General features: G+C 40.4%; 53 protein-coding genes and 2 pseudogenes (1 of these 55 running past the window's edge). 25 read left to right on the top strand and 30 right to left on the bottom strand.

The genetic code is table 11. From position 1 onward, the window contains the following. Positions 1-1,002 carry the 3' portion of a Tol-Pal system beta propeller repeat protein TolB gene (gene tolB / locus FTU62_RS13470; protein ID WP_180102950.1) on the top strand. Its footprint begins 282 nt before the window's first position, so only the last 1,002 of its 1,284 coding nucleotides appear in the window; the start codon falls outside the window, past its left edge; its stop codon occupies positions 1,000-1,002. A gap of 68 nt (positions 1,003-1,070) precedes the next feature. Next, positions 1,071-1,640: a peptidoglycan-associated lipoprotein Pal gene (gene pal, locus FTU62_RS13465; protein WP_168378062.1), complete on the top strand. Its 570-nt coding sequence runs from the start codon at positions 1,071-1,073 to the stop codon at positions 1,638-1,640. Between the two features lie 253 nt (positions 1,641-1,893). Here pal and FTU62_RS13460 read toward each other — a convergent pair whose 3' ends face one another. Beyond that, entirely contained in the window at positions 1,894-2,091 is a 198-nt protein-coding gene (locus FTU62_RS13460) for an NF038105 family protein (protein ID WP_078190373.1), read from the bottom strand. Positions 2,092-2,275: 184 nt separating this feature from the next. Between FTU62_RS13460 and FTU62_RS13455 the strand changes: the two genes are divergently transcribed. The 5 genes from FTU62_RS13455 (at position 2,276) to FTU62_RS13435 (ending at position 5,565) form a co-directional block, all read left to right on the top strand. Continuing rightward, positions 2,276-3,250, top strand: a complete 975-nt coding sequence (locus FTU62_RS13455; protein ID WP_078192041.1) for a class 1 fructose-bisphosphatase — start codon at positions 2,276-2,278, stop codon at positions 3,248-3,250. Between the two features lie 52 nt (positions 3,251-3,302). Beyond that, positions 3,303-4,079: an RNA methyltransferase gene (locus FTU62_RS13450; protein WP_078192042.1), complete on the top strand. Its 777-nt coding sequence runs from the start codon at positions 3,303-3,305 to the stop codon at positions 4,077-4,079. Between the two features lie 160 nt (positions 4,080-4,239). Continuing rightward, the gene (locus FTU62_RS13445) at positions 4,240-4,854 is read left to right on the top strand and encodes an RNA polymerase sigma factor (protein ID WP_111883945.1); all 615 of its coding nucleotides are present in this window, start codon (positions 4,240-4,242) and stop codon (positions 4,852-4,854) included. Then, on the top strand, positions 4,851-5,171 hold the full coding sequence (locus tag FTU62_RS13440) for a hypothetical protein (protein ID WP_078190377.1): 321 nt from the start codon (positions 4,851-4,853) through the stop codon (positions 5,169-5,171). The genes FTU62_RS13445 and FTU62_RS13440 overlap by 4 nt, the downstream gene beginning before the upstream one ends. After that, positions 5,161-5,565, top strand: coding sequence for a DUF3106 domain-containing protein (locus tag FTU62_RS13435; protein WP_078192044.1), 405 nt, complete (start codon positions 5,161-5,163; stop codon positions 5,563-5,565). Before FTU62_RS13440 ends, FTU62_RS13435 begins: the two co-directional genes overlap by 11 nt. Positions 5,566-5,653: 88 nt before the next feature. On the opposite strand, the gene FTU62_RS13430 is transcribed toward FTU62_RS13435, so the two are convergent. From FTU62_RS13430 to cxpE, 4 genes are all read right to left on the bottom strand, one after another. Further along, positions 5,654-8,068 carry a CSLREA domain-containing protein gene (locus FTU62_RS13430; RefSeq protein ID WP_180102933.1) on the bottom strand — a complete coding sequence of 805 codons (2,415 nt, stop codon included), beginning with the start codon at positions 8,066-8,068 and terminating at the stop codon, positions 5,654-5,656. Positions 8,069-8,092: 24 nt separating this feature from the next. Further along, positions 8,093-9,904: a rhombotarget A gene (rbtA, locus tag FTU62_RS13425; RefSeq protein WP_180102932.1), complete on the bottom strand. Its 1,812-nt coding sequence runs from the start codon at positions 9,902-9,904 to the stop codon at positions 8,093-8,095. Between the two features lie 118 nt (positions 9,905-10,022). Continuing rightward, a complete protein-coding gene (gene hda, locus FTU62_RS13420; protein ID WP_078190380.1) occupies positions 10,023-10,727 on the bottom strand; it encodes a DnaA regulatory inactivator Hda in 705 nt (234 codons plus the stop codon). A gap of 18 nt (positions 10,728-10,745) precedes the next feature. Beyond that, a complete protein-coding gene (cxpE, locus tag FTU62_RS13415; protein WP_180009970.1) occupies positions 10,746-11,963 on the bottom strand; it encodes a chloramphenicol efflux transporter CxpE in 1,218 nt (405 codons plus the stop codon). A 134-nt stretch (positions 11,964-12,097) separates the two neighbouring features. Between cxpE and purM the strand changes: the two genes are divergently transcribed. The 3 genes from purM to FTU62_RS13400 all read left to right on the top strand — a co-directional run bounded on the left by purM (position 12,098) and on the right by FTU62_RS13400 (position 14,547). Then, a complete protein-coding gene (purM, locus tag FTU62_RS13410) occupies positions 12,098-13,168 on the top strand; it encodes a phosphoribosylformylglycinamidine cyclo-ligase (protein WP_078190382.1) in 1,071 nt (356 codons plus the stop codon). A gap of 9 nt (positions 13,169-13,177) precedes the next feature. Then, positions 13,178-13,807 carry a phosphoribosylglycinamide formyltransferase gene (gene purN / locus FTU62_RS13405; RefSeq protein WP_180102931.1) on the top strand — a complete coding sequence of 210 codons (630 nt, stop codon included), beginning with the start codon at positions 13,178-13,180 and terminating at the stop codon, positions 13,805-13,807. A 302-nt stretch (positions 13,808-14,109) separates the two neighbouring features. Further along, positions 14,110-14,547, top strand: a complete 438-nt coding sequence (locus tag FTU62_RS13400) for an META domain-containing protein (RefSeq protein ID WP_180102930.1) — start codon at positions 14,110-14,112, stop codon at positions 14,545-14,547. A gap of 76 nt (positions 14,548-14,623) precedes the next feature. Here FTU62_RS13400 and FTU62_RS13395 read toward each other — a convergent pair whose 3' ends face one another. Together FTU62_RS13395 and sppA are read right to left on the bottom strand one after the other, a co-directional pair. Beyond that, positions 14,624-15,433, bottom strand: a complete 810-nt coding sequence (locus tag FTU62_RS13395; RefSeq protein WP_180102929.1) for an alpha/beta fold hydrolase — start codon at positions 15,431-15,433, stop codon at positions 14,624-14,626. Then, a complete protein-coding gene (gene sppA / locus FTU62_RS13390; RefSeq protein ID WP_180102928.1) occupies positions 15,430-16,455 on the bottom strand; it encodes a signal peptide peptidase SppA in 1,026 nt (341 codons plus the stop codon). The genes FTU62_RS13395 and sppA overlap by 4 nt, the downstream gene beginning before the upstream one ends. Before the next feature lie 127 nt (positions 16,456-16,582). Here sppA and FTU62_RS13385 point away from each other — a divergent pair, with 127 nt between their 5' ends. Then, positions 16,583-17,554 carry a lysophospholipid acyltransferase family protein gene (locus FTU62_RS13385; protein WP_168378069.1) on the top strand — a complete coding sequence of 324 codons (972 nt, stop codon included), beginning with the start codon at positions 16,583-16,585 and terminating at the stop codon, positions 17,552-17,554. A gap of 32 nt (positions 17,555-17,586) precedes the next feature. Here FTU62_RS13385 and FTU62_RS13380 read toward each other — a convergent pair whose 3' ends face one another. From FTU62_RS13380 to FTU62_RS13370, 3 genes are all read right to left on the bottom strand, one after another. Next, on the bottom strand, positions 17,587-20,046 hold the full coding sequence (locus tag FTU62_RS13380) for a DNA internalization-related competence protein ComEC/Rec2 (protein WP_180102927.1): 2,460 nt from the start codon (positions 20,044-20,046) through the stop codon (positions 17,587-17,589). Positions 20,047-20,152: 106 nt separating this feature from the next. Continuing rightward, positions 20,153-20,836, bottom strand: coding sequence for a lipoprotein-releasing ABC transporter ATP-binding protein LolD (gene lolD / locus FTU62_RS13375; protein WP_168378071.1), 684 nt, complete (start codon positions 20,834-20,836; stop codon positions 20,153-20,155). Continuing rightward, entirely contained in the window at positions 20,829-22,064 is a 1,236-nt protein-coding gene (locus FTU62_RS13370; RefSeq protein WP_078190389.1) for a lipoprotein-releasing ABC transporter permease subunit, read from the bottom strand. The genes lolD and FTU62_RS13370 overlap by 8 nt, the downstream gene beginning before the upstream one ends. A gap of 28 nt (positions 22,065-22,092) precedes the next feature. On the opposite strand from FTU62_RS13370, the gene FTU62_RS13365 reads away from it, so the two are divergent. Then, positions 22,093-22,662 carry a PilZ domain-containing protein gene (locus tag FTU62_RS13365; protein WP_078192054.1) on the top strand — a complete coding sequence of 190 codons (570 nt, stop codon included), beginning with the start codon at positions 22,093-22,095 and terminating at the stop codon, positions 22,660-22,662. 7 nt (positions 22,663-22,669) lie between these two features. On the opposite strand, the gene FTU62_RS13360 is transcribed toward FTU62_RS13365, so the two are convergent. Both FTU62_RS13360 and FTU62_RS13355 read right to left on the bottom strand, forming a co-directional pair. Continuing rightward, positions 22,670-23,575: a DMT family transporter gene (locus tag FTU62_RS13360; RefSeq protein WP_111883935.1), complete on the bottom strand. Its 906-nt coding sequence runs from the start codon at positions 23,573-23,575 to the stop codon at positions 22,670-22,672. A gap of 5 nt (positions 23,576-23,580) precedes the next feature. Next, positions 23,581-24,069, bottom strand: coding sequence for a YaiI/YqxD family protein (locus FTU62_RS13355; protein WP_372491130.1), 489 nt, complete (start codon positions 24,067-24,069; stop codon positions 23,581-23,583). Positions 24,070-24,335: 266 nt separating this feature from the next. On the opposite strand from FTU62_RS13355, the gene FTU62_RS13350 reads away from it, so the two are divergent. Continuing rightward, entirely contained in the window at positions 24,336-25,268 is a 933-nt protein-coding gene (locus FTU62_RS13350; RefSeq protein WP_180102926.1) for a hypothetical protein, read from the top strand. A gap of 606 nt (positions 25,269-25,874) precedes the next feature. Here FTU62_RS13350 and serC read toward each other — a convergent pair. After that, a complete protein-coding gene (serC, locus tag FTU62_RS13345) occupies positions 25,875-26,954 on the bottom strand; it encodes a 3-phosphoserine/phosphohydroxythreonine transaminase (RefSeq protein WP_078190394.1) in 1,080 nt (359 codons plus the stop codon). A gap of 348 nt (positions 26,955-27,302) precedes the next feature. Here serC and FTU62_RS13340 point away from each other — a divergent pair, with 348 nt between their 5' ends. The 4 genes from FTU62_RS13340 to FTU62_RS13325 are packed head-to-tail and all read left to right on the top strand — an operon-like array spanning position 27,303 to position 32,220. Further along, the gene (locus tag FTU62_RS13340; protein ID WP_180102925.1) at positions 27,303-28,790 is read left to right on the top strand and encodes a TolC family protein; all 1,488 of its coding nucleotides are present in this window, start codon (positions 27,303-27,305) and stop codon (positions 28,788-28,790) included. A gap of 21 nt (positions 28,791-28,811) precedes the next feature. Beyond that, positions 28,812-29,975, top strand: a complete 1,164-nt coding sequence (locus FTU62_RS13335) for an HlyD family secretion protein (protein WP_180102924.1) — start codon at positions 28,812-28,814, stop codon at positions 29,973-29,975. Continuing rightward, positions 29,975-31,105 (top strand): ABC transporter permease, encoded by a 1,131-nt coding sequence (locus FTU62_RS13330; RefSeq protein ID WP_180102923.1) that lies wholly within the window; start codon positions 29,975-29,977, stop codon positions 31,103-31,105. The genes FTU62_RS13335 and FTU62_RS13330 overlap by 1 nt, the downstream gene beginning before the upstream one ends. After that, positions 31,102-32,220: an ABC transporter permease gene (locus tag FTU62_RS13325; protein WP_180102922.1), complete on the top strand. Its 1,119-nt coding sequence runs from the start codon at positions 31,102-31,104 to the stop codon at positions 32,218-32,220. The genes FTU62_RS13330 and FTU62_RS13325 overlap by 4 nt, the downstream gene beginning before the upstream one ends. 119 nt (positions 32,221-32,339) lie before the next feature. Here the strand turns inward: FTU62_RS13325 and FTU62_RS13320 are convergent, their stop codons facing one another. Next, the gene (locus FTU62_RS13320) at positions 32,340-32,888 is read right to left on the bottom strand and encodes a hypothetical protein (protein ID WP_180102921.1); all 549 of its coding nucleotides are present in this window, start codon (positions 32,886-32,888) and stop codon (positions 32,340-32,342) included. A 459-nt stretch (positions 32,889-33,347) separates the two neighbouring features. On the opposite strand from FTU62_RS13320, the gene gltP reads away from it, so the two are divergent. Further along, positions 33,348-34,643, top strand: a complete 1,296-nt coding sequence (gltP, locus tag FTU62_RS13315) for a glutamate/aspartate:proton symporter GltP (protein WP_180102920.1) — start codon at positions 33,348-33,350, stop codon at positions 34,641-34,643. Between the two features lie 67 nt (positions 34,644-34,710). Here the strand turns inward: gltP and FTU62_RS13310 are convergent, their stop codons facing one another. The 7 genes from FTU62_RS13310 to FTU62_RS13285 form a co-directional block, all read right to left on the bottom strand. After that, positions 34,711-35,154 (bottom strand): DUF3887 domain-containing protein, encoded by a 444-nt coding sequence (locus FTU62_RS13310; RefSeq protein ID WP_180102919.1) that lies wholly within the window; start codon positions 35,152-35,154, stop codon positions 34,711-34,713. 73 nt (positions 35,155-35,227) lie between these two features. After that, positions 35,228-38,212, bottom strand: a complete 2,985-nt coding sequence (gene gyrA / locus FTU62_RS13305) for a DNA gyrase subunit A (RefSeq protein ID WP_180102918.1) — start codon at positions 38,210-38,212, stop codon at positions 35,228-35,230. Positions 38,213-38,502: 290 nt separating this feature from the next. Next, entirely contained in the window at positions 38,503-38,772 is a 270-nt protein-coding gene (locus tag FTU62_RS17485) for a hypothetical protein (protein ID WP_257223217.1), read from the bottom strand. Next, entirely contained in the window at positions 38,750-39,031 is a 282-nt protein-coding gene (locus FTU62_RS17480; protein WP_257223216.1) for a hypothetical protein, read from the bottom strand. Before FTU62_RS17480 ends, FTU62_RS17485 begins: the two co-directional genes overlap by 23 nt. 565 nt (positions 39,032-39,596) lie before the next feature. Continuing rightward, positions 39,597-40,529: an FAD-binding protein gene (locus tag FTU62_RS13295; RefSeq protein ID WP_180093702.1), complete on the bottom strand. Its 933-nt coding sequence runs from the start codon at positions 40,527-40,529 to the stop codon at positions 39,597-39,599. A gap of 18 nt (positions 40,530-40,547) precedes the next feature. After that, complete coding sequence (locus tag FTU62_RS13290) at positions 40,548-41,300, bottom strand: electron transfer flavoprotein subunit beta/FixA family protein (RefSeq protein WP_078192067.1); 753 nt, start codon at positions 41,298-41,300, stop codon at positions 40,548-40,550. 527 nt (positions 41,301-41,827) lie between these two features. Next, positions 41,828-42,433: a LysE family translocator gene (locus FTU62_RS13285; RefSeq protein WP_180023307.1), complete on the bottom strand. Its 606-nt coding sequence runs from the start codon at positions 42,431-42,433 to the stop codon at positions 41,828-41,830. Between the two features lie 113 nt (positions 42,434-42,546). Between FTU62_RS13285 and FTU62_RS13280 the strand changes: the two genes are divergently transcribed. Beyond that, positions 42,547-43,041, top strand: coding sequence for an Lrp/AsnC family transcriptional regulator (locus tag FTU62_RS13280; RefSeq protein WP_078190405.1), 495 nt, complete (start codon positions 42,547-42,549; stop codon positions 43,039-43,041). 464 nt (positions 43,042-43,505) lie between these two features. Here FTU62_RS13280 and FTU62_RS13275 read toward each other — a convergent pair whose 3' ends face one another. The 8 genes from FTU62_RS13275 to FTU62_RS13240 all read right to left on the bottom strand — a co-directional run bounded on the left by FTU62_RS13275 (position 43,506) and on the right by FTU62_RS13240 (position 50,157). Continuing rightward, positions 43,506-43,877: a hypothetical protein gene (locus FTU62_RS13275; protein ID WP_218948625.1), complete on the bottom strand. Its 372-nt coding sequence runs from the start codon at positions 43,875-43,877 to the stop codon at positions 43,506-43,508. A 279-nt stretch (positions 43,878-44,156) separates the two neighbouring features. Further along, on the bottom strand, positions 44,157-45,080 hold the full coding sequence (locus tag FTU62_RS13270) for a tyrosine recombinase XerC (RefSeq protein WP_180003344.1): 924 nt from the start codon (positions 45,078-45,080) through the stop codon (positions 44,157-44,159). A 71-nt stretch (positions 45,081-45,151) separates the two neighbouring features. Beyond that, on the bottom strand, positions 45,152-45,865 hold the full coding sequence (locus FTU62_RS13265) for an enhanced serine sensitivity protein SseB C-terminal domain-containing protein (RefSeq protein ID WP_180102917.1): 714 nt from the start codon (positions 45,863-45,865) through the stop codon (positions 45,152-45,154). Then, positions 45,840-45,986, bottom strand: coding sequence for a hypothetical protein (locus FTU62_RS13260; protein ID WP_180102916.1), 147 nt, complete (start codon positions 45,984-45,986; stop codon positions 45,840-45,842). The genes FTU62_RS13265 and FTU62_RS13260 overlap by 26 nt, the downstream gene beginning before the upstream one ends. Positions 45,987-46,071: 85 nt before the next feature. After that, entirely contained in the window at positions 46,072-46,917 is an 846-nt protein-coding gene (gene dapF, locus FTU62_RS13255) for a diaminopimelate epimerase (RefSeq protein ID WP_111883917.1), read from the bottom strand. Between the two features lie 13 nt (positions 46,918-46,930). Continuing rightward, on the bottom strand, positions 46,931-48,175 hold the full coding sequence (lysA, locus tag FTU62_RS13250; protein ID WP_180034401.1) for a diaminopimelate decarboxylase: 1,245 nt from the start codon (positions 48,173-48,175) through the stop codon (positions 46,931-46,933). Positions 48,176-48,199: 24 nt separating this feature from the next. Next, complete coding sequence (locus FTU62_RS13245) at positions 48,200-48,409, bottom strand: lipoprotein (RefSeq protein ID WP_372491094.1); 210 nt, start codon at positions 48,407-48,409, stop codon at positions 48,200-48,202. Between the two features lie 344 nt (positions 48,410-48,753). Next, complete coding sequence (locus tag FTU62_RS13240; RefSeq protein ID WP_180102915.1) at positions 48,754-50,157, bottom strand: amino acid permease; 1,404 nt, start codon at positions 50,155-50,157, stop codon at positions 48,754-48,756. Positions 50,158-50,489: 332 nt separating this feature from the next. On the opposite strand from FTU62_RS13240, the gene FTU62_RS13235 reads away from it, so the two are divergent. Continuing rightward, complete coding sequence (locus tag FTU62_RS13235; protein ID WP_180102914.1) at positions 50,490-51,851, top strand: sodium:alanine symporter family protein; 1,362 nt, start codon at positions 50,490-50,492, stop codon at positions 51,849-51,851. Between the two features lie 240 nt (positions 51,852-52,091). Here the strand turns inward: FTU62_RS13235 and FTU62_RS13230 are convergent. Beyond that, a pseudogene (locus FTU62_RS13230) lies at positions 52,092-52,448 on the bottom strand (hypothetical protein); the annotation flags it as partial. A gap of 187 nt (positions 52,449-52,635) precedes the next feature. On the opposite strand from FTU62_RS13230, the gene radA reads away from it, so the two are divergent. From radA to FTU62_RS17475, 5 genes and pseudogenes are all read left to right on the top strand, one after another. Further along, positions 52,636-54,024: a DNA repair protein RadA gene (gene radA, locus FTU62_RS13225; RefSeq protein WP_180102913.1), complete on the top strand. Its 1,389-nt coding sequence runs from the start codon at positions 52,636-52,638 to the stop codon at positions 54,022-54,024. A 123-nt stretch (positions 54,025-54,147) separates the two neighbouring features. Beyond that, positions 54,148-55,149, top strand: a complete 1,002-nt coding sequence (locus FTU62_RS13220) for a Tim44 domain-containing protein (protein WP_078192078.1) — start codon at positions 54,148-54,150, stop codon at positions 55,147-55,149. A gap of 202 nt (positions 55,150-55,351) precedes the next feature. Continuing rightward, positions 55,352-55,699, top strand: coding sequence for a hypothetical protein (locus FTU62_RS13215; protein ID WP_078192079.1), 348 nt, complete (start codon positions 55,352-55,354; stop codon positions 55,697-55,699). A 1-nt stretch (position 55,700) separates the two neighbouring features. Then, positions 55,701-57,449, top strand: a complete 1,749-nt coding sequence (locus FTU62_RS13210; protein WP_180102912.1) for a PepSY domain-containing protein — start codon at positions 55,701-55,703, stop codon at positions 57,447-57,449. After that, positions 57,446-57,547 (top strand): annotated as a pseudogene (locus tag FTU62_RS17475) (DUF3325 domain-containing protein); the annotation flags it as partial. The gene FTU62_RS13210 and the pseudogene FTU62_RS17475, both read left to right, overlap by 4 nt. Between the last annotated feature and the right edge of the window lie 124 nt (positions 57,548-57,671).

Genomic DNA, 57,671 nt, shown 5'->3' with positions numbered 1-57,671 from the left:
CCCTATGTCGTGACAGGTACATCAAAAACAACGGCTGATGGCTCTTATGAAATTCACTACCAACTGTATGATGTTGAAAAAAAACAATACCTGTTAAATGAACTACTCACTGTACCTGCTTCACGTTACCGTCAAGCAGCGCATATGATCAGTGATGCGATCTATCAAGCTTTAACTGGCATTCCAGGTGACTTCAGCGGCCGTATTGCCTATGTATTGCGTAATGCAGCAACACCAGATCAGCGCTATACCCTACAAATTGCAGATACAGATGGTGAACAACCCCGTACGATTTTGACTTCACGAGATCCAATCCTTTCCCCTGCGTGGACGCCTGATGCGAAAAAGCTAGCCTATGTTTCTTTTGAAACCAAGCGCCCTGCAATTTACATCCAAGACTTAGCAAGTGGTAACCGTGAAAAAGTAGCAAGTTTCCGTGGTCTAAATGGTGCACCAAGCTTCTCACCTGATGGTAAATCGATGTTGTTTACCGCTTCAATGCATGGCAATCCTGAAATCTATCAAATGGATTTACAGACTCGCCAATTAAAACGCATGACCAATGACACAGCGATTGATACAGAAGCACGTTATGCCCCTGACGGTAAATCATTTATTTTTACCTCTGACCGTGGTGGCTCTCCACAAATTTATACCTACAACTTAAGTGCTGAAAGTGTAAAACGTTTAACTTTCCGTGGCGCTTTCAATGCACGTGGTACGTTAAGTTCGGACGGTAAAAAATTAGCTTTGGTACATCGTCCTAGCGGTAGTAACTATAAAGTTGCGGTTCAAGACATTGGTTCTGGTGTAACCAATATTTTAACGCCAACTAGTTTAGATGAATCCCCAAGCTTCTCACCAAATGGTCAAATGGTCGTGTATGCAACACGTGAAGCAAACCGTGGTTTGCTCTCGATCATGTCTTTAGATGGTCGTTTCCGCATGAACTTACCAAGTGAACAAGGTGAAGTTCGTGAGCCAGCTTGGGCACCGAAATAAACACTGCATGATTTATTCAACAATAACTTTTTAATGAAACATCATAAATAACCGTCATGGAGATCAATATGAAAGCAATGAAACTGATTGCGCTACCTGTTTTAGCTACAGCATTAGTAATGACTGGTTGTGCCAGCCGTAAACCTGCAGCAGATGTACAAGCAGGACAAAACCCAAATGGCTCAACCACTGTAAACACTTCAGGCTTAAGTGAAGATGCAGCACTCAATGCACAAAACCTTGCAGGTGCATCATCGAAAGGTGTAACTGAAGCGAATAAAGCATTTTTAGCGAAGCGCGTAGTACACTTTGACTACGACAGTACCGAGCTTAGCAATGAAGACTTACAAACCCTTCAAGCTCATGCTCAGTTCCTTGTTGCTAATGCAAACTCACGCGTAGCTTTAACAGGTCACACCGATGAACGTGGTACTCGTGAATACAACATGGCACTTGGTGAACGTCGTGCCAAAGCTGTTGAAAGCTTCCTGATTACAACAGGTGTAAGCCCTAACCAGCTTGAAGCAGTCAGCTATGGTAAAGAAATGCCAATCAATGCGGGTCATGATGAAAATGCATGGAAAGAAAACCGCCGCGTAGAAATTAACTACGAAGCTGTTCCTCCGCTACTTAAATAAGACTTGAAAAAGTCTGAGCTAAAAAAAAGCACTCATTAATGAGTGCTTTTTTGATTTAACCCGTATCATTTAATTTATATCGTTTCATTTGCAACGTTCTGTCCTTAACTCATTTTAGCCCTTTAACTCAGGATAAATTCAGTTAGCGGCTTTAGAACTTTAAGAAAATACCAATTAAAAATACAAATAAACGACTTTTAAAACGAGATCCTTAGCTTTACCAACTAGAAAATTAGCTTAATAATCCAAATCATTATGCTTCTGCTTCTGGATGTTCAGCATTTTCTTTTTCTGTTTGCATCGACTCAATGAGATCATGTTTATTGAACTTTTTATACTCTGCTTTTGCTTCGTAACTGCTCCAAGCAGCTTTTACGGTATCCGCAGAAATATCGTCTAAATTCAATCCCTCAGTTGCAGTCGGAGTCGCATCAAATTTTTGTGTGGTCATTGTTGTGCTCCCTGTCTTTCGATTTATACATTAGATTCAACATAGCATGTTATTCAGGACTTGCAAGGGTAAAATCACGACAAATAGTCTAGTTTAATTTTTCTTTTCCATCGTTCTCATCTAAAATGTTGCACAATCACATTTTTATCATTTTTGATAAATTAATATTTGGAGTTTTCCGGTTATGTCAAATCTCACCCTTTCCCAATTTCTACAACAACAAAGTGGTAATCTTACTCCTGCATTAGCACAAGTTATTGAAACAATTGGTAATACATGCAAAGACATCGACCTTCTTTTACAAAAAGGTGCTTTGGCTGGTGTATTGGGTAGCGCGCAACACGAAAACGTTCAAGGTGAAGAACAAAAGAAACTTGATGTCATTTCAAATGATTACCTCATCGATGCATTAAAAGTTCATCCACATGTTGGTGGTTTGGCTTCTGAAGAATTAGATGAATTCACGCCAGCTCAAGAAAATGGCGATTATCTTGTCTTATTTGACCCATTAGATGGTTCAAGCAACATCGATATCAACATGTGTGTCGGCACAATTTTCTCAATTCTTCCTGCAAAAAATGCGGTAACGCAAGCTGAAGATTTCATGCAAGCGGGTGTTAACCAAGCGGCTGCAGGTTATGTACTGTATGGCCCATCAACAATGATGGCTCTAACTGTCGGTGCTGGCGTAGTATTCTTTACTTTTGATCCAGAAAGCAAAGAATTCTTATTAACTAAAGATGCGATTGCGGTTGCAGCAGACACTAAAGAATATGCAATTAATGCATCGAACCAACGTCACTGGGAAGAACCTGTAAAACGTTATATCGACGAACTTCTTGCAGGTAAAACTGGCCCGCGTGAAAAAGACTTCAATATGCGTTGGGTCGCATGCATGGTGGGTGATATTCATCGTATTCTTTGCCGTAGCGGTATCTTCATGTATCCATACGACTTCAAAGATCCGAAAAAAGCAGGCCGTCTACGTTTAATGTACGAAGCAAACCCAATGAGTATGTTGATGGAACAAGCTGGCGGTGCTTCTACAACAGGCCGTGTCCGCATTCTAGACATCCAACCAACAGAACTTCATCAACGTGTTCCTGTGATTATTGGTTCTAAAAACGAAGTTGACCTAGTTACTTCATACCATAATTAATTTCTAATAACGAAAGTCAGTATTTTTGCTGACTTTCGTGGATATCTCCCTCATGGCTCTGATTTATCTCGAATCAAAAGACAACCCGAAAATTAAGCACCTCCGTGGCTTAATCGAACAAAATGCCTACCGTAAAAAACAAGGTCAAACTGTTTTGGAAGGCACACACTTGGTGTTGTCATGGTTAGACTCAAAACGTCCAATCAAATCGATTTTCACCACTGAACAAGCAATTAATCATGCCGACTTCGACCGCATTGCGGAACAATATCAAGGTGCGGTGTTCATTCTAAGTGAATCTTTATACAAAGATATCAGTACACTTGGAACATCTATTGCTTGCTTAGCGATTGTGGATTTACCAAGTTCAAGTGAAGCGCTTAACTTCAGTGAAGACACCTTAATTTTAGACAACATTCAAGACCCTGGTAATGTAGGTACCCTACTCCGTTCTGCTGCCGCAGCGGGTATTGAGCAAGTCGTTTGTACCAAAGGCTCTGCATCACTCTGGTCACCGCGTGTATTACGCGCAGGTATGGGCGCACATTTTTCATTAAATACCTTTGAAAATATTGCCCTTGAAGATATTTTGACGAAATTCAAAATTCCAGTGTATGCAACAAGCTCACATCAGTCTGAAAACCTATATAGCAAAAATTTGCGCAAACAATGTGTGTGGATTTTAGGCAATGAAGGTCAAGGTGTTTCTGAGTATGCATTACAACATGCAGAAGCTGTAGCGATTCCTCAACCGGGTGGTCAAGAATCACTAAACGTAGCCATTGCTGGCTCGATCTGTTTTTTTGAAATGGTACGTCAGCGTCAGTAAAATCGTTATTTTATTGTATTTAGCGCTTAAGCCTGAAAAAAATAGACTACACTAGAAAAAATAATAATTCTTTTTGTCAACCTAACCGTTATTTCCATCGTTATTTGTATATGAATATGGAAATAATGGTGGGTATCCGATGACAGGATTTTCCATCTCTATGGATTTAGCACCCAAAAAGTCCGAGACGCAAGACAGCAGTGTTTTAAAAAGCACGGCTGAGTCTCGCCTGAAAAACTTCATGAATGAAGTGACGGGGCGTGCTTTAGTAATGATGGAAAGTGCAACGCACGGTCAACATGGCATTGCCATGGACTTGGTGCAAGAAGCCTTTATTTCCTTACATAAAGCTTATGCTGAAAAGTCCACAGAGGAATGGTATCCCCTGTTTTACACCATTTTAAATAACAAGCTGCAAGACTGGCGTCGAAAAGAAGCACGTCGTTCGCAGCCGTTTTCCTTATTTAGAAAAGTCAGCCTAGATGACGACGATGTCGAAATACAGGATGTTGTAGATGAATCTACACCAAACCCTTTCGACTTTCTGGATCAGGCTGTCACTGCAGAGGAAATACAAGATGCTATCGCAGAACTTCCAGTCCGCCAGCAACAAGCATTTATGTTGCGAGCTTGGGAAGGTTTTGATACGCATACAACTGCAGAAATTATGAATTGTTCCGAAGGCAGTGTGAAAACACATTACCACCGTGCCATTCAAGGTTTACGTACCGCTTTGGCACATTTGAATCCACATATGGGAGGATCATCCGAATGAAACAAGATGATTTCTTAAAGCAAGTAACTTCCAAACTTGATGGACTCGCACAGCACCATAAAGACAAAGCAACTGTCATGAATAACGTGCTTGAAGATATTCATCAGCGCGAAACTTCTCGTTATGGTTTCTGGAAAATGTCTGGCTTTGCACTTGCAGCAGCAATTGCAGGTTTTGTCATTTTACCGAATGCGACTGTACTGGATGACAAACCACAAAATCAGGTGATTTCAACCCCTAAGCTCTCCCCTCAAATGGTGGAAGATCTTGAAATGTTGATGGTTCTGGGTGAGGACAAAGTTCCACATGGCAGCTAAAAAATTAGCAATTGCATTCTGTGCTTTTAGTTTTTTGCAAACCAGTTTTGCTGGCTTTGATCGCTTTTGGATTTTTTCAAAAGATGCAGATACTCAAGTTAATGAAACTTGGGATTCGCTATCTGAAGCAGAACAACAGGCTTTAATTAAAAAGTATCAGGCACTCAAAGAGATTCCTGCAGATCAACGTGTCAGCTTGCAACAGCGCATGGATTGGTTCACCCAACTTCCGGACAGTGAAAAGCAGCGTATGCGCGAAACATGGCAAAAAATGAGTACTTTAGAACGTAAAGAACTCGCGACACGTATGCAAAAAGCTAGTCCTGATGAACGACCTGCTATTCGCGATGAGTATATCAACAAATATTTACAGCCTATCGCTGTCGCTCACTAATCAAAAACAACAGTATGTTGTGATAATCAAATCAATTACATTAGTTAAGTTATAAAAAAAGCCTCTTATCGAGGCTTTTTTTATTGTATTACTTGCTCAACCGACGCTGACGATACATACCTAAACCAATCAGTGTCAACAGCCCAAATAATCCCATCGAACCACCGCCGCTAGAAGAAGAATTGGTGTTTTTCGCGGTATTCTTAAGGGTCAAAATTGCATTGTTTGATGCAATGGCGTCACTATCGACAACGCTATATTCAACAGGATAGTCAAACTGACTAAAGCCATTTTTTACAGAGAAGGTAATCTTGCCACCGTAGCAAGTTTCCTTTAAATAACTTGCTGGGCAACTGCCACTATACTCCGCTTCAAAGTTTAAACCTGCTGGGATTTTCGTAAAGCGAATGGGAATAATTTGGCCTTCTTCATTTTTATGCCATACCGATTTACCTGCTGGCATAGATGCAACTGGACCATCACCATCATCATTAGCATTTTCTAATAAATTATTGACGGTAACAGACAAATTATTTGACGGACTAATCGTATATTGCGCAGCTTTGGCCACTGGGGTCATATTTTTAAATGCCACACGGACCACACCAGAGGATTCCGCCTGACTCCCTGTCTTTTGTTTTAGCGTATATTTACAAAAACCGTATTCGGTAGGTGCTGTTGTTGCTCCACTAGTGCGATATATAACGATTTGTTTTATTCCCGCATCCCAATCACAGTGCAGGTCATGTGGTGGATTACCTACGATACTTGCTTCGCCTGTACTAGACACCGTAATTTCACTACCAATGTCGATTGGTGAAGTCGTCACGGTATAGTTGTCAGCATTTAAGGCAATTTGTCGTGTTTCAGCACTTCCGTTCACAGACTCTTCTTGAGGTAATGATGCTGGGAATGGATCAAAATAAACTGCACGATATTTGAGGTTATTTTTTAATGCACTTAATACCGCTTCGTACTTTGTTAAATCATCCTGATTGGCAACTTTATATTCTGCATAATTTGGATCTTCGATATCCTTTTTCAAACTATCAATTGTATTTTGATACTTATCTTGCAGAGCTGTTAAAGACTCATTGGTAATATCTGCCATATCTGCTGCGGTTAAATTCATTAACTCAACCGAACCAATATCACATGTGTTTCTTTGCGTAGGTGATAACTGTAAGGTACCATCGGTGATCCGCAAAATGCCCCGTTGATCCGCATCACTACAGCCGTCTAAGCCCAGATTGATCAAGTCAAAACCACTGCCGATTGCTTTCGGGTAATACAAAGGTAAATACAAATTATAAGCAGATTTTGTTTGTAGGGCGCTTAATAAAGTCCCCATAGCATAGCTACTTACATCATGGTTTTGCAGAAAGCTTTCCGTACTATTCAGCACACTTTCTGGTAAATCACACTGTGCTGCTGCCAGTTCAAATGCATTATTACTTGCCACAAATTTTTGACCATTATCAGGTACTGCATTATTCAGATAACGACAAGATTTTCCACCAGTATTGTAGGCCAATACATTGAAATACCAAGCCTTTGTACCATTGTTATCATAATAATAGGTACTAGCCGCATTATTTTCGACTATTGTATTACTGGTTAAAACGAAGCTAGAAAAAGCACTTAAACGTTCCGTTCCCTGAGAAATGGCACGGATAATACTACCCGTATTTGGATTTGCTTGGTTTTTTGCAATCGTATTTGCTGTCAGTTCAACTTTGGCATTTCCACAGAAGTCCATCACACTATTGCTCGTCGATGAACCATTTTGAATAATACTGCTTTGTTGGAACACAATTTCAGGCTGGGTATCCCCCAAGTTCCCGATACAATCCATAGCGACAACACTACCTTTAGGTGCGATGTTGCCCTGAACTAAACTGCTCACCAATAATGTTTTTTTCGACATATTATGCGCAACGGAGTAGATTGCACCGCCAGCAACTTTGGCTTGAGAGTTTTCAATTGCACCATTATTTAAGGTAAATGCTCCCCCTAAATACAAGGCACCACCACGGTCTTCTGCCATCCCGCCAGTAAGGCGTACATTATTAACGATAAAGTTGGCTTCTGAGCGTGAAGTATTAAAAATACGCGATTTGCCTTGGGCATTAATCGTCGTTCTAATATCCTCATAGGCAGGAAATTTCTGCGTCAGTAAATTTTTTGAATCATAGTTAAAGCGACTTTTCCCCTCAATCACGATCTGATTGAGCGGAACTAACTCACCTTTGGTCAGAAGATATTCACCTGCTTCAAGTTGAATATAATCGGTCTGCCCATTATTTGGATTGCCGACATTACATCCACCAAAAGATTTGTTTTTACGCGCAGTTTCAATTGCTTCACGTAAAGAACATTGATTGAGATTTTCTCCATTTTCATCATCAAAGGTCGTAACTTTGATGATGTTACTTGTCGCTGCCATAGATGACATAGCCGCAAGGACCATGACCGCCAGCAATCCTTTTTTATAATTTTTCATGTGCTGTCCTTAATTCTATCCAGACTATTTTTTAAAGCGACGAAATCCAACTAAGCCAAGCAGCGCAAAAATACTCGCCCAACCTAGAGCACCACCCGAAGTTTTAACGGTTTTACTTTCCATTTCATTGTTTGGTTCTTGGAAAATACGCACTTCTGCAGCTAAATAATTTTTTGCCGAAGTATTAAAACGGGTTGAAGACGTCACCACACGCAATTCAAAAATATCTGCGCCATGCCAATTTCCATTTGGCGTGTATTCAAAATCACCATTCAAATTCAGTGTAAATTTACCTTTTGATTCGGTGCTTTGTACAACTATTGGACAACCATCTTGCCATGGCTCACCTGTTGGATTTGCCATACCCATCACTTTTGTACATTCTTCTTTTGGAATTAAATCACTGTCACCTAAAGCATCTAAGATATTAAACTTCGCCACTTCACCTGTACGTATGTCTTTACCTAAGCGAGGCATACTCACAGGAACCACAATTTCGATAGCCCCACGATCACACCAAACATCATCCAAATTACGATTTTTTCCACGCTGATCAGAAGACTCACAATACACATGATGCTCATTGCCATCTGCTGTGGTCTTCCCCTTATTTAATATCGGGCTTGAGAAAATCGTTTCGTAATCTAATAAAATACGAGGACGTAAATAACCAATAAATGCGTTGTTTGCTTTGGTAAATGGACAGAAAAGTGCATTACGATCTTCTGTTAAGGTTTTACAGCTACCTTCATCTTCACCCGCGATTAAACTTGTCCCAGACCACACATCATTTAAATTTGCAACAGGCCCAACAGGACAACTCGCAGCCACTAAGTTGTTATAAAAAACAGATTTGTCTGTTCCTGAGTTCACAACTTTACAATCTTGAGCGGTGCCACTGAGCGCATTACCAATCACCACACTATTGGCTAAATAAGCATGCTCAGAGGTACTATTTAGTTCAATACCACCACTGTTCTTCAGTACTGTAATATTATTGAGTGCTAAACCATCACGTAAGTTGACAGCAAAACCTTTGTTTTTGAAAAAGGTACTATTGGCAATGATATTTTGAGGGTTACTGAACACTAACTTGCTGATGTCCGCGAGCCCATTTTGATTGTAAACAATCGCTCGACCAGAAGTGCTTTCATTATTTTTGAACAAAGATGTATAGATTTCATAAGCAGGTGCTTCTGAGTAAATTGCACCACCATCTACCGCTTTGTTGTTTTGAAAAATCGTGGTTCGTATATATAGACGGCTTGCTACAGCTGCGCCATCTTCTGAAAATCCAACATTGTAGATTGCACCACCAAGTCGTGCATAGCCATCTTCAAACTTTACATTTTCAAGTGTGAGTTTTTCATTATTAAAAAGGATGCCGCCTTTATCAGCGCACTGATCTTGCTTACATCCTTTAAATGAAATTTCTTTAAAATTGATCGCAATTAGTTCTTTTTCGCCGTCATTAATATTAAAAATTTGATCCTTACCGGTCATTTCAATGACGGCATTATTAAGACCGAGTACGACATCTTCATTGACGTTAGTGTCATAGACCGTTTTCAGATTCAGTTCTGCTTTAATATCAATTTTTTTAGTGAGTTTATAAACTTCATTTTTTTTCAGAGAAATTGAGGCATAGGCGTCTTTCCCCCCGCAACCATTATATCCGGCTTCTGGCATACCATTATTGATATATTCTATGGCTTCACGAAGTGAACATTCCTTGTCATCCTTTACAACATCTTCAGTGGTTGTAACGGTAATTTCTGCGCTAAATGCATGACCTGCCATGAGAAGCATGCCAATGCCTATGCTCTGTTTGAGCATATCCATCTCCTTAAATATTTTTTATCTTTTTATTCTTAAGTTGCACAATCCTTGCAACATTAAAATATTTTTATGTACTTTGTCACAGCTTGAGTAATTACTCAAGAATTTTTATTGCTTACCGATATTCATCAATTAGGGCAAAAATTTGTCTTAAATTGGCATGACTCAATTTGACTTTTTCACCTTTTAACATCTGAATCAGTTGTTCTAAAGAGCGAAGTAAAATAGACGCCTGATGCGGCCCATGTGCCAACAAATAATCCACAATTTGTTGATCCATATGGATGCCACGTCGCGCTAAAACAGAGTTCACGAGCGCTTGACGGTCTGCATATAAACTACCATTTGGCACTTTCACACTAACAGCCTGAGTTAATCTAGACTGTAGGTCTGGCAGTTCAAGTTTGAGTTCAATTGGCGCTAGTCGAGATGAAAAGACCAATTGACCACCTTCTTCGTTATTATAGTTAATCAGGTGAAAAACAGCTTTTTGCCAATGTGGAACTCCACTGATGGCTTCAATATCGTCTAAAGCCACCAAGTCATAGCGATCGAGCGAAGTAATCGCTTCAGTTGGCGCATCGAGCAATTCAAGCAATGAAACTTGAATTGCTGATTTGCCAATTTCTAAATAGGAGTCACATATTGCAGACAGTAAATGGCTTTTTCCTGTGCCAGCTCCACCATAGATATAGAAACGATTCATTAAACCAGCATGTAACTGACGAACACCATCGATTACATGCCCCCAACTCGGCCCAGAAAAATCACTAATTCGGGCATCGAGTTGTGGTTCTATATCTAACTGCAATTGACGCATATCTATATTTTGGCCTTATCAATCTTTATGTTCTGATCGTTCAATGTTACTCGAAATTTCAGGATCTTGCAGCGAATTTGCAGACTGATTTTTGAGCTCAATATCGACAGCAACTTGATTGGTTTCTACGTTTAAAGTGCCACTTGCAGCATCATTTACGACAAGTACATCATTTCGGTATAAATTACTTTTCTCATAATTTTCGCGTGCATGACGTAATAAGACTACAATAATCGCTGCAACGGGTAGTGCAATGAGCATTCCGAGGAGTCCTGCCAATTGCGCGCCTGCAAGGACTGCAAATACCACTGCCACAGGAGACAAACCAATTTTGTCGCCTAATAAGAAAGGCTGTAAAATATAACCTTCTATTGCCTGCCCTACCATGAATACCACCAGTACTAAGGCCAAATGCACCCAATCCAAACCGAATTGGAACAGGCAAGCCACAATTGCCGAAATAATACCTACCGCAAAACCCAAATACGGAATAATACTGGCTAGACCCGCAATCATCCCAATGATGATGCCAACCTCAATACCGACTAATTGGAGTCCAACCGCATAAACAACGCCCAATAAGAACATTACCAAGAATTGGCCTTTTACAAATGCACCTAAAACTTCATGACATTCGCCCACGATTGTGAGCGTGCTTTTTTCATATTTACGTGGAATAAGTCGACGCATGTTTTCTAACATACGCTCCCAATCTAATAAGAAATAGAAAGCTATGATTGGAATTAAGACAATCGTGCCACCAATCTGTATGAAATTCAGACCCGATTGTGCCACTTTTAACAACATGGCTTGGATACTGTCTGCACTATAGTTGGTTTGAATATACTCCATGATCGCTGCTGACATTTGCTCTGTATCAATTTCCATCGGTACAAGATTAAATTTCTCTGATAACCACGGCAGGAATGTATAGTTGACCCAATGAATATTGCTTGGAATATTGTTTTTCGCATACATCAACTGTTCCCATACCAGTGGTACGAGGAACCACATTGCAAGGAATATAGCGACACCAATTCCAATAAAGACCAAACTGATAGATAACCAGCGCGGCAAGCCAATATTATGTAATTTATCGACTAAAGGGCTAAATAAATATGCAATTAGAAATGCGCCGACAAAAGGAACAACTACAGGCTTTAATAAGTATAAAACCCATATGATCAATGCTATCCCAGCAAGAATAAATATTCGGCGCAAGGTGCGATCACCCATATAAAGTCACCTTTTTTCAATGTAATCGTTATAGAAAGGAAAATATTTTAATAAAGATAACATTTTAGTGCGAAATAGCATAAGAGTTTTGCATATTCAGGTTATAATCCCCGCGCGAATGCGGAGACTTCATTATGAGCAACTCAACTTCTACCCCAAACACTGGTTTAAGCTACAAAGATGCAGGTGTCGACATTGAAGCGGGCGACGCGTTAGTCGATCGTATCAAATCAGTCGCGAAACGTACTGCACGTCCTGAAGTAATGGGCGGTCTAGGCGGCTTCGGCGCTCTTTGTAAAATTCCTAAAGGTTATGAAGAACCTGTTCTCGTATCTGGCACAGATGGTGTTGGTACAAAATTACGTTTAGCATTGAATTTGAACCGTCATGACACAATTGGTCAAGACTTGGTTGCAATGTGCGTAAACGATCTTCTTGTATGTGGTGCTGAACCACTGTTCTTCCTTGACTACTATGCAACTGGCCACCTCAACGTTGACGTTGCAGCAAATGTTGTGACTGGTATCGGTGCGGGTTGTGAACTTGCAGGCTGTGCATTGGTTGGCGGTGAAACTGCTGAAATGCCAGGTATGTATGAAGGCGAAGACTATGACCTTGCAGGTTTCTGCGTAGGTGTAGTTGAGCAAAGTAAAATTATTGATGGCTCTAAAGTTAAAGCGGGTGACGTTTTAGTTGGTGTTGCATCTTCTGGCGCACACTCAAACGGTTACTCACTTCTTCGTAAAATTTTAGATGTGAAAAACGTCGACCTTACTCAAATCGTTGATGGTCGTCCACTTGCAGATACAGCAATGGAACCAACACGTATTTATGTAAAACCAATTCTTCAGTTATTGAAAGAAGTGGATGTACACGCTATGGCGCACATCACAGGCGGCGGTTTACCGGGTAACTTACCTCGCGTACTGCCAAATGGTGCTCAAGCGGTAGTCAATGAAGCGTCTTGGGAATGGCCAGAATTATTCAAACTACTTCAAAAAGAAGGTGGTGTTGAACAATTTGAAATGTACCGCACATTTAACTGTGGCGTAGGTATGGTTCTCGTAGTTGATGCAGCCGATGCTGACAAAACTGTTGAATTACTCAATAGCCTTGGCGAAAAAGCATTCACAATGGGTCACATTGCAGATAATGCTGAATCTGTTGAAGGCGCTGACGAAAAAATCCGCGTAGTTTTCGCATAAGCAACGTTCATGATTAAAATTGCTGTACTTGTTTCAGGCAGCGGATCTAACCTGCAAGCCCTGATCGATGCCAATCTATCAGGTCAAATCGTTGGGGTGATTTCCAATAGACCTGACGCTTTTGCACTGCAACGTGCAAGAAAAGCAAATATTGCAACTGCAGTCATTGAACATAAGCAATATCCAAGTCGTGAAGCTTTTGATGATGTGATGCATCAACAACTGCTCGACTGGGATGTTGATTTGGTCATTTTGGCAGGCTTTATGCGCATTTTAAGCGCAAAATTTGTCAAAGCATGGGAAGGAAAAATGATTAACATCCACCCTTCTCTGCTGCCAAATTATAAAGGAATGCATACTCATCAACGTGTTTTAAACACCGGTGATGTCTTCCATGGCTGTACAGTTCACTATGTGACTGCAGAGCTGGATGCTGGTCAAGCGCTTGCTCAAGGCGTACTTAAAGTCAATGTGCATGATCATGCTGAAAGTCTGGCAGATCGGGTTCACGTGCTTGAGCATGTGATTTACCCTCAAGTGGCAGAATGGATTTGTAATGGCACCATTCAACACACTGAAAATGGTGTTTTATATCGTGGCGAGCCTTTGCAACAACCTGTTCAATTCTGTAAGTTCTAAGCAACTGTATAACTTAACAATCAACGCATCTTAGGGTGCGTTTTGTTTTTTCAGTGCCAAATAAACTTTATTTATTACTAAAATCCAAAATCCAAAATCCAAAATCCAAAATCCAAAATCCAAAATCCAAAATCCAAAATCCAAAATCCATTTTTGCAGAATGTTCAACTTTATGATCAATATGTAGTTTTTAGTTAAATTAAAGCTTTTAGCATCATTAAAATAATAAGCTTAAATTGCAATTAGTAAACCTTATAAATCTTGAAATATTACATCCTTCAAACAAAAGTGGAGAAAATCACATGTTAAAATCCATCACACTGGCGACTTGTGCATGTATAACACTGGGTATGATTGGTTGTGCTACGACATCAAATCCGGCTACTGATCGTAATTTAGATAAATTACAAAACAAAAATTGGGTTGCGAGTGAAATTCAAGGCGTTAAGCTTGAAGCTGACCCTAACAATTCGAACGTACCCACCATCACTTTCGACGACACTCGTATAAGTGGTTCAGATGGTTGTAATCGATTCATGGGTGGTTACGCTGTGCAAAACACAAAAATCCAATTTTCAAACCTTGCTACAACACAAAGAGCATGTTTGACTGCGACAAATATTCCTCAACATTTTTCGCAGGCATTGAGCCAAGTTACTCATTATGATGCCTCTAAAGATCATTTGAAATTTTTAGATGCCAACAACAAAGTTGTTTTACAATTTGAAAATGCGAAATAAATCTCAAAAGTAGAATGTTTCATTCATAAAAAAAGCACTCTATAGAGTGCTTTTTTTGTGTTGTCGTTTTTAAGGTTCAATGATGACGCTTAGACGATTTAAGTAAATCTTTGATCAATTCCACAGTTTCTACAGGATGTTCTAAGGGGAACATATGACTCCCCGCAGCAACTTTAAATGGAATCCCAAATTTTTTCTCAACCTTTTGTGGAAAGTGCCGAGCTAAAAATGGTCCCTGCTCTGCAATTAACTGCTGTACAGGTACTTGTGGTTGAGCATGAGGTAACCACCACAGTGAAGGATTAGTTCGAAAAATATGAACCTCATCATCACGTGAAATCGTCAACTCCACCCCACCACGCAGTTTATCGTCCATCAAGGCATGATCAATATAAGCTTGATAACAGTCTGGATCGAAATCTTTGTAAAAACCTTTCGGCCTTAAAAGCTCTGCTGCTTGTTCACGGCTGTCCCAATGATCACGACGACGCTTCGACAATCCTGCTGGGGACATTTTATCGAGGACTTTAAGTTTGAGGAGTTTTGCGATGTGCAAAGCAAAAGACTCTTTCCCCATGATCATAGGCGGATCAATCATTAACACTTGTTCAAACAATTCTGGGCGTTGTAAAGCAGCCTGAAATGTTAAAACCGAACCTAATGAGTGACCTAATCCAATCACCTTACGACCATTGGCCTGACGTACAATACTGTCAATGACTTGCTGTGTTAAGCTCTTCCAATGGTTATCGATTGGGTAACGCTTATCTGGCCCAAGTAACGGCACATAGATCACATCATATTCATCACTCAGTAAATCAAACAATTTTTGATAAACCCGTGATGGCACGCCATTGGCGTGCGCAAAGTGAATTAATGGCTTCATTGTAACTTCGTGGTATTTTCAGATTGGACTTGCTGAGAAATTGACGTTGCAAAACCTTGACCAAATGAACTTCCCATACGACCTAGTACAGAATCAAACGGACTATTTTCAATGGTGTAGTTCACGGCTTTTTCAGTTTTCAATTCACGTTTCAGGCTATTTAAACTACCTGTACGGTCAGCAATACCTAGCTTCACAGCCTGATCACCCGTCCAAAATAAACCTGAGAAAATAGCTGGATCATTTGATTTTAATTTCTTACCGCGACCTTCCTTCACTGCATTAATGAAATGCGCATGAACATTATCAAGTACACCTTGAACATGTGCTTTTTGTGCTGCATCTACAGGTTGAGTCATGGATAAAATGGCTTTGTTCTCACCCGAAGTCATGGTGCGATCTTCTACACCGAATTTTTGCATCAAACCACTAACACCATAATTCGGCATAATCACGCCAATCGAACCCACTAAACTTGAAGGATTGACAATAATTTCATCTGCCGCAGACGCAATATAGTACGCACCTGAAGCGCCTGTATCACCAATAATGGCATACAATTTTTTATCAGTATGGGCTTTTTTCAAGTACTGAATTTCTTGCCAAATTTCATCAGACTGAACAGGTGAACCACCTGGTGAATTAATATTTAAAACAATCGCTTTGCTTTGTTTGTTTTCATAGGCTTTTTTCAAAGCTTTGATGGTATTTGCGCTGTTTACACTTTGCTTGTCCGCTGCAATGGTCCCAATGATATCAACCACAGCAATATGTGAACCCGCTGTCGCTGCTGGATCAGATGACGACATGCTGCAACTTTTTGCCATCGCAATGATAATAAATAACAAATAAGCAAAGGTTAAAAATTTAAAAAATATACCCCATCTACGTGCTCTACGTTGTTCTTCAACGGAAGAAAGCACGGCTTTTTCTAATATTTTCCATTCATTTCCAGTTGGCTGCTGAATATTGTTTGAAGAACTTTGCTGTTTTTCTTCAGGTTTTGGTGGCCATTCGGACATAAAAAAAACCATTTGATCGTTAATTTGTAGTCATTATATACACGCTAATCGCTATAACTGTCTAATCAATTCATTTTCCCCTATAATTATTTTAAATTTTCTTTCATTTCTTTCAGACTTAAATAAGATGACCGACCAAAATTCACAGGACACCACATATCACCTGTTAAAATTTATCAGCCGTCAACCTATTCAAATTTCAAGATTAATTGCAAAAGGTTTGGCTGGGTTAGTCAATGTTTTAAAAATCTCTAAAACCTACTCTACGATTCAACGCAATCTTAAAATTGCATTGCCTGAATTATCAGAGTCAGCTCGCATTCAACTCACTAAACAAGCGATTCGAAACGAACTTTGTTCTTATTTTGAATTTTTTAACATTTGGGGTGCAAGTACAGAAAAAAATATTCAACGGATTCATCACGTACATGGCGCTGAATATTTACATGAAGCGCTCGCCCTACAAAAAGGCGTTGTACTCGTAGTACCACATTTTGGTACTTGGGAAATCATGAATGCATGGGTTGCGCAGTACACTCAAATGACCATCATGTACAAGCCGGTAAAAAGCGAATCTGCCAACAATTTTGTCCGTGCTGCTCGAAGCCGTGAGCAAGCAATATTGGTTCCTACGGATGAATCAGGTGTACGTCAGATTTTCAAAGCCTTAAAACAAGGTGGGACGACTGTGATCTTGCCAGATCATACCCCCAATGCCGGCGGCGAAATGATTCCATACTTTGGTATTCCACTAAAAACCAGCAACTTAAGTGCAAAATTAATTCAAAAAACCAAAGCACGTGCGCTCTTACTGTATGCCATTCGTAACGATAATCATGGTTTTGATATGCATATCGAACCTATGGATGAGAATATCTATCAAGGCAATGCAGATGATGGCTCAATAGTTATCTTTAAAGCAGTGGAAGATTTAATTCATCGTTATCCAGAGCATTATCACTGGAGCTATAAACGCTTTAAAGCCAATCCAAAATTGAGAAATCTATACAATATTAGTGATGAAGAAGCCGCTCAACGCATTCGTGATATTCGTGAGGAATATCAAAGACAGCAAACAATAAAAAATGTGGCAGAATGACATTTTCAAGCAATATACTTGAAGTAGTTTTTCTATTCGGATTCTTTAGATAGCCTGCGATATAGATCAAGCCATTTATACTTTGTCCGCTCTTCAATTAGTTCAATTTGCTGTTTATTTTGCTTGAAATGGATACTTCCACTTTGTGCAGTTTGCAAGAGTGGAATGTCTAATTGTTTGAGACGTGTTTGGGTCATCTTTGCAGGATGTCCATAACGATTAAAGCGCCCTGCAGAAGCAATCGCCAACTTGGGCTTAAAATGGTTTAAAAACGCATAGGATGAACTGTGCCGACTACCATGGTGTCCGAGCACCAAGACATCGACTTTTAGGTCTGGATAATCACTTAATATTTGATATTCAGTCTCCCAACCCGCATCCCCCATCAATAGAAAATGTCGTGGGCCATTGACGCCTTTGACCGTGACATATAGAACACAAGAACGTTCATTGGCATTCCATTTGGCATCTGTAAGATCTTCAGGCTTTGGCGAGAGTATTTCAAAATAGACTTGCTGATCCCAATTCCACTGCTGACCACGTTGACATAAAAGCTGTGGAGCTTGGTTCGTGGTTTGTACCCGTTCATTACTTGAAAGCTGCCCAATATCAAGCTGTTCCTCTAATGAGAAAAAGCCACCACTATGGTCTTGATCTAAATGAGTCAATAACACCCGATCTAATCGATGGACACCTTGCACACTCAAAAATGGCCGGATGATATTTTGCCCGACACTAAATTGACTTTCATCATAGTTTCCACCGAAGTCCACCATCATGTGATGATCTACCGAACGGATATAGATCGCCTGCCCTTGCCCCACATCTAAAATTGAAAGTTGAAAATTTGCTGAATTTTTCCATGGAATAAACAGAGCAAAAAAGGCAATGACCGACCAATATTTTGGCAAGATACCTTCAGGTAAAAATAAGATCACAATAGCCAATATCAACAGTACAATCTGAGTTGACGTCAATGCGACATCTTGCATTTGTGGTGCAAAGAGTCGATCTAAGCCATAGAGAAACACATGCAACACCTCTAAACACAGATCATTGAATAAAAAAACCAAATGCGCCAAAGGTGTAGAAATATAAGAAAGTGCTCCTCCGATGATATCTAAAGGAACCACCACTGCCCCTAGCCACGGGATGGCGAATAAATTACTTAATGGGCTAATCCACGTGACTTGCTTGAAAAAAATCACCATCAATGGAAATAAGGCAACAAAGATTTTCCATTGTGATTCCACCATCAACCACATTGAATGTTTTAACTTTTGCCAAAAACTGACTTCTGTTTGAGCCAGTATATGCTTCCTTAAGGTTTGATAAATCCGCAGTAAAATAAAGCATGCGCCATAAGACAACCAAAATGCTGCAGATAAAATACTAAAGGGATCCACGAGCAATAAAATTGCGGCACTAAAAACCAGCAGTTGAAAAGGCTGAATGGTTTGCCGTAACAAAAGCATGCTACTTGCGACAAGGCAAATCGTCAGTGTTCTCAGTGCCGGTATTTCAAAACCAGTAAATGCACAATATAAAAGTACACATAAGATAAAGGGCACGACCAAAACATACTGTTTGGGCCATTTGAGATAGATTTTGGGACAATATTTTCGAATAGCTAACTGCATCACCCAACAGAGCATACTGGCAAATACCAATACATGCGGCCCAGATATCGCTAATAAATGACTCATGCCAAAACGTTGAAATAATTCACTGGTGCCTTCAGTGAGTAAACTTTTATCGCCTGTAAGCAGTGCTAACAACAAGCCATGATTCCGCAGCGGTTGTTGATATATAAATGCTCTTAAATATAAACGCTGCTTTTCGACTTTTATTTTGAACTGATGTAACACACCTTGATGTCGTTGATATTGCTGGCCATAACCCATCGCAGTCATATGTTGAGGTGGTATCAATTCAACCGACTTCACCTTTAAACTGGCATGTATATTTTGCTGTATACTCCACCGCTCTTGATCAAATGCACCTTCGGTCACATAACTCTGCGTAGGCCTTAACTCACCATACATACGATAGTACTGTCCAGGGACCAACTGGATCGTCTGCTCATTACTTTGCAAAATTGACTTGGGTAAATACGCTATAAAATATTGAATCTGCTGATTCAGATTGAGCACTTCAACTTTTTGCTGAATCGCTTGGTCTTTGAGTTGGCTGATTTGTGGAATATACACAATAAACTCATCTTGTCTGCTCTGATGCTCAACCAATGCCAAACGCTGATCGAGTTGAGTATTGGCAAAACTAAAGCCGAGAATTGCGCCCATGCATAAATTTATACTGAGCTGTAAGATTTTCAAAAAAATACTTTTTAGTTTTGGTGAAATACAAAGCTGTAAACCTAGCCAAATCAGGACAATAAAAAGCAACTGAGCTGTCGAGAGTTGTGGATTCCAAAACATGAACCCCATAAAAGAAATACCTAAAATCCAGCCAATACAAAAACTTTGTAACATGAGTCGTCATTATTTTTATTATGTGCTGGCAATAATAAAGCCCACCGCGGTGAGCTTCAATCAAACAATCTTAATCCACTAATTTTTTACAAAATCAAATTAGCGCTTAGTCATCTACCCATAAACCATCTTGCATATGCAAAATCGCATCAGCAGATTGAGCTAAATATTCATCATGGGTCACAATTAGCATTGCCATGTTAAATTCTTTACGTAATTCAGACAGCAACTCAAAAATCCTCACCGCGGTTTTGCGGTCTAAGTTCCCTGTTGGCTCATCAGCCATCATCAACTTAGGTCTTGCTACCAATGCACGAGCCAAAGCCACACGTTGACGTTCACCGCCTGAAAGCTCACCCGGTTTGTGCGTCATGCGGTGGGAAAGTCCAACGCGTTCCAAAAGATATTCAGCTTGCTGCTTCACTTCTTTGAAGTTACTCGACTTACGTAACATCAATGGCATTGCCACATTTTCAAAGGCGGTAAATTCAGGCAGCAAGTGATGGAATTGGTATACAAAACCTAAATGCTCATTACGGATATAACCACGCTCTGCTTCACCTAAAGTGTCAAAGCGTTGACCATTAATCATCACTTGACCCGATGTTGGACGATCTAAGCCACCCAATACATGCAACAACGTACTTTTACCAGAACCACTTGACCCCACAATCGAAACAAACTCACCTGCTTTGACTTGTAATGAAAGTCCACGAATCACATCGACTGTAGACTTCCCATCGGTAAAAGATTTGGTAATGTTTTGGGCATCTAAAACTAAATTACTCATAGCGTAGAGCCTCTGCAGGTTGAACTTTAGCTGCACGTAATGCCGGATAAATAGTCGCGATAAAGCTAAGACCCAATGATAAAGATACAATCACCACAACATCTTGCCATCTTAAATAAGACGGTAAATAGTTGATGAAGTAAGCATCAAACATATTTAAGCCCAATGTTGTATTCAACCAACCGACTAAATTACTAATACTCGATGCAGCGATAATCCCTAAAATCGCCCCAGACACCGTACCAATCACCCCAATAACTGTACCTTGCACCATGAAGATCCGCGTGATTGTAGCCGGTGAAGCGCCTAGAGTACGCAAAATGGCAATATCGGATTTTTTATCAGTAACCACCATCACCAATGAAGACACGATATTAAATGCTGCAACCAATACGATCAGGAACAGCAATAAACTTACCATTGCCTTTTCCATTTGAATCGCACTGAACAGGTTGCCGTGTGTATAAGTCCAATCTGAAGCATAGAAGTTTGCAGGTAGATCACGCACAATTTCTTGAGACACTTGTGGCGCTGCAAAAATATCATCCAACTTCATACGGATGCCTTGTGCACCGTCTGGCAGTCTTAATAAAGTCGACGCATCGTTCAGGGCTACATAGCCCATCATCGAATCAACCTCTGCACCAATACTGAAAATACCCACAATTTTAAATCGTTTAAAACGCGGAACGACCCCAGCCGGCGAAGGAGTTGCTTCGGGAAGCACCAAGGTCACACTGTCATTTAAACCTAAGCCCAAGGCATCTGTCATTTGCTTGCCAAGGACAATACCAAACTCACCTTTTTTCAGGTTATCGATACTGCCTTCCACCATATGGTCTTGGATAATTGATACCTTTTTTTCATACTGCGGTTCAATCCCACTGACCATAATGCCAGACACTTGACCTTGTGCCGTCAACATTCCCTGTAATTGGGTAAATGGTGCGACCCCTTGAACATGCTCATGCTGCTCAATTTTTTTTGCAAGTTCAGGCCAATTTGTTAAAATTTGTGTTGAAGAAACAGTGGCTTGAGGTATCATTCCTAAGACACGAGTTTTCAGCTCACGATCGAAACCATTCATCACAGATAAAACTGTAATAAGGACTGCCACACCAAGCGTGAGGCCGATCATGGATACCAGAGCAATAAAAGAAATAAAGTGGTTACTGCGCCGAGCGCGAGTGTATCTCAACCCTATATACAGCGAGATTGGTTTAAACATAACCATCTAGTCCGAGGTAATATATATTATGGAAAACTTACAGCATCAAAGCGTTCAAACTGAACGCCGTGTAATGTCGCGTATCGATGCTGCTTTGCGCATCAACTATCAGATTATCTCTGATGATGTTGCACTGAATGATCCTTACGATCCTAATTTTGTATTGCCGCGCTATTTTCTACTACTTGCTGAATTAGATCAATTTGATCATGCACTCAACTACGAATTAGAACAATTAGCTGAGAAAGATCAACAAATTGCTCGAATCTTATCCTTATTTAACCAAAAGTTAAACCTTATTACGGGTTCTTTATACGACGCAATTGTACAAAGCATGTTACCAGTGCCTGAGCATGTGAATTTTTCAGAGACTGGTTTGAGCTTTTTTAGCGAACGCGCGATTAAAGAAGGTACTTATATCCATGTGACCTTAAGCCACCCTGAAAATTTCTTCCATATTGCGGCAACTGCGCAAGTGGTTTATAGCCGTGAAGAAGAAAGCAACTTATACCGTACGGGTGCCTATTTTATCACACTGCTCCCTCAAGACCGCGTCAAACTTGCAGAGTGTATCGCACTGACCCAAAACAAAGAGTGATTTTTAATCAATGTTTTAATTTGTGGGCGAGCTCTCTGTTCGCCCGAAAATCTTTATAAAAATAAACAAACAAGCCTGATAATAGAATCACAGCACCAAGTAAAACCATCAATGATAATTTTTCATCATTCAGTAAAGCACCAAAGAGCATAGCAAGCATGGGTGTGAGTACCGTTGTTAAAGACAAAGTTGTCGCCTTGATGTTTTGTACCAGTTTGAAATAACAAAACATTGCAATCAATGAAGCCATAATCACTGCATAAAATAAGCCAATGAGTGCTTTGGTCGAAGGCATCTGTGTCGGTGCATACTGCCAAATAAACGGTAGCATTGCAGCAGAAAATAGTGCTGAGATAAGAATCGAACCCGTGGCTTGAGACATGGGCTGCAATGGCGCATTGACTTTTTTCACCCAAAAAATCGACATACAGTAGACGAATACGCTCATTAACATTAAGACGATGCCAACAGGCTGTACGTGCTGATCACTGCCGCCTAAGCAAATAATGGCTAAACCACAGACGGCAATCAACATCCCCATCCATTGCAAGCGATGCAGATAGGTATGAAAGAAGAAACGACCGATCAGACCCGTCATAATTGGTGCCAAACCAAACATCAGGGCAATAATGCCTGAGCTGAGATAGGCCGTTGCCATATAGGTAAAAATCTGAGAACCAATAAAACTAAACGCCCCTGCCAAATAACTGTGCAGCGAGGTTTTATCCATCGGAAGTTTATGTTTAAAAATAAACAATAATGCGACAGCCAAGGGTAATGCGATAAAAAAGCGTAATGTCAGCGCCCAAAACGCATTGATATCACTGACACTCCAAACGATGGCAAGTGGCGTTGTCGACCAAATGAACACCAACAACGCATAGGTCGTCGCTAGATTTGTTTTAGATGGCATGGTTTTTACTTCTGCGCCGTTTTACGTTTTTGCTTTTGAATGGTTTGATCTAAGCTGCTGGAAAATTCGCGCTTATCACGTTCAGAAATCGGTGCTGGACCACCGGTTTGCACACCTGCGCCCCGTAAAGTATCCATAAAGTCGCGTAAGTGTAGACGTGCTTTGACATTTGCTGTGGTATAAATCTCTCCGCGTGGATGTATCGCTATACCGCCCCGCTCAATCACTTCAGCAGCAAGTGGAATATCCTGTGTCATCACGATGTCGTGCTCTTTCATGCGCTGAATAATTTCTTTATCCGCTGCATCTGCCCCACTCATGACTTGAATCGAGTTAATTCGCACCGAAGGCGTTATCCCAACATTTTGATTGGCGACAAAAGTGACTTCTAACTGGTAACGATCAGAAGCCCGAATAATCACATCACGTAAAATGCGTGGTAACGCATCTGCATCCACCCATAATTTAAATGGCAGCACTGATTTTCCATTCACTTTTAAACATGACTCATAGTAACAAATCTACATGACATTTTGTGGATCTGCATCCGCTGAATGGATCTACATTTCTCTAATCATGAGAATCGAAAAGCTGCAAAATGAGTCCAACTTGGGCTTATTTTCCAATGCTTTTACATTTAAATCCTACTGAAAACATTTTTTATGCATGATTTCATGATAAATATGACGTCGGTGACTTGAAAATTTCAAATAACCCTCGATTTATTAATTATGAAACCAACCCAATATCAATTGTGCATATGAAAAAACAAAATAGCCCTGAAATTATCACTATTGAAGATCAAACTTTTGGTAGTCATGTTGAACATTGGAATTTGCTTACAGGCAACCCGACAACGGATGTACCAGTTTGGCTGGGTCAGGCATTGGATGCACCCATTATGCCGATGGGCTTATGCGCACAAGAATCTGATATGGATCAAAGTACCTGGCTGATTCAAGGTCCATCAAAAGCGTCGATTCAACTGTGCCAAGTGATTGCGGTAGAAAATAATAAACCTAAAGCCGTCAAAACTGCATTTCCAAGTTTTGATAGCCCATATAAAACCAAAGCCACCATTGAACGTATTATTACCTGTAAATCCAATACACAAGCTGTGCTTTGCCTCGACTTAGGCGCAAATACCAGTGTGTATGCTTTTGATTGTTTATATAGCGTCAATCACGACCAATATGAAAAAGATGCAAGCTACAGTGTACAACTCAATGCTTGGGCCTATGAACTCGAAGCTGTCGCAGAACATGAACAATTGGTCGTCGATGATCCCGCATCGATTAAACATCATCGTGCTTTAAATGATATCTTGGCAGCAAATAATGGTATTGCCCCTGCAGACTTACACGAACAGATTAAAGCGTGGCAACCGAAGTCTGAAGATGACAAAGCACCAGTCACAGTCGATTTTTCTAAAATGGTTGCATACCTATATGGTGAAAATCTTGGACAAGAAGATGAAGCATGGTTCCAAGGGCATATAGTTGGCAAAACCGCCATGCAATTTAAAGAGCAAGACTATACGCTGTATGATGTGACCTTAATCCACGAAGAAAACCAAGAAGCGGTGATTGTTCGTGTTGCAACACGAAATCCGGCGCATAAAGATTTCAATGTTGGGCAATATATTCGTGGCAACCTGTGGATACAAGCCAATATTTACGCGAAATCTGCCTAATTTGAATTCAAAAACCCTATTTCAAATAAAAAAAAACCGCCTCAGTGCGGTTTTTTTATTTCTCGCTAATCACGTGTATTCGCTGAATATTTAAATGATTGAATATTTCTTATCCATAAACCAGTCAATATATTCTATTTTTAAATTCAAATTAAAATAACTTATCCACAATATTAAATTCAAAATAATGCTGCTAAATAAATCCATCTGCAAAGGATAAAATATAAAAATTTAATATAAATAAATAAGATAGGAAATTTATGAAACTAAATTTATCAATTCAGTTGCTTATTTTTAAATAAACTAAATAGTTTAGTAAGTTTACGGCAGATAGTACTTTATTTAATCAAATAATTATGTTAAAAATGCGTTTAAGAAATAGTAATTAACGATAAATAGATCGGAAAGAATATCTATGAAAGTCGTGCAAGAAGAAAACTTATCGCAAGTTGACCATCACATGGAATCTCGATATCAAATCGAGCCAATGTCCTGCTTATTTTTTATGTTAGGTATGCTGATTTGTGCATACGTTTTACATACTTTTATTTTTTAATCTATTCAATAAAAAAACCGGCATTTGCCGGTTTTTTTATGCCTTTACAATTATGCGTTGCGTTTTGCAAAGTCATCCATAAAGTTAACCAGTGCTTGAACACCTTCTAGCGGAACAGCATTATAAATACTTGCACGCATACCACCCACTGAACGGTGACCAGCTAAATTCAATAAATGGTTTTCTTCAGCTTCTTTCAAGAATTGTTTTTCCAATTCTGGGTTCGCCAAAGTAAATGGTACGTTCATGATTGAACGGAATTCTTTTGCAATTGGATTTGCATAGAAATCGCTTGAATCGATATAACCATAAAGCAATTCAGCTTTTGCCATATTCGCTTTATAAATTGCGTCTACACCACCCTGCTCAAGTAACCACTCAAAAACCAGGCCAGATAAGTACCATGCATAAGTTGATGGTGTATTCACCATTGAACCATTTTTCGCTTGAGCTGAATATTTCAAGATACTTGGAATATCTGCTTTCGCTTGATCCAATAAATCATCACGAATAATCACCAAAGTTAAACCAGCAGGACCTATATTTTTCTGAGCGCCTGCATAGATTAAACCGAACTTAGATACATCTAACGGTGCAGATAAAATGCTTGATGAAAAATCGGCAACCAATGGTTTGTCTGTTTCAGGAATATTGGCAAACTGAAGACCGCCAATAGTTTCATTATCTGCATAATGCACATAAGCCGCATCATCAGATAAGTTCCAAGTGCTTTGATCAGTAATCGCAAGTTTACCGTCAATGCTCGTACCCGCTTCAACGACATTAATGTCGCCATAACGCTGTGCTTCTTTCAACGCTTTTTCAGACCAAATACCAGTGTGGATATAGTCTGCTTTGCTGTTTTTACCCAATAGGTTTAATGGGATCGCAGAGAATTGCAGTGATGCGCCACCTTGAAGGAATAACACTTTATAGTTGTCTGGAATATTCATCAGCTTGCGAAGATCAGCTTCTGCTTTCTCTGCCACAGCGACATAGTCTTTACTACGGTGGCTCATTTCCATGATCGAAAGGCCTTTGCCTTGCCAGTCAAGCATTTCAGCTTGAGCTTTTTCTAAAACGGCAGTGGGTAATGCAGCAGGACCAGCACAGAAGTTGTACGCGCGCATGAGTTTTCCTTTCAAAGTGAAACACAATAAAATGATGGCATTTAACCATATCTGACGCGTGCTTGCAGTAGTTAAAGCTGAAAATATTCCAATGCTGTCTGACATTTAAAGTCAAAATTTCAATAAAGATCAAAATTAATTCTTCTTAATTCAAATTATTAGATTTACTGATATTTTTTATCCCTTGAATTGATGCTAATTTAAGGTCTTGATGTGCGAAAAATGATGTGCGCTGCAAAGATAAAATTTATTTACATATGTATATGAAACAATACAACAACTTAGTGAATTTACCCAACTTCATCACAATGACTATAATGAACCCATCCTAGCTGTGAGTGTGTTTTTATGCCTCTACCTCGAACAGATTATTCTATAAAAATTAAACATACATTTCGTTCAGGATTGCTGCTTGGCCTTGGTTGTTTCAGTGGCTTTTTTAGCCCCACCGTACTTGCGCAAAGTATCAGTTATAGCCAAGCAGAACAAAGTCTACTCACTAGTTCGCATAGTACTCAGGCCAACCAAGCGCTACAACAATCTGCCGAACTTCAAGCTCAGGCCATTAAAGGGCTTGGTTTACCTCGTGTGGATTTAAACGTCCGTGCCTATGCCTTTCATAATGAACTCGATATTCCTCTCGGTGCCCTAAAAAATAACTTAGAACAAACGCTGAGTAATGGCATTAATAATAAAATTGATGAAAGCTTACCGAGTGATTTGGCAGACCCATTAAAAGACAGTCTGCAACAGCCAATCCGTGATGGTGTCGGATTAATTCCAGATTCTTCCCAAGTGGTCTTAGATGATCAAGTGATCCGCCCTACCGTTTCCGTAATGATGCCGCTGTATACCGGTGGGTTAACGTCTAGCGCCAAGGAAATTGCCAATATCCAAGCCAAACGCAGCGCGATAAGCAGTGAACAACAACAAGATGTGCAACGTTTTGAATTAATCCAAGCCTACTTCAATGCTCAATTACAAAAAAAATTAGTCGAAAGCAGCCGCTTCAATTTAAATGCGATGCAACAACACTATGCCAATGCACTCAAAATGGAACAACAGGGTTTCATTAGCAAAGGCCAGCGTATGCAATTTGAAGTGGCGAAGAATAATGCGCTCAGAACTTTTCAAAATACTGAAGCGAATCTCCGCTCTAGCTTATTTAAGTTAAACAACTTAATGCAAAGCAGCCAAATTACTGATCTTTCAACGCCATTATTTATCAATCAGCAACACAATCAAAATATAACCGCCTTACTAAAAAGTTATCAGGATAAGTCTAGTTTGGTGCGTAAAATGCAATTGGACAGTCAATTGGCCGGTGCCAATGTGAAAGCCCAAAGCGCAGCAAAAAAACCCAACGTCTTTGCATTTGGCGAATATAGTCTCGACGATAAACAAAACTGGATCGTTGGTGTTGCCGCTCGCTACAACTTATTTTCAGGTGTTGATAAAAACAAATCCGTACAAGCCGCTGAACTTCAACGCTATGCATCTGAGTTAATGACCGAGCGTACCAAACAAGAAATCGAAAGCCTGATTTATAGCTCGTTTAATGAAGTCACCAGCGCTCAGCAAAGTCACCTGTTGTTGCAGCAAAATCTAAAAGCCGCGCAAGAAAATTTAAGAATCCAACAGCTTTCATTTAAGGAAGATATGGGAACAGCCACACAAGTCATTGATGCACAAAATGCACTGAGTGGGCTACAAAGTGAAATGGCGCTGAATGCTTATAAATACGTGATGTCACTCGCAACACTGCTACAAAGTCACGGGAGCATTGACCAGTTCCAAAGCTATATCAATCAATCACACACCGACTATATTCGCTAAGTTTAGCCGAGGGGAAACAATATGAATCAGGAACCAACTGATCACCAAGAAGATGCCTCTGCGAATGCTGAAACATCCCAATCCAATGTCTCGAGTTCAAACGTTTCGTCTACAGCAAATACTGCTGAGGATACTCAAAAAAAAGTGAATACAAACACCGATGCTGAGACGAAAAATAGCTCAGTGCAAAGTCGCAATAAACCTGCTTTGATCAAGTTCGGGATTGGCATCGTCTTGATTCTGCTTTTGGCATTAATTGCATTTGGCTTATGGAAAAGTTATCAGCCCAAACAGGTTGAATTACAAGGTCGAGTAGAGGCAGAAACCATCCACATTAGTACCAAAGTACCCAGCCGTATCGAAGAAATATATGTGCATGACGGTGAAAAAGTACAAGCAGGTCAAGCACTGGTTCGTTTAACCAGCCCCGAAGTCGATGCAAAGAAACAACAGGCTTTAGCTGCACTCCAATCTGCGCAAGCACTGCAATCCACAGCTGAACGTGGCTCTCAACAAGAAAATATTGATAGTTTGTATGCCAATTGGCAAAGTCTAAAAGCACAGCAACAATTGGCGCAAACCACCTACCAACGTGGTCAAAACCTCTATAAAGAAGGTGTGATTTCACGACAACGCCGTGATGAAATGCAAGCTGCCGCAGTGTCTGCTGCACAAATGACAGAAGCGTCTTATCAACAATATGCGCGTGCAAAACGTGGCAGTACACCGCAACAACAAAGCTCGGCAGATGCCCAAGTCAAGATTGCGCAAGCCGCGTTGGCTGAAGCCAATGCACTTGAGGCTGAAACCAAATTGTTTGCACCCTCCAATGGCACTATTTCAAAAATCTATGGCAAAGTTTCAGAATTAGTTGCAATGGGTGTGCCCGTTGTAAGCCTGATTCAAGATGATAGCTTATGGATTAGCTTAAATGTCCGTGAAGACCAGTATGCTCAAGTGTATCAACTCAAGACCATGCATGGATTTATACCCGCACTGAACAAATCTGCCGATTTTAAAATTGATCACATAGAAGCCGAAGGTGAATTTGCAACGATTAAAACCACGCGACAAACGGGCGGCTATGACATTCGTAGTTTTAAAATCCAACTGAAACCCGCTCAGCCGATTGCTGACTTAAAAGTGGGTATGAGCGTTTTGTTTAAAATTGAAGAGCGTAAATAATGTTTAGGGGCATTCTGCGTGAGTTTCGCTATTTGATGCAGCATAAATGGGACTTGTGTATGGTCACACTTGCCCCTGCCCTTGTGATTTTGCTCTTTACTAATATGTTTGCTCAAGGCAAACCAGATCATTTACCCATCGCGATCATAGACCAAGATCAAAGCAGTTTAAGCCGTAACATTACTCATTTTGCGCAGCTCAACCATACTTTAAAAGTAGCCACCATTACACCTAGTATGGACGATGCTGAAAAGCTTTTAAATCAGACTCAAATTTGGGGCTATATTCATATTCCTGCTGGTGCAGAGCAACGACTGGTTCAAGCAAAAGATGCAGAAATCAGCATTGCCTATAACCAAAGCTATTTTAGTGTCGGCAATAGTATTTCATCAGCCATGTTACTGAGTACACTGCAAGCCATGGCCGATTTTAGTGGTCATCAGTATTTAGAAAATACTATTCCCTACCTTGATGCACCGACGCCCAATGTCAAAATTTCACCCTTATACAATCCGGGTTTAAATTACGAGTTCTATTTAGAGCCCTACATGATTCCTGCGATTCTACATTTACTACTGTGTTGCTGTGTCGCATTTTCGGTTGGTCAAGAAATCAAATATGGCACTGTAAATCAATGGGTGAAACCGACTTCTGTCTTTCAAGCTTTAATCGCTAAAAATCTCAGTTATGTTTTCATTTTTACCGCTTGGACATGGGCGTGGATGTTTTGGCTAATCGTGTTTCGAGGTTGGTTTGTTCAGGGTTCATTATTGCTAATTTTGCTCGGGCAATTGTTTTTTTATACAGCCTATGCCTTTATCAGCTCTACCGTAGTTTTAGCAACGCGTGATCTCACCAAGTCTTTTGGTTTTATTGCGGTATATGGTGGCTCATCACTGAGTTTTGCAGGGGTAACATTGCCGCTGAATAACGCACCGATGTTTACAAAGTTTTGGGCCAATATTATTCCCTATACGCCTTATGCCAAATTACAAACAGAACAATGGGTCATTGGTAGCCCAATCTCCATTTCAATCACACCGCTTGTCACCCTGATCATTTACTGTCTGTTCTATTTTGTTCTTGCCAGCTTCTTTCTACGTAAAGTACTAAAGGAGCAAGTCATATGAATGTAATCGCGTCATTTTTATCAAATTTGCTCAGACACTATATTCAAACCTTTAAAGATATTGTGAAGCACAGTTCGATTTTAACCACTTTAGTGCTTTCTGTTTTTCTTTACAGTTTTTTTTATCCTATTGCCTATCAAGCGGAACACGCAGAATCGCTCCCTATCATTGTGGTGGATGAGGAACAAAGCATACTCACCAATACGATTATTGGTGCTGTAGCCAATAGTCCCAATGTAGAAATTCAAGCTGTGACTGGTAATTTTGCTGAGGCTGAAAATATGCTCAGAAGTCAGCAAGCTGACGGGATTTTACTGTTGCCGAGTAATCTTTCAAATAGCATTCGCCGTGGTGAAACCGGTGGAATTGGTTTATATCTCAGTGCTGCAAACTTTCTAAAGACACAAAAAATTGGCTTAGGTTTAGCCAGTTCGATGGAAAATGCCCTCGTCGAATATGCAGAAAAATTCCAGAACATATCCGATTTTAGCCCCGCTTTGTCTATCCATAAGATTCCATTATTTAATCCACTTTCAGGCTATGGCAGCTATATTTTCCCAGCGGTTGCACCCTTAATTATTCATCAGACGATTTTATTGGGTCTGTGCATGCTGATTACGACCTATCGACAAAACACCACATGGCGTCCAAGCTATACACAATTAGCTGGCATTTTCTTGTGTATTTTGACCATTGGAACTTTGGGGTGCTTCTATTTATTTGGTTTTACCTTTTGGCTGAATGATTATCCACGCGGTGGAAATTTTTGGGGCATGTTCATTGCTGTGCCCATCTTCCTCAGTTGTATTATTGCGATGACCCTCTATCTCGCAACTTTTCTTGACCTGCCAGAACGTGCAGGACATGTCATCGTTTTTAGTTCTATTCCGCTATTTCTACTCTCGGGAACGGCATGGCCACATGCAGCTATGCCTGAATGGATGCAAATACTTGCTCAGGTGTTGCCGTCAACTCAAGGCATTCAAATGTTTATTCAACTCAATCAGATGGGTGTACCTACAACAATCGTCATTCCTAAACTGCTTTACCTCACAAGTATTGGACTGATTTTTTTATGTCTTGCTGTCTGGCGTTTAAAGTTTGCCAAAAGATAAAACTGTTTGTGCTGTAAGACATGTCTGGTCTCAAGCGAAATGCGTTCAAACCTATTCATCATGGACTCGAACGCTTTGCTTCTAATCATGTCTCAAATTTAAATTCTTGCTGTCATCTATTAGCTGTATGCAGTTGGCGTGACAGTCGATGCTTCATCCACTTGAATATCAAAATCATCTACATCTGAGGTGATCTCAGTAACCAAATCATCTGACTCTTTTTCTGCAGCGTTTTCAAGCCAGAATCCTTTCACTTTATCGTCCCCATCATGACCTGCAAAGACCACACTCATATATAGTTTTTTTTGCGGATAATCATATTTATACACAATCGTTGTGGTCTCCCCTTCTCCCAGCCGAGTATTTGCCATTCGCTGAATCACTTCCGCCTCAGCGCTAGGTTGACCTGCTGGAATCAGCTTTTTCATACGTGAAAACAGCTCCGGATCTGCCAGCATCGCATCACGAACATTTTCTTCAACCAATGCCAAAAAGCTATCTTGATGGGGTTGGTGTAGTGCTGCGAATAATTTTTCTGACTTGATACGCTGTGAGCTTGTCTCACTTGGTAGGCTTGATTCGAATTTTGCAATCAAGAAATCGCCGATTTTTTCACAAGCCGTTATAGGTAAGATTAAAGCAATGATGACGACTAATTTTTTCAACACCGTACAAGCCCTCTGGTTATTATTAAAATATATAAAGTTAAAATTTATTTCGGATAATCTGTGTGATTTATAGAATTTTCACTGATTTATCTGCCTCACAAGTATAAAGCAAACTTCTATATAAAAATGAAAAATACAGGCTCACATTTAGTTTTTCGATCTTTCTAGGTAAATCAGAGATTTTGTGAAGTGTTTATTAATAACTCAATTTTATTCGTTTTATAAATTAAACTTAATAATCAAATCGCTTATACTACTAAAAATGATAATTTATCGATCAAACAGTTTGGTTTTGATCAAAATCGTTGGCTGTATTCTCATATAAACTGCAAAATATTGTCGTATTTATCTCCCAAATTATTCAGAACTTTTTGTCATGGCGGACTCAATCTGTCTGCAACATTTGTTCGTGGATGACTGTGGGCTTTTTTCTCCCAAATCTGACATAAGAGCTGATGTATGAAAAAGATTAAGGTGAGCCTTGCCTGGCAAATCGTGATTGCTCTCATTCTAGGTATATTTGTTGGTGCTTTCCTACACTATTCTCCTGAATATCGTGATGCTTTAGTTAATAACTTTTTGACGCCTTTGGGTTCAATTTTTATTAACCTCATTAAGATGATCGTTATTCCGCTTGTTGTGTCGATGCTTATTTTAGGTATTGCCAATACAAGTCACGGTAGTAACTTAGGTAAACTTGGTTTCAAAACAATTATTTATTTTGAAATCATTACCACCGTTGCTATTTTAGTCGGTTTAGTTGCAGCCAACGTATTCCAACCTGGTGCCGGCATTGATATGTCTGCATTGACGCAAGTCGATATTTCAAAGTATCAAGAAACAACACATGAAGTCAGTGAACATTCTCATGGTTTGATTCAAACAATACTTTCACTTATTCCATCTAACTTTTTTGCAGCTTTGACGAGTGGTCAAATGCTCCCAATCATCTTTTTCTCTGTGATGTTTGGTGTAGGTTTAGGTGCGCTTGATCAGGAAGTAAAACAACCTTTAATTAAAGTGTTGACCGCTGTTTCTGAAACGATGTTTAAAGTTACGCACATGATCATGATGTTTGCACCTATTGGTGTATTCGGCTTGATTGCTGCAACTGTTGCGAATTTCGGCTTCAGCTCACTTGTGCCACTGCTTAAACTCGCAGTTTTAGTTTATGGTGCAATCTTCTTCTTTATTTTCATTGTATTAGGTGCAGTTGCTAAATTCTGTGGCTTCAGTGTTTGGGCCATTATCAAGATCTTAAAAGATGAATTGATTCTCGCGTATTCAACTGCAAGTTCTGAAACTGTCCTCCCCCGTATTATGGAAAAAATGGAAGCTTATGGTGCCCCGAAACCGATTACCAGTTTCGTAATTCCAATTGGCTATTCATTTAACCTCGATGGTTCGACCCTATATCAAAGTATTGCGGCTATCTTTATTGCTCAGCTTTACGGGATCGATCTGACAATCACCCAACAAGTGATTCTAGTACTGACCTTGATGATTACGTCTAAAGGGATTGCAGGTGTACCTGGCGTTTCTTTCGTGGTCTTGCTGGCGACTCTCGGCAGTGTCGGTATTCCTCTCGAAGGTCTGGCATTCATTGCAGGTATTGACCGTATTTTAGATATGGCACGTACTGTACTGAATGTGATTGGTAACGCGCTTGCGGTACTGGTGATCAGTAAATGGGAAGGCCAATTTGATACTGAAAAACAAAAAAATTATGCCTCTAATCTAAAAGATGCCGCTTAATTTTATGCCATAAAAAAGGACGCTTCGGCGTCCTTTTTTACAGCTTTGTTTTATTTTTTACCAAACTTTATTTATTTTTTTCACCAAATACTGAAATATTAAAATCTCGAATTTTGTTACTTCCTGCAGGTTTATCAAAACTTACATCATACTGTACAAGGTTTTTATTGGTATAACCGTACTCATAAGTGACCGTATATAAAGACGGCTTTTCAGTCGATTTTTCAATGTGCTTAGCCACTATATTTTTACGTGAGTAATCTTGTTTCGGAATACCTCGTGCAAATTTACGCAGCTCTTTTTCATTCTGTTCAAACTTCGCTTTGAGTTCTGGTTCAAAGTAAGTGTACAGCTTTTCAAAATTGCCTTCACGTAATTGATCATAGGCAGCTTGGGCAACTTCAGTCTGTTCAGTACTTGGGTCTGGTATTGCATTTAATGCTTTTTGGCCAATTTGGTCACAGCCGCCAAGCCCAATAAGTGAAGCCATTGCAAAATATTTTAATTTCATATTGTACTCATCAATCTAAAATTATCTGTCTATAAAAAAGGACGCCGTAGCGCCCTCTTTTCTCAATCTTCAATTAGTCTTCTTCAGGCTCATTGAGATCTGATTCATTGTCATTTTGATCAATAATCGTTGAGTCATCTACAAGTTGCTCAGTTTCGATTGCTTCCACTTCTTCAAAAGTTTCATCTTCTTCAACTGCTTCGATCGCCACAACACCGACTAAGATTTCGCTTTCACCTAAACGGATCAAACGAACACCTTGAGCATTACGACCTGTTTGTGCCACTTCAGACGCACGTGTACGAACCAACGTACCGCCATCTGAAATTAACATTAGCTCTTTAGACGCATCAATCGCTACCGCACCAACAAGTTCACCGTTACGTTCAGATGTTTTAATTGCAATAACACCTTTACCGCCACGTTTCTTGGTTGGGAAGTCATCTACTGGTGTACGTTTACCATAACCATTAGCTGAAGCACAAAGTACTTCACCAGTTTCCGGAACAACCACCAATGACACTATACGGCTAATGAGAGCTGAATCAGAGGTATCGTCATCATCAGATTCTACATCCGCATCCTCAGCGTCTTCAGCTTGAGCTGCCGCACCAATGGTCACGCGCATACCACGGACACCTTTGGCAGAACGGCCCATTGAACGCACGTCAGTTTCTGCAAAACGAATGGCTTTACCTTCGTTTGAGAACAACATGATTTGTTGTTCGCCATCAGTAATAGCAACACCAATTAAGGTGTCATCACCATTGAGTTCAATCGCACGTAGACCGTTAGAACGAACATTCGAGAATTGTTCTAACTCAACACGTTTAATCGTACCGTATTCTGTTGCCATAAATACGTAGAAGTTTTTACGAACGGCTTCTGCTTGCTGTGCAAAGTCATTGATGATTTCATCATCAAGATCAGTGGTAGAAAGCTCTAAGCCCAACTGTTTCAATTGAACACGTAATGCATCAGACAAGTCATCTGCACCGTCTTCAGTCTCAGCAAGTGCAGCTTCTAAACCAGCAAAATGACTATTAATCACTTCATTGGTTTGTAGCTGTGCACTATTGGCTTTTACAAATGCTTTAAAGTCAGCCAAGCGTTCTTTAAATTTCTTCGGCGCATCAACCACAGGTAAAATAGCGGTGATGGTTTCGTTTTCATCTAATGGCAATAAGTTCACCATCGGACGACCTTTCGCACCACGAGATGCTTGAGGTACTTCATACACTTTCAAACGATAAACTTTACCCACATTGGTAAAGCAAAGCACTGTTGCGTGGTTAGAAGTCACGATCAAATGTTGGATGTAATCGTCTTCTTTCATTGAAGTTGCAGACTTACCACGTCCACCACGACGCTGTGCAGCGTAGTCTGACAATGGTTGAGTTTTTGCATAGCCTGATTTAGAAACAGTTAGTACCATTTGCTCTTCAGGGATTAAATCTTCACGAGAGAAGTCGATACGTGATTCCACGATATCGGTACGACGTGCATCGCCATATTGTTGAAGGATTAAAGCCAATTCTTCTTTAATCACGTTCATCAATAAGTTGAAATCGTTCAAAATTGCCGTGTATTCAGCAATTTGACCAAGAATTTCTGTATATTCAGCTTGTAACTTGTCTTGTTCTAGACCAGTTAAACGATGTAAACGAAGTTCTAAGATCGCACCCACTTGGGTTGGAGACAGACGATAAATATCACCTGTTAAACCAAATGGACGTGCTGGATCTTCGCCTTCAATTTCATCTGGACGGACAGATACCGCGCCTGCTTTTTCAAGCAAGGCAACAACACCTCCGCCTGCCCACTCGCCCGCTTGTAAACGTTCGCGCGCTTCGCTTGGATTTGCAGATGTTTTGATGGTTTCAATGATCGCATCGATATTTGCCAGAGCAACCGTCAAACCTTCTAAGATATGTCCACGTTCACGTGCTTTACGCAATTCGAACATGGTACGGCGTGTGACCACTTCCTGACGGTGACGGATAAACGCTGCAATAATATCTTTCAAGTTCATTAACTTAGGCTGACCATTATCGAGGCAGACCATGTTAATGCTGAATGAATTTTCTAATTGGGTATTTTGGAATAGGTTATTTACAATCACTTCGGCGTTTTCACCACGCTTCAAGTCAATTGCAATACGCATCCCTTCTTTATCTGATTCATCACGAAGTTCAGAAATACCTTCAAGTTTTTTCTCTTTAACCAACTCAGCAATACGTTCAATGGTTTTTGCTTTGTTAACTTGATAAGGAATTTCAGTGAAGACAATCGTGCTACGGCCCGATTTTTGGTCTTCTTCAATGTGATATTTACCACGGATATGCAAACGGCCTTTACCAGTACGGTACGCATCGACAATGCCTGATTTACCGTAAATGATGCCGCCTGTAGGGAAGTCTGGACCAGAAATGTGTTCCATTAACCCTTCAATGCTGATATGCGGATCGTTGGCATAAGCAAGACATGCATTAATGACTTCTGTCATATTATGCGGAGCCATGTTCGTTGCCATACCTACTGCAATACCAGCTACACCGTTAATCAACAAGTTAGGCACACGTGTTGGCATTACTTGTGGAATACGTTCAGAACCGTCGTAGTTGTCTTCCCACTCTACGGTATCTTTCTCAAGATCCGCTAAAAGTTCGTGGGTTAATTTACGCATACGAACTTCGGTATAACGCATTGCTGCTGCACTGTCACCATCGACAGAACCGAAGTTACCCTGACCATCAACCAATTGATAGCGTAAACTGAAATCTTGAGCCATACGAACAATGGTTTCGTATACAGCTAAGTCACCATGTGGGTGATATTTACCGATGACGTCACCGACTACACGGGCAGACTTTTTGTAAGCTTTGTTGTAGTCATTGCCCAATTCGTGCATTGCAAAAAGCACACGACGGTGAACAGGTTTGAGACCATCTCGGACATCTGGCAACGCACGTGACACAATCACGCTCATTGCATAATCGAGATATGAGCTCTTCAGTTCATCCTCAATGGCAATCGGTCTAATTTCCGATACGCTCATGCATACTCCTTGTTATACAAGCAGAATTCTGCCCGCATTTATATATCGTAAATCTGTAAAAATTAGTTCAAAAAATACTGAACCAATATCAAAAATCAAGTCGGACAGTATAGCATAAAAACCCTGATTTTTGTGCCAATCATCTTGCACTAGAACCATGATTTTTTGTATTTATTTTAAGCATTTTGATTTTATTTGCTGTGAAAAAAACCTCTACGAATAGAGGTTGTTTGATGTTCAAAAGATTTCTTTTCGAAGCTTCAAATTTAGGGGCATAAATGTGATAAAAATCACTCTTTATGATATTGCATGACCTCTAATTCTTGAGGCACATGATCATGCTGCAACCATGGGTATGCTGTTAGAAACAAACCAAAAATAAGCGGAAATTCATAAACTTCTTTGATGAAATCTTTATAAGCCAAATCGTACAAAAATAAAAAACTAAGACTTCGACTATGCTCAACTGCATCAGAAATAAATAAGCCCATTATCACCAAGCCGAATGGCCAAATTGGCAAAGCCAAGGTTTTTAGTTTATGTACAATTTCTTGACGCATAAGGCGAAAATAGCATAAAGACGACTGGTGCAATCATGAATACCGAAATTAAACGAAAATACGGTTTAGGCACATCAGGAAAATAGTCACGCCCCCAACTAATACTGCGACCAAATAGCAACAACCACCATGCGACAGCCCACAACCAAAATTGTTTCTTTCCATCTTGCATTTCAAGTGGTCGAATATAGAAAAAAGTATAAATCGCAAAAAACAGCAATAACAATGCTTGGACCGATTCAACTGCTGTAACAGTCATTCCATCAAATAAAGGAAAAGAGATACTTTGTAAAACAGGAAAAAAGTAAACAGCAGATCATCAGCACCAATACACTGACTGGTAACTGAAAATCAAATTTCAAAGGGAGACTCCGCCTAAAAGGCAAGTTCAATAAAAAAGCAATGTTAACACAAAATATACAATCCTTTAAGCTTGCTTTAAGTTTAAGATTCAAACTTGAAAGATAAATTTTTATTATTTTATTTTAAATCTTTGTATTTTTTATAATTTATTAATTTCCATCCTATTACCAAGCGATTGCTCCTGCTTACTTACCATTTAAGTTTCAACATACGTTTAGCTTACGCTACAGTAGTGCCTAATACTGACAACAAGAAATCATATCGTAAGAATTTTGAAGTACGAAATTAAGAATCCACCACTCTCATAAATATGAAAAATAAAAGTGCAATGCATATTTATGTACATTCACGTATGGTTAATCGATTACGCATGATCAAGAAGATCTACCAGACTATTCACTCCGCAATAAAAAACGCTCCTAAGCCATAAGCTTAGGAGCGTCTTGAACTGTGTTCAGAAATTAGATTTTAGATACTAATTCTGGAACAACAGTATTCAAATCACCCACTAACCAGTAGTCAGCTACTGAGTTAATTGGCGCTTCTTCATCTTTGTTGATCGCAACGATCACTTTAGATTCTTTCATACCTGCCAAGTGCTGAATCGCACCAGAGATACCTACAGCGATGTACAAGTCAGGAGCAACGATTTTACCTGTTTGACCCACTTGCATATCGTTTGGTACGAAACCAGCATCAACTGCTGCACGAGATGCACCTTGTGCTGCACCAAGTTTGTCAGCCAATGGATCAAGAACAGTGTGATAGTTTTCACCTGAACCAACACCACGACCACCAGACACCACGATACGCGCAGCTGTTAATTCTGGACGTTCAGATTTCACGATTTCTTCAGAAACGAACTTAGAAATACCAGCATCACCAGTAGATGCAACAGCTTCAACTGCAGCAGAGCCGCCTTCGCTTGCAACAGCATCAAATGCAGTACCACGAACAGTCGCAACTACAACAGACTCGCCAGACTCTACAGTTGCAATCGCGTTGCCTGCATAGATTGGACGTTTGAAAGTTTTAGGACCTTCAACAGTAATGATGTCAGTGATCATGCTTACGTCAAGTAGCGCAGCAGCACGTGGAAGTACGTTTTTGCCCGTTGTCGTAGAAGCAGCAAGGATGTGAGTGTAACCCGCACCGATAGAAGCAACTAATTTAGCAACGTTTTCAGCCAATTGATTAGCATAAGCAGCGTCGTCAGCAAGTAATACTTTGCTTACACCCGCAACTTTAGCTGCTTGGTCTGCAACTGCTTGAGCGCCTGAACCAGCTACTAATACAGTGATATCACCACCGATTTTTTGCGCTGCAGCAACAACGTTAAGAGTTGCACCATTTAGTGCTTTGTTGTCGTGCTCAGCGATAACTAAAATACTCATGATTTTTATCCTTCTGTATTAGATCACTTTCGCTTCGTTTTTCAATTTATCTACAAGCTCGTCTACAGACTTCACTTGTACGCCCGCTTTACGTTCTGCAGGAGCTTCAACTTTAACAGTTTTAAGCTTAGTCGCAGGTGAAACGCCATAATCAGCAGGTGACTTAGTATCAAGCGGTTTTTTACGCGCTTTCATAATGTTTGGAAGAGCAGCATAACGTGGCTCATTCAAACGCAAGTCAGTAGTGATAATTGCAGGAAGTGCAAGTTCAACAGTTTGTAAACCACCGTCAATTTCACGAGTCACTTGTACTTTGTCGCCTTCAACTTTAACTTCTGAAGCGAAAGTACCTTGGCCAGCACCTAAAAGCGCGCCAAGCATCTGACCAACTTGGTTAGAGTCGTCATCAATTGCTTGTTTACCAAGAAGGATCAATTGAGGTTGTTCAGCGTCTACAACACCTTTTAGGATTTTTGCAACTTCAAGTGCACCTAACTGGCTGTCGTCAGCTTCAACAAGGATACCGCGGTCTGCACCAAGCGCCATAGAAGAACGGATTTGTTCTTGAGCTTCTTTAGGACCAATAGAAACAACAACGATTTCTGAAACAGTTCCTTTTTCTTTTAAACGAACCGCTTCTTCCACTGCGATTTCACAGAATGGGTTAATTGACATTTTAACGTTCGTTAAGTCAACACCACTGTTGTCCGGCTTAACGCGAACTTTAACGTTGGCATCAACCACACGTTTTACAGCAACAAGAGCCTTCATGTAATCCTCGGCTGTTTTAGCAAATGTAAATGTTGAGAAAAGTTATATTAACTCTTCACTTTAAATTTTTTAGGTGCCCTATCTTGCAATGTGTACGGCATTTCGGTCAAGTCACAATTATCGAAAGACCTGTAAAAAAGCGTAATTTCCTTGAACTTATCGTTCACATTTTTTAGAGAATGGTTCAGTTATCCAAAAAAACGCATTATTCAGTTATTTTTTAAGCATTGATTTTTATTATTTTTTTACTTGATTTAGCTCATCAAAAGATCTGATTTAATATCAATTTTCGATCAATCTTTCTGAAATAGAGCTTTCCCTCTACACATTCGGCAACATATCTAAACTTGTCATTTAAGATAGAAGCATAATGAATTTAGCGTTCATTTCACTTTTCTGAAGCTAATTGGCGTGTTTTTCTCCTGTTCATATTCTTAATATCTGCCGATATTCAGCACATATAAAAAAACCTCCGCTTCCACGAAGGTTTTAGTTAAGGCATTTATTTCTATTTACATTTACTGTTTTTAATTGGCAATTAACCATGTCGCAGCAAGAGCCAATAAACCGCCTGATGTACCATCGATCCACTTTTGTTTGCGTTCATCAATTTGAGTTTTTTGTGTAATACGTGCAAAGACCACACTTAAACTACAATACACCACAAAAATCAGCCCAATAAAAATGAAGGACAAAATCAAACCTTGGCTCACAGTATTCGCTGATTTATCGATAAATTGCGGCAAAATTGCAAAATATATCAACATTCCTTTCGGGTTCAGTAAAGCCGTAAAAAAGCCTTTTTTAATCGGGTTGGACGCTGACTTTTTCTCAATACTTAATTTTTTACTGCTAAATACTGAACGCAGTAAATGCGTTGCCAAATATAAAAGATAAGCAATCCCCAACCAGCGGATTGTTTCAAACAGTAGTGGAAATGACACGATAATCGCAGCAATACCCAATGCCACCAAAATCGAGTGAACCAAGTAACCTGAGCATACCCCCACTGTTGCCATCATGCCTGCTTTTGCATCCTTACCCATCACTTGTGACAGGATAAAAAGCATATCGGGTCCTGGTGTGAAAATAAGGGGAATTACCGTTAAGGCAAACAAAGCAAATACAGACATTTCAATTTTCCCTTTCTATGTCCTGAAAGTGAAATTAGTATGTTTGAATCGCTTTAAAATAGGATATCAAATATTCTATAATAGATATTATTTTTAGAATTATATTCTATTTTATGAAGACATCTTCTAAGTCAATTCTAGTTAAACTAGATCGTATTGATAAAAATATCATTCGCGCACTTCAAAATAATGGCCGCATGCAAAATAATGACTTAGCCAAGGAAATTGGACTCTCGCCTTCTTCTTGTTTACGTCGGGTCAAATTACTCGAAGAAGCAGGTGTGATTCAGAATTACACCACCGTGGTCGATCCACAAAAGATTGGCTTTCAATTGATTTTATTCTCTCGTATTTGGTTGACTGGGCAAGATGCTGAAACCATCGATACTTTTATCGAAGCGATGAAAGAACTTCCTCAAGTCATGGAGTGCTACATTATTTTGGGTGAGTGCGATGCAATGCTCAAAGTAGTGGTGCCTGACCTAGAAAGTTACCGCAAATTTCAGTCTACTCACTTAACCAAGAAAAATGGCATCACCAGTGTAAAGACTGATTTACCAAGCCAAATCATCAAACAAAGCTTCCAGTTACCGTTAGAAGATTTATAAACAGAAATTGGTCTGCCAAGAAACAACTCAAGCATCAGAAACGACGAGGCTGATACTACAAGCTTGGCAATGTAGTGACGGATTACCTTCACAGCCTCGAATGCAAATATCTAGCTATGCGGTATTTCATTATATTTTAAGCAAAGAAAAATAATGATTTGCGGCACATTTGCAGCAATTGAATAGGAAATATCTAGGAGGTCTTTGAGCTCAATTGCTCAAGTGGGAAAACAATTGATTGGATTGACAGGCTCTCGCTATCAAAACTGAACAAATTGAATCAATAGCAGCGAAACGGATTGGCATTTAGAGATTTTTGTTTAGGCAACTAAGCTATGCAAAGAAGATCAACACTCTAATGCTCTGCTCACAAGCATCTCAACATGTCATGGAGCGGGTGATATAAGGGCTAAACATCCAAAACCAATGAAGATAGCCCATGAGTTGTTTATTTGACCAATGGTTTAGGCTGGCTGATTTTCCAAAAAGTCACGATGGATGTGGCTTAGGTCAATAAGTTCATACTTTGCCAAATTAAAAATACGCCAAATGGTGAGGGCATCTTCTTTACTGTCAAATTTCGCAGTTGCTTTATTGGTAAGCTGCCATTGTTTATCCGAAATCCAAATAAAGTATTGGCCCGTCTTCGCATTAAACGCCTGAACTTTACCATCGGCATTAATCCCTTGTAGCTGCGCACCTTCAGGCAATACAGCTTCTACTTCAGGCAAACTGATTTCAACAAAGTGTTTGATCTGGCGTAAGCCGTATCCTGCAAAAATTTCTTTTTGCTGACCATTTAACTGGTCATATTTTTCTTGAATATCTGAAATCATGGTATGGCCTATATATTTTTAACGGTACAGCAATTTAGTAAATGGCGAATTTCACTTCAGCACTTACGTCAATTCAATAATGGACAATTTTTATACCCGATAATTTGAATTTTTATAATGCGACAATAGTTCAAAATGTCGGTCAATTTTACCAATATTTTTTCACATCCTTATTTAATTTTCATGAAGTAGACCACTTTAGGATAAAAAATGTGAAATATAGCCTGTGTATTTAAGCAAAATTTAGACCACTGAGTACCAAAGTCGTTTTTGCAATTGTTACGAATCTTTATGCTGTGCCCTTGGATGGGCCTGATCATAAACTTGTGCCAATCGATCAAAATCCACATGGGTATAAATTTGTGTAGTGGTTAAATTACTATGCCCCAACATTTCTTGTACAGCACGCAAGTCACCGCTATTGGACAACATATGGCTAGCGAAGCAATGTCGTAATAAATGCGGATGTAAATCGACATTTACACCTGCACGTCGAGCTTGAAATTTAACTCGATTTTCTATTTGTCTTACCCCCAGTGGATTACCTTTTTGAGTGATAAAAACTTGGGCTTCTGGGACAAAATCACCATGCCATGCAGGATATAATTGCAACCAATGCATCACAGCCTCTTTGGCTTTAGAACCAAAAGGTACAATGCGCGTTTTATTCCCTTTACCCGTAATACGTAACAGTTGGCGATTAAAATCAATATCTCGAATGGTTAAGCCCTGCACTTCAGCCAGACGTAAACCACTTGAATATAGCAGCTCCAAAATCGCTTTATCACGTATCCAAAGCTGCCGTTGAGTTTCACTTTCTGGCTCAGGCTGTTCCATGATTTGTTTAATGGTTTCAATATCGACCAATCCAGGTAAAGGACGTGATTGGCGTTTGAGCTGAAAATCATCTGCAGGATTAAAATTGAGATAATTTCCTTGTTCTGCCCATTTCATAAATTGGCGTATCGAAGATAACATGCGCTGCAAACTACTTGGACTGAGCTGAAACTGTTCCACTTTATGAGCAACAAATTCACGCAGATCTGACTTTTCAACATCATGCAGTGGCAAGTTGCGTATTGTACAAAATTGGAGAAAATCACTGACATCACGCTCATACGCTTGCAATGTATGTTTAGACTGATTTTGAATTTCACGTTCCTTCAACCACATAGTCAGTAGTTGACTCTGATCCATCGTCATCTGTCTTCTCCCATTTCAACATGTGCTTAAGCGTTGCAGTACGTTCACTAAAGCGATTTTACATATCTGTTTTATGAAAAGAGTCTAGCAAAGAACCCCTTAGGCTTACCATCAACACGTTGGTAAAAAGCTTGCGTTTCATTAAGCAAATACCCTTCTACACCATCCACACTGTGCGTATTGACATGGATTAAATCCACTGGGCATTGCTCTTTAAAACTATCCTGTGTGATACGACCAATTTTACTGTGTAAATCTTGAATTTGTTGTTCAGATAATCCTGCTTCTAAATCTAATCCGATCAGCAAAGTTGGTGAATCATCTCGAGCTTCATTCAGCATTTGCGCTAAATAGGCAGCTTTTACCACACGCTCTGTGCCGAAAAAAATGCTTAATTGATCAATCATAAACTGCGGATATTCCGCTGGCTGACCAATTAAAACTTCCGTATCTTCCGTAACTTCATAGTTTTCTGAGGGCTGAATATACTGCCCGTTCAGCAAATGTTGAATTTCTTCTGGTACAAAGTCCTTCGTTGCATCTGGTGATTGTGGATTCAATACAAGCCTTGCCCCCATGGTCATTTCAAATAATGCCTTGGTTGGTAGCCGGATATGCGACTCCTCTTCAGATATTGCCAACCGCATTTTTTCCAAAGAAGTAAAAAACGGGATGACGCAATCATAAGTTTCATCTTCCCATGATTTCAATTGAACACTGTCGCCTTCATCCAAGATCAAAGCTTCGGCAATACGTGAATCACGTCCCCCCTGTTGTTCCCACACAATACACATTGGCCGCTAATAATTGAGCTAAAAATTCGGGTCGATACGCAGGTTCATGTAAAGCTTTATGAAAAAGTTGCTCTAAGATTTCTTCTTTTATTTCTTCGTTTATTTGTTCCATGTTGACTACAATCCCATTGAATTATAATTTTTTATTCACTTTTTATTTTATGAAAAAAAGCCCTGAATGGATCAGGGCTTTGATTTTAACCTTGGAAGTAGCTTAAATCTAAGCGTCCTTCGTAAACTGTTGCAGTTGGTCCAGTCATCCAGACTACACCACCTTCTTGCCACTCAATTTGCAGCTTACCACCTGCCAACTCTATTTCGACCGAATTGGCTAATAAGCCACGACGCATACCTGATACTGCCGCTGCACAAGCACCTGTACCACAGGCCATGGTTTCACCGACACCACGTTCAAATACACGTAGGCGTGCATGTTTCTCATCCACAATTTGCATGAAGCCAGCATTTACACGCTGTGGAAAACGCTCATGCGATTCGACTTGTGGACCAATTTTAGCGACGTCTGCAGTAATGACATCAGGAACGATCGTCACTGCATGCGGATTACCCATACTCACTACATCAATGGTGAGTTGTTCATTATTCGCCAATGCAATGTCGTATAAGTTTTCAGGCTCTTCCGCAATAAATGGTATTTCATGCGGCAAAAAGCGTGGATAACCCATATTAACGCGCACCCAACCATTCGCACCTAATTCAGGCTCTACGATACCTGACTTGGTTTGTACTTTGATTTTGGTTTTGCTGGTCAACTTACGTTCATGCACAAAGCGCGCAAAACAACGAACGCCATTACCGCATTGTTCAACTTCCGAACCATCCGCATTAAAAATACGGTATTTAAAATCGACGTTGGGTAAATCTGGTGGTTCTACAATCAAAAGCTGATCAAAACCAATACCAAAATGACGGTCGGCCAAACGCTGAATCGTCACTGTATCTAAATAAGCCCGTTGGCTAATTAGATCGACCACCATAAAATCATTGCCAAGGCCATGCATTTTGGTAAATTCTAATAACATCTCGAATTTCTCCTTAAGGCAATAAACGTTCACGTTCCCATAATGATTCGATGGTTTCACGCTCACGAATCAAATGAGACTGATCACCATCAACCATCACTTCAGCAGCACGTCCGCGGCTGTTGTAGTTTGAACTCATGACAAAACCATAAGCACCCGCACCCAATACTGCAAGCACGTCATTTTCTTGAATCGCCAACTGACGTTGCTTACCGAGGAAATCGCCAGTTTCGCAAATCGCACCAACCACATCCCAGTCTTTTTTTTCTGTATCAGTACGAGGCGTTACTTCCTGAATATCCATCCATGCTTCATATAAAGCAGGACGGATTAAGTCGTTCATTGCGGCATCAATAATGGCAAAATTACGATGATTGGTCGGTTTGAGCAAATCAACTTTGGTTAACAACACACCTGCATTTGCAGAAATACTACGCCCCGGCTCCATATATACCTTAAGGCCTAATTTCTCTAAAGCTGGACGCATTGCCTGAGCATATTCTTCAACGGTAGGCGGAACTTCGTCTTTGTACGTTACGCCTAAGCCACCACCGATATCGATGTGTTTTAGCTGAATACCCATCTCTTTCAGTTGATTGATCATCACAATGACACGATCAAGTGCATCAACAAAAGGCTGAGTTTCAGTCAACTGTGAACCGATATGACAATCAATCCCGACAATCTCAAGATTTGGCAACGACGCCGCATACGCATAGGTGTCAAAAACGCTGTCTGAAGGAATACCGAATTTATTTTCTTTTAAACCTGTAGAGATATAAGGATGGGTTTTGGCATCCACATCTGGATTTACACGCAATGAAATCGGTGCTTTCTTACCCATTGCCGCAGCAACTTTTTGGATTCGATCTAGCTCTGCATGAGATTCCACGTTAAAACATGCAATACCCACGTCCAACGCTTTTTGGATATCGGCTTCAGTTTTACCCAAACCAGAGAATACAATTTTAGAAGCTTCACCACCGGCTTTTAATACACGTGCGAGTTCACCACCCGTCACGATATCAAAACCAGCGCCCTGCTTGGCAAGTACGTTTAACACCGCAAGATTAGAGTTTGACTTTACCGCAAAACAAATTTGATGGTCGATAAAGCTAAATGCACGATCCATATCTGAATAATGCTTTTCAAAAGTAGCTTTTGAATAAACATAAAGCGGTGTGCCATATTGCTGTGCAAGCTGTTGTAAAGAACATTGCTCTGCATGCAATACCCCATTCGTACGGGTGAAACTCATGAAAGTATCCTTTCTATAAAAGCATTAAGGTGTAGGGTTAGAATTTGAAGATTCCGATTCAGTTGCAACAGGAGCCGCTTGTTTTTCCTGCTTTTGCTGTGCAGGCGTATCTGGATAAATCAGATATTTTGCGCGCTTATCTGCATTTGCATCTGAAGGTAAATGCAATGCACCAGACTGACCACAAGCGGTCAGCAGCACAGCACTTGCTAATACAATAATTTTATAATTCATAAAACGATACATAAACGTACCTAATGAAAAGATTTTTCCGAGTATAACGTGATCAACCCGCGGATAAAAGAAAAGCCCTGTAATTCCAAGTGAGCTTTTTGCCATTCTGCACTAAATTTAAGCAAAATTTGATGGTGCTGTTTTCAATCCTTATTTGTCTTTATTTCTAGCTCGATCAGGCTATTGATTTCACTGAAATAGCATATCAATTTGAATGCTGTTTAATACAAATCGAAACGCTAATAAACAGTCTGTTTTAACTTAAAATAAGTCCATATCCAAATAAAAAAGCTGCCCCCTCAGGAGCAGCTATTTATGTTTTTACATCAGATCAAAAATGTAAATTAATGGTGCTTTTTCCTATAAAAACCGAAATAGCCAATAATCAATATGATGAACCAAATCGGGCTCACCATGAGCGCTTTCATGGTATCTGCTTCTAGCGACAAGACATAAATCATGCCGATGAAGAAGATAATCACGAGCCAACAGGTATATAAACCACCCGGTAGTTTAAAGGTTGATTTCGCATGCAGCTCAGGACGAGTTTTATAGTAAACGATATAGCTCCAGATAATCATGAGCCATACGCAGATAAATAAAATCGTAGACAGTGTAGTTGCTAAAGTGAAGGCTTCAACCGTGTTCGGAACGAAATACTGTAATGCAGCACCCAACAGCAAACAAACTGCCGAGAAATATAACGCATTTGCAGGAACTGCACGTGAGTTTAGACGACCAAACGCTTTTGGACCTTGCTCTTCACGAGATAAACCAAACAACATACGTGAAGTCGAGAACACACCACTATTCATCGATGACATAACTGATGACAACACCACCAAGTTCATAATAATCGCAGCAGCAGCAATACCGGCTTGGCTAAACAAGTTCACGAATGGTGAAATGCTTGGGTCAATGGCATTCCATGGCGTAACGGACATCACAATCACAAGTGCCAGCACATAGAAAATAATGATACGAATCGGAATCGAGTTCACAGCTTTAGGCAAGTTGTGTTCTGGATCTTTGGTTTCTGCTGCCGTAGTACCCACGAGTTCTACGCCGACAAAGGCAAAAATGGCGATTTGGAAACCTGCCAAGAAGCCAGTTACTCCTGTTGGGAATAGACCACCATGTGACCATAAATGTGTGAATGATGCGATTTCACCTGTCGATGAGGTAAAACCGGTAAAGATCATCCAAAGACCGACACCAATGAGCACCACGATTGCAATAATCTTAATCAGTGCAAACCAAAACTCTAATTCACCAAAAAGTTTAACCGTAACAAGGTTTAAACCCATGATAAAAACAATGGCGGCAACACTGATCATCACCCCTTCTTCGGGCGAGAACGGGTTACCTCCATTAAAGAATTGCAGGTAATAAATGATGGCCGATAAATCAGCAATCCCTATAGTGATCCAGCACAGCCAATAGGTCCAACCCACAAAATAACCTGCCCACGGGCCGATTAAGTCGGTTGCAAAATCGATAAAAGATTTATATTCAAGATTTGATAGTAATAACTCGCCTAATGCACGCATGACGAGGAAAACCATAAAACCAATAATCATATAGATAATAAGGATGGACGGACCAGCTAAACTGATGGTCTTTCCTGACCCCATAAATAAACCTGTACCAATCGCACCACCAATCGCAATCAATTGCAGGTGTCGGTTGGACAAGCTTCGTTTCAAATCGCCGCTATCAGCGTGCGATCCATGAATTTCATTTGACATTATTTAATTCAACTTCGCGTTCCAATTGCGACAAATTAACGTAAAAATTTCAGAAAATACAAAATTATTTCTCATCATCTATATTTTCGGATTAAGTGACAAAGTTAATTTATTTTTCTTATATATAAAAATCTTAGCGCCAATTCACATTTTAAAGCGACCAATAAAACAACAATTTACTTGTAATAACTTAAATTTTATGCAAAAAATATTTTATCAACGATAAAAATTTATGCCAAAAATCATGGAAGTTTCTAACAATGGCATATCAATTGCTACAGATATCAAAAATGTAGCATTCACTCACTCAGGGCCGATAAGAAGAAGATACTATGCAAGAAATTCAAAATATCATGGAAACACTCAGTGGATGGGTCTGGGGCCCGTACATGTTGGTCCTCATTGTCGGAACAGGTGTATTCCTCACCTTCCGACTACTTTTCTGGCAATTTCGCATGTTGCCTTTCGCATTCAAACAAGTCTTTGGCAAGCATCCTAAAGCCAATCAACATGATGGCGATATTTCTCATTTCGCCTCACTTATGACCGCACTTTCTGCCACCATTGGTACAGGTAATATTGCCGGTGTAGCCACCGCTTGTGTGCTCGGTGGTCCGGGCGCAGTGTTTTGGATGTGGATAACCGCGCTCTTTGGTATGGCAACCAAATATGGTGAAGGTGTACTCGCTGTAAAGTTTCGTCATAAAAATGAAAATGGCGAAATGAACGGTGGTCCGATGTATTACATCGAACGTGGACTTGGGCCTAAGTGGAAATGGTTGGCAGTGGTATTTGCCCTATTTGGTACTTTGGCATCCTTTGGTATTGGGAGCTCAGTACAGTCCAATACTGTCGCGCTTGCTGTGCAAAACAGCTTAGGGATCAGCACACTCACCACTGCAATCGTCATCACCATATTCTCTGCCCTCGTTATTTTAGGCGGCATCAAATCCATTTCTAAAGCCTCTTCATTTATTGTTCCAATTATGGCGGTAGGTTATGTATTGGGTGGCTTAATCATTATTTTCACCAACCTTGAATTGGTGATCCCTGCACTAAAAATGATCTTTAGCTATGCATTTACGGGCGAAGCTGCTGCGGGTGGTGCGATTGGTGCTGCGATTCGTTATGGTGTGGCACGTGGTGTATTCTCTAATGAAGCAGGTATGGGCTCAGCACCTATTGCCGCTGCGGCTGCAAAAACTGACCACCCAGCACGTCAAGGTCTTGTCTCTATGACAGGTACGTTCTTAGACACCATCATTGTTTGCTCAATTACAGGTATCGTACTGGTGATGGGCTTCATCATGGCAGGACAAAGCTTTGGTGATCAAACGGGTGCCGTATTAACGATCAGTGTTTTTGACAAACTACTTCCGGGCTTCGGTGGTTGGGTCGTGACTTTCGGTATTATTTTCTTCGCTTATTCAACCATTCTGGGTTGGAGCTATTATGGTGAAAAATGCTGTACTTACCTGTTAGGTGAAAAATCAGTAATGATTTATCGCTTAATTTACATCACATCAGTCTTTGTCGGCTGTGTCGTAACACTTGATCTCGTTTGGCTATTTGCCGATACCTTTAACGGTTTGATGGCTGCACCAAACTGTATTGCACTGTTATTGCTCTCAGGCATCATTGTAAAAGAATCGAAAGATTTTATTGAACGTCGTAAATCAGGTGAATTGTACTAATCCCCTGCTAAACAAAAAGCCACGTGAATTCACGTGGCTTTTTTATTCGGACTGAAAATCAATATTTACTTATTGAATCGTGCCAATTTGACCATCATCAAATTTGTCGTTTTTCGTCTTGCTTTCATTGGCCGCTTCATCTTTTGGATCTAATTCAGCATCTTCAATAAAGCCTTCACCAAATTGGTCACCAAACTCATTTTCAGCATATTCAGAATCTACAGCACTGGCTTCCATCAGATCAGCTTCGATTTCTAGGGCAATTTCCAAAGATAAAGAAAAGAACAATACCCCCTGAATTTTCATGTTCCCTTGTTCATCTTCAAGGTATTCACTGAGGGTTTTATATGCAGGGCTGCTTTCATCAAAAGGCACGTCAAGGTATAAATCACCTGTATAACTATCGATTAAAGACTCACCTTCTAGCCCCATACAAGGGAAATAGTCTATATTTTGCAGGTCAAACCAGTGCATAACATCATTACGCACCGTATTTTTTTCAGGATGTTGATGATCATATTCTTCAAAATGCACAAATAACACATCACGATTTTTTTCACGTGCGATGGCATCGATATGTCGTAATAGTTCAGTCATGTGGTGACCCATTTCAAAAAATATAATGCGCTATTATAAAGTGCTTACTATGTAAAAAAGTGCAGCTCTTGAAAATAAAACGACATCAATTGACCTTCATCAGTCATTTCATGCGATAAAAACTTGGTTTTTCAATGTATTCACCGCTATGCTGTGACTCAATTTGAGTTTGTGCACAGTAAATATTATGGCGAAAGCAAAAAGTGTCTATCGATGTGAACAATGTGGTGCTGATCATTCCAAATGGGCCGGTCAATGTACCGAATGTGGTGAATGGAATTCATTAGTCGAAGTCAATATTGCACCCGCCGTTACACACCGTGCACAGCCTAAAATGGGCGGTGGCTATGCAGGTCAAGCTGCTGCTGTGACCACCTTAAATCAAGTTTCAGTTTCGCATGAAACTCGAATGGCAACAGGTATTGGTGAATTTGACCGTGTGCTCGGCGGTGGACTGGTCACAGGTTCAGTAGTGCTGATTGGTGGTGACCCCGGCATTGGTAAATCCACTATTTTGCTACAAACCGCAACCTATATGGCGGCGAGTAAAAGTTCTGCCTTATATGTCACTGGTGAGGAATCTTTGTCTCAAGTGGCTCTACGTGCCCAGCGCCTAGATTTGCCGACCGATCAACTCAAAGTCATGGCCGAAACCTGTGTCGAGCGTATTTGTGAAGTTTTGGCACATGAACGCCCTGCCGTTGCCATTTTAGATTCGATCCAAACCCTATACACCGAGACACTCCAGTCTGCGCCGGGCGGTGTTTCCCAAATTCGTGAATCGGCTGCACTCCTGACTCGCTTTGCCAAAAATAGTGGCACTGCACTGTTTATTGTCGGTCACGTAACGAAAGAAGGTTCTTTGGCAGGCCCTCGCGTGCTTGAGCACATGGTCGATTGTGTTTTGTATTTTGAAGGTCAGTCTGACTCGCGCTTCCGTATGATTCGTGCAGTGAAAAACCGTTTTGGTGCAGTCAACGAGCTTGGTGTATTTGGCATGACCGATAAAGGTCTGCGCGAGGTATCAAACCCATCCGCTATTTTTCTGAGTCGTTATGATGAAGCCATTCCGGGTTCCATTGTCATGATTAGCCGTGAAGGTACACGTCCACTTTTAGTTGAAGTTCAGGCTTTGGTAGATGATGCGCACGGACAACCTCGACGCGTGGCCTTAGGTTTAGAACAAAACCGTTTAAACATGCTTTTAGCCGTTATGCACCGTCATGGTGGCGTACAAACTGCAGGACAAGATGTCTATGTCAATGTCGTGGGTGGTTTAAAAATCACTGAAACCGGTTCTGACCTTGCGGTACTTTTAGCCTGCGCCTCTAGCTTAAGAGCTAAAGCCCTGCCACAGCATTTGGCAGTATTTGGTGAAGTCGGCCTTTCAGGCGAAATCCGCCCTGTACCCAATGGACAAGAACGACTCAAAGAAGCCATTAAGCATGGTTTTAAAACCATTATTTTACCGCGTGGGAATGCACCGCAAAAACCGATTTCAGGTGTAGAAATTATTTCTGTCGCACGTTTACATGAGGCGTTGAGTCAGGCAATTACGCTGACCGATGAGTCTTAGTCACGTTGATTCGTTTATTTTGAATGAATTTTCAATTTTTTACCGATGTTCTATTGAAATTCAGTACAAATGGCGGCATAACTAGATGGCTATTTTAAATTTATATAGATATAGGAAAATTTGATGGAAGTTCGACAGCGTGGTTTGATGACTGCTCTTTTAACAGCAGCCCTTTTGGTAGCGCCGATTGCAGAAGCGAAACGTGCCGGTGGTGGTAAAAGCCATGGTATGAGCCGTCAAGCTGCTCCAACTCAGTCTTATCAGCAACCTCGTCAATCTGCTCCTGTTCAACAGCCTGCAACTGCTGGCGCTCCAGCAAAATCTGGCTCGAATGTGGGCGGAATGGTTGCTGCTGGTGTGGCTGGTGCTGCAATTGGTGCAGTCGCTGCAAATGCGATGGCCGATGACAATAACGGTCAAGCAGCTTCTGAAGCGCAAGCTCAACAACAGGAAGAGAAAGGTGGTATTCCAGGATGGATCTGGATTTTACTTGCCGCTGCTGTTGCCTTCTTCATTTTCCGTAAGATGGGCGCAAAAAAAAAACTAGCCGCTAACAATCCGTATGCGCCAAACAGCGGTGCAAACAATGCACCGTTTGGTCAGCAAAATGCTGCACCTCGTGCAGGTAATGACAATACGAATATTTTTGGTAATTCTGTGGGCGGTAATTCAGCAGCTTCAAATGCTCCATTTGGTGCAGCTGCAGCAACGAACGCGCCTTTTGGTGCTGCCTATACCAACAGCGGCAATCAATTGCCTGATGGTACAGAGCCAGCAACATTTTTACGTGTTGCACGTCAGCGTTTTAACCACATTCAATCGATGAATACGGCAAGCAACATTTCTGAAATTCAGCGTTACTTAACACCTGATCTTTACCAGTCTATGTATAACGACATTATGGCGAATAAAGATGAAGACGTTGCTGAGTTTTCTAACTTAAATGCTATGGTGGTCGATTCTGCTAACGAAAATGGTCAATACGTTGTAAGTGTGCGTTTTACAGGTACGGTAAGTGAAGACTTAAATAGCCTGCCACAGCCATTTGCTGAAGTATGGCATTTTGTTAAACCTGCGGGTTCTGATCAAGACTGGTTGGTTGCAGGCATTCAACAAGAGCAATAATGTAGACAATTAAGCATTCTTGCATTCTAAAATAGCGACTTCGGTCGCTATTTTTTCGCCTTTAATTCCCCTCTTTTTAAATCAATTTCCACTCAGCATGCTGAAAAATCAATAATTTTGTGAATACATTATTCTAATTATTAATAATAATTGTTATCATTTAGATTAACTTTAATACAATTTCCAAGCGCTTAAGTATTTTATGAATAGCTCACCACCTGAGGCACTCGTGACACCCCTCACATCTGCGCTGCCTAAAACGCGTAAAGACACCCCCTCTCTATTGACCTATCGCTTGATGATTTTCTATCGCTTTGCCCTCGCTTTAGTGGGCGGATATGTTGTCGCGATGCTATCGGCCATCGTGATTGCAGATGTGTTTAGCGAAGACCGTGGAAGTGCAGCCATGAGTGCAACTTTAATTGCATTTATCCTGTGGAGCTGTGCATTTATTTGGGTCTTTATGGTGAATAAAACCCTCAAAGCAACTTTAGGCATTGTGATCCCTGCGGTGTGTTTGTATGCCATTTACATGATGATGGGAAGCTAAAATGCGTGTTGATGCAAAAGTAGAGGGACCGCGCCAGTCCATGTCTTGGCTGCATACATGGGCTAGCCTAATCTTAGGTTGGTTGCTGTATGCTATTTTCCTGACCGGAACCCTAAGCTTCTTTAAAAATGAAATCAATGTCTGGATGACACCTGAGCTGCATCAATCTGTTCCAGCCAGTTCACAAGTCCAACAAACTCAAGTTGCACTGAATTATTTACAACAAAATCATCCGAATGCAGGTGCTTGGAATATTTTGCTGCCGAATACGCGTCAAAATGCCACATTAATTACCGTTCGTGAACAAGGTGAAGACCCTCGCGCACGCCGTGGTGGTAAACAAATCTACATTGATAGTGCTACAGGTGAAGTGCTTGAGCCGCGCGATACGCGTGGTGGTAATTTTCTCTATCGTTTCCATTTCGAACTTTATGGTATGCCACGTATGTGGACGCGATGGTTTGTCGGTATAGCGACACTGTTGATGTTAGTTGCCATCATTAGTGGTGTGATTACTCATAAAAAAATCTTTAAAGATTTCTTTACCTTCCGCTCAGGCAAAGGACAACGTTCTTGGCTCGATGCACATAATGCAACCGCAGTATTTGCGCTCCCCTTCCACATCATGATCACCTTTAGTGGCCTGTTGCTACTGTTATTTACGATCATGCCTTGGGGGATTGAGCGTATTTATGAAAACCGGGGACAATTTTTACAAGAACAAAATCGTGCCTTAGTTCAGGAAAATAAACCTGAAGGACGTGAATCTGCTCAAGGACGCGAAGAACGTGGCCAACGTCTACAACAAGCTCGTGCTAATTCTGCACAAAACCAAGGCGAAAATCGTGCTGATGGTGGTGAAGGTCGAGGAGATCGTCGCTCTAAACGTCAAGAACAACCTATCGTTGCTGCGCCGTTGACCAACTTAGCACCAATCGTGACTGCGGTTCAGGCTGAATGGAAAACTAATCCTATTAGTACCGTTAGCATCATTGCACCGAATACAGACCAAGCTAAAATTGAACTACGTGCCTTACATGGTGAAAGTGTCGCGTATCGAAATGTCTATGCAAGCAAACAATTTGATGGCGTAACAGGCAAAGACTTAACTGACGAAAGTGCCAAGTTAAAGCACCCTTCTGTACCGATGGGTATTTACAATGTAGTGACCACGCTACATGAAGCACGCGGTGTAGACTTAGCTCTACGTTGGCTGCTCTTTATTTCAGGGATTGTAGGCACCCTGATGGTCGCTACAGGTCTCATTCTGTGGTGTGTAAAACGTGCGCCGCAACAGCAAAAACAAGGCTTTAAATCATTTGGCTACCGCACGGTTGAAGTGACCAATATTGCAGCGATTATTGGTTTACCCATTGCCTGTGCAGCATTTTTCTATGCCAACCGTTTTATTCCAGCACAGCTTGAAAACCGCTCGGAATTAGAAATTCGTAGTTTCTTTATTGTTTGGCTACTAACGCTTATTTATGCGATGTTCCGTACGCATCGTCAAGCGTGGCTGGAACTTTTAGCATTTGCCACAGCAATTTTTGCCTTACTGCCGATTGTAAACTTCATGACTGGAGGTCAACCGCTTTGGAATACCATGGCAAATGGCCAATGGATGATTGCATCCTTTGACCTTGCAATGTGGCTTTTGGCTATCTTTTTTGCCTATTCATTTTACAAAGTGAAAAAGCATAAAGGACTGCCTGTTAAAAAAGCGCGTGCCACAAAGGAGGCTGAAGCATGATGTTCTTTCTCCTGATTTGGGCATTGAGTAGCTTAGGTTTTTTTGCCTTGGCATGCAGCATGTCTAAACATCAAAAGCAGTTTTACAGCAAAGAGCTCTGTACACGACAAATTTCACAGAACCCTTATCCTATCAGGATTCTGCTTTCTTAAAATTGCCAAAATTTCCTTAAACTCTTCTTTTTTCCCAAAACCAATTAAACGCTGAATCGCCATTTGAACA

The organism is Acinetobacter sp. YH12126, from assembly GCF_013418745.1.
Taxonomy (GTDB): Bacteria; Pseudomonadota; Gammaproteobacteria; order Pseudomonadales; family Moraxellaceae; genus Acinetobacter; species Acinetobacter amyesii.
The sequence above is the reverse complement of the archived record's forward strand: the minus strand, read 5'-3'. Positions and strand labels throughout refer to the sequence as shown.

Bases quoted from the DNA above. Each gene is read 5' to 3' on its own strand.
- FTU62_RS17480 (WP_257223216.1), bottom strand. From the start codon at position 39,031: ATGACTGTTACAGCAGTTGAATCGGTCCAAGCATTGTTATTGCTGTTT.
- FTU62_RS13295 (WP_180093702.1), bottom strand. From the start codon at position 40,529: ATGAGTATTTTAGTTATCGCTGAGCACGACAACAAAGCACTAAATGGT.
- FTU62_RS13385 (WP_168378069.1), top strand. From the start codon at position 16,583: ATGACCGACCAAAATTCACAGGACACCACATATCACCTGTTAAAATTT.
- FTU62_RS13335 (WP_180102924.1), top strand. From the start codon at position 28,812: ATGAATCAGGAACCAACTGATCACCAAGAAGATGCCTCTGCGAATGCT.
- rbtA (WP_180102932.1), bottom strand. From the start codon at position 9,904: ATGCTCAAACAGAGCATAGGCATTGGCATGCTTCTCATGGCAGGTCAT.
- FTU62_RS13215 (WP_078192079.1), top strand. From the start codon at position 55,352: ATGAATAGCTCACCACCTGAGGCACTCGTGACACCCCTCACATCTGCG.
- FTU62_RS13460 (WP_078190373.1), bottom strand. From the start codon at position 2,091: ATGACCACACAAAAATTTGATGCGACTCCGACTGCAACTGAGGGATTG.
- FTU62_RS13325 (WP_180102922.1), top strand. From the start codon at position 31,102: ATGAATGTAATCGCGTCATTTTTATCAAATTTGCTCAGACACTATATT.
- FTU62_RS13435 (WP_078192044.1), top strand. From the start codon at position 5,161: ATGGCAGCTAAAAAATTAGCAATTGCATTCTGTGCTTTTAGTTTTTTG.
- FTU62_RS13440 (WP_078190377.1), top strand. From the start codon at position 4,851: ATGAAACAAGATGATTTCTTAAAGCAAGTAACTTCCAAACTTGATGGA.
- FTU62_RS13210 (WP_180102912.1), top strand. From the start codon at position 55,701: ATGCGTGTTGATGCAAAAGTAGAGGGACCGCGCCAGTCCATGTCTTGG.
- FTU62_RS13350 (WP_180102926.1), top strand. From the start codon at position 24,336: ATGAAAAAACAAAATAGCCCTGAAATTATCACTATTGAAGATCAAACT.
- FTU62_RS13455 (WP_078192041.1), top strand. From the start codon at position 2,276: ATGTCAAATCTCACCCTTTCCCAATTTCTACAACAACAAAGTGGTAAT.
- FTU62_RS13235 (WP_180102914.1), top strand. From the start codon at position 50,490: ATGCAAGAAATTCAAAATATCATGGAAACACTCAGTGGATGGGTCTGG.
- FTU62_RS13450 (WP_078192042.1), top strand. From the start codon at position 3,303: ATGGCTCTGATTTATCTCGAATCAAAAGACAACCCGAAAATTAAGCAC.
- cxpE (WP_180009970.1), bottom strand. From the start codon at position 11,963: ATGGGTGATCGCACCTTGCGCCGAATATTTATTCTTGCTGGGATAGCA.
- FTU62_RS13340 (WP_180102925.1), top strand. From the start codon at position 27,303: ATGCCTCTACCTCGAACAGATTATTCTATAAAAATTAAACATACATTT.
- FTU62_RS13310 (WP_180102919.1), bottom strand. From the start codon at position 35,154: ATGAAATTAAAATATTTTGCAATGGCTTCACTTATTGGGCTTGGCGGC.
- FTU62_RS13280 (WP_078190405.1), top strand. From the start codon at position 42,547: ATGAAGACATCTTCTAAGTCAATTCTAGTTAAACTAGATCGTATTGAT.
- pal (WP_168378062.1), top strand. From the start codon at position 1,071: ATGAAAGCAATGAAACTGATTGCGCTACCTGTTTTAGCTACAGCATTA.
- FTU62_RS13380 (WP_180102927.1), bottom strand. From the start codon at position 20,046: ATGTTACAAAGTTTTTGTATTGGCTGGATTTTAGGTATTTCTTTTATG.
- purM (WP_078190382.1), top strand. From the start codon at position 12,098: ATGAGCAACTCAACTTCTACCCCAAACACTGGTTTAAGCTACAAAGAT.
- radA (WP_180102913.1), top strand. From the start codon at position 52,636: ATGGCGAAAGCAAAAAGTGTCTATCGATGTGAACAATGTGGTGCTGAT.
- serC (WP_078190394.1), bottom strand. From the start codon at position 26,954: ATGCGCGCGTACAACTTCTGTGCTGGTCCTGCTGCATTACCCACTGCC.
- hda (WP_078190380.1), bottom strand. From the start codon at position 10,727: ATGCGTCAATTGCAGTTAGATATAGAACCACAACTCGATGCCCGAATT.
- FTU62_RS13395 (WP_180102929.1), bottom strand. From the start codon at position 15,433: ATGAAGCCATTAATTCACTTTGCGCACGCCAATGGCGTGCCATCACGG.
- FTU62_RS13220 (WP_078192078.1), top strand. From the start codon at position 54,148: ATGGAAGTTCGACAGCGTGGTTTGATGACTGCTCTTTTAACAGCAGCC.
- purN (WP_180102931.1), top strand. From the start codon at position 13,178: ATGATTAAAATTGCTGTACTTGTTTCAGGCAGCGGATCTAACCTGCAA.
- FTU62_RS13285 (WP_180023307.1), bottom strand. From the start codon at position 42,433: ATGTCTGTATTTGCTTTGTTTGCCTTAACGGTAATTCCCCTTATTTTC.
- sppA (WP_180102928.1), bottom strand. From the start codon at position 16,455: ATGTCCGAATGGCCACCAAAACCTGAAGAAAAACAGCAAAGTTCTTCA.
- dapF (WP_111883917.1), bottom strand. From the start codon at position 46,917: ATGTTATTAGAATTTACCAAAATGCATGGCCTTGGCAATGATTTTATG.
- FTU62_RS13290 (WP_078192067.1), bottom strand. From the start codon at position 41,300: ATGAAGGCTCTTGTTGCTGTAAAACGTGTGGTTGATGCCAACGTTAAA.
- FTU62_RS13270 (WP_180003344.1), bottom strand. From the start codon at position 45,080: ATGACGATGGATCAGAGTCAACTACTGACTATGTGGTTGAAGGAACGT.
- gltP (WP_180102920.1), top strand. From the start codon at position 33,348: ATGAAAAAGATTAAGGTGAGCCTTGCCTGGCAAATCGTGATTGCTCTC.
- FTU62_RS13275 (WP_218948625.1), bottom strand. From the start codon at position 43,877: ATGATTTCAGATATTCAAGAAAAATATGACCAGTTAAATGGTCAGCAA.
- FTU62_RS13240 (WP_180102915.1), bottom strand. From the start codon at position 50,157: ATGTCAAATGAAATTCATGGATCGCACGCTGATAGCGGCGATTTGAAA.
- FTU62_RS13400 (WP_180102930.1), top strand. From the start codon at position 14,110: ATGTTAAAATCCATCACACTGGCGACTTGTGCATGTATAACACTGGGT.
- lolD (WP_168378071.1), bottom strand. From the start codon at position 20,836: ATGAGTAATTTAGTTTTAGATGCCCAAAACATTACCAAATCTTTTACC.
- lysA (WP_180034401.1), bottom strand. From the start codon at position 48,175: ATGAGTTTCACCCGTACGAATGGGGTATTGCATGCAGAGCAATGTTCT.
- FTU62_RS13430 (WP_180102933.1), bottom strand. From the start codon at position 8,068: ATGAAAAATTATAAAAAAGGATTGCTGGCGGTCATGGTCCTTGCGGCT.
- FTU62_RS17485 (WP_257223217.1), bottom strand. From the start codon at position 38,772: ATGCGTCAAGAAATTGTACATAAACTAAAAACCTTGGCTTTGCCAATT.
- FTU62_RS13330 (WP_180102923.1), top strand. From the start codon at position 29,975: ATGTTTAGGGGCATTCTGCGTGAGTTTCGCTATTTGATGCAGCATAAA.
- FTU62_RS13245 (WP_372491094.1), bottom strand. From the start codon at position 48,409: ATGAATTATAAAATTATTGTATTAGCAAGTGCTGTGCTGCTGACCGCT.
- FTU62_RS13360 (WP_111883935.1), bottom strand. From the start codon at position 23,575: ATGCCATCTAAAACAAATCTAGCGACGACCTATGCGTTGTTGGTGTTC.
- gyrA (WP_180102918.1), bottom strand. From the start codon at position 38,212: ATGAGCGTATCGGAAATTAGACCGATTGCCATTGAGGATGAACTGAAG.
- FTU62_RS13445 (WP_111883945.1), top strand. From the start codon at position 4,240: ATGGATTTAGCACCCAAAAAGTCCGAGACGCAAGACAGCAGTGTTTTA.
- FTU62_RS13260 (WP_180102916.1), bottom strand. From the start codon at position 45,986: ATGGAACAAATAAACGAAGAAATAAAAGAAGAAATCTTAGAGCAACTT.
- FTU62_RS13370 (WP_078190389.1), bottom strand. From the start codon at position 22,064: ATGTTTAAACCAATCTCGCTGTATATAGGGTTGAGATACACTCGCGCT.
- FTU62_RS13365 (WP_078192054.1), top strand. From the start codon at position 22,093: ATGGAAAACTTACAGCATCAAAGCGTTCAAACTGAACGCCGTGTAATG.